This window comes from Blautia sp. ZXY-1-C6, from assembly GCF_056339875.1.
This window is the reverse complement of the sequence record NZ_JBWJVQ010000200.1, coordinates 1-42,206: the sequence shown is the minus strand read 5'-3', so window position 1 is coordinate 42,206 and position 42,206 is coordinate 1. Positions and strand designations below refer to the sequence as shown.

Annotated in this window: 35 protein-coding genes and 4 pseudogenes; 4 read left to right on the top strand and 35 right to left on the bottom strand. The window is 42.5% G+C overall.

Annotated elements, in window-relative coordinates; translation table 11 throughout:
* The 15 genes and pseudogenes from AC075J_RS11775 to AC075J_RS11705 form a co-directional block, all read right to left on the bottom strand.
* Positions 1-267, bottom strand: a pseudogene (locus AC075J_RS11775) (thiamine diphosphokinase); the annotation flags it as partial.
* Entirely contained in the window at positions 257-475 is a 219-nt protein-coding gene (locus AC075J_RS11770) for a hypothetical protein (RefSeq protein ID WP_476390349.1), read from the bottom strand. The gene AC075J_RS11770 and the pseudogene AC075J_RS11775, both read right to left, overlap by 11 nt.
* Before the next feature lie 8 nt (positions 476-483).
* Positions 484-1,158: a ribulose-phosphate 3-epimerase gene (gene rpe, locus AC075J_RS11765; RefSeq protein ID WP_026648253.1), complete on the bottom strand. Its 675-nt coding sequence runs from the start codon at positions 1,156-1,158 to the stop codon at positions 484-486.
* Positions 1,158-2,037 (bottom strand): annotated as a pseudogene (rsgA, locus tag AC075J_RS11760) (ribosome small subunit-dependent GTPase A). The gene rpe and the pseudogene rsgA overlap by 1 nt, the downstream one beginning before the upstream one ends.
* A 3-nt stretch (positions 2,038-2,040) precedes the next feature.
* On the bottom strand, positions 2,041-2,592 hold the full coding sequence (locus AC075J_RS11755; protein WP_476390348.1) for a PASTA domain-containing protein: 552 nt from the start codon (positions 2,590-2,592) through the stop codon (positions 2,041-2,043).
* Positions 2,555-4,225 carry a Stk1 family PASTA domain-containing Ser/Thr kinase gene (gene pknB, locus AC075J_RS11750; RefSeq protein ID WP_476390347.1) on the bottom strand — a complete coding sequence of 557 codons (1,671 nt, stop codon included), beginning with the start codon at positions 4,223-4,225 and terminating at the stop codon, positions 2,555-2,557. The genes AC075J_RS11755 and pknB overlap by 38 nt, the downstream gene beginning before the upstream one ends.
* On the bottom strand, positions 4,219-4,965 hold the full coding sequence (locus tag AC075J_RS11745; protein WP_008706501.1) for a Stp1/IreP family PP2C-type Ser/Thr phosphatase: 747 nt from the start codon (positions 4,963-4,965) through the stop codon (positions 4,219-4,221). The genes pknB and AC075J_RS11745 overlap by 7 nt, the downstream gene beginning before the upstream one ends.
* A gap of 1 nt (position 4,966) precedes the next feature.
* Complete coding sequence (gene rlmN / locus AC075J_RS11740; RefSeq protein ID WP_008706500.1) at positions 4,967-6,007, bottom strand: dual-specificity RNA methyltransferase RlmN; 1,041 nt, start codon at positions 6,005-6,007, stop codon at positions 4,967-4,969.
* Between the two features lie 3 nt (positions 6,008-6,010).
* Positions 6,011-7,363 carry a 16S rRNA (cytosine(967)-C(5))-methyltransferase RsmB gene (gene rsmB, locus AC075J_RS11735; RefSeq protein ID WP_008706499.1) on the bottom strand — a complete coding sequence of 451 codons (1,353 nt, stop codon included), beginning with the start codon at positions 7,361-7,363 and terminating at the stop codon, positions 6,011-6,013.
* Complete coding sequence (locus AC075J_RS11730; RefSeq protein WP_008706498.1) at positions 7,356-8,051, bottom strand: zinc metallopeptidase; 696 nt, start codon at positions 8,049-8,051, stop codon at positions 7,356-7,358. The genes rsmB and AC075J_RS11730 overlap by 8 nt, the downstream gene beginning before the upstream one ends.
* 4 nt (positions 8,052-8,055) lie before the next feature.
* Positions 8,056-9,004: pseudogene (gene fmt / locus AC075J_RS11725) on the bottom strand (methionyl-tRNA formyltransferase).
* A 7-nt stretch (positions 9,005-9,011) separates the two neighbouring features.
* On the bottom strand, positions 9,012-9,488 hold the full coding sequence (gene def / locus AC075J_RS11720; RefSeq protein ID WP_008706495.1) for a peptide deformylase: 477 nt from the start codon (positions 9,486-9,488) through the stop codon (positions 9,012-9,014).
* Between the two features lie 169 nt (positions 9,489-9,657).
* On the bottom strand, positions 9,658-11,877 hold the full coding sequence (gene priA / locus AC075J_RS11715; RefSeq protein WP_008706494.1) for a replication restart helicase PriA: 2,220 nt from the start codon (positions 11,875-11,877) through the stop codon (positions 9,658-9,660).
* Positions 11,878-11,903: 26 nt separating this feature from the next.
* Positions 11,904-13,361, bottom strand: a complete 1,458-nt coding sequence (locus tag AC075J_RS11710) for a UDP-N-acetylmuramoyl-L-alanyl-D-glutamate--2,6-diaminopimelate ligase (RefSeq protein WP_020993620.1) — start codon at positions 13,359-13,361, stop codon at positions 11,904-11,906.
* Between the two features lie 296 nt (positions 13,362-13,657).
* Positions 13,658-15,469, bottom strand: coding sequence for a DUF7507 domain-containing protein (locus AC075J_RS11705; RefSeq protein ID WP_476390346.1), 1,812 nt, complete (start codon positions 15,467-15,469; stop codon positions 13,658-13,660).
* 691 nt (positions 15,470-16,160) lie between these two features.
* Between AC075J_RS11705 and arcC the strand changes: the two genes are divergently transcribed.
* Positions 16,161-17,093, top strand: coding sequence for a carbamate kinase (gene arcC, locus AC075J_RS11700; RefSeq protein WP_008706491.1), 933 nt, complete (start codon positions 16,161-16,163; stop codon positions 17,091-17,093).
* 243 nt (positions 17,094-17,336) lie between these two features.
* On the opposite strand, the gene nrdD is transcribed toward arcC, so the two are convergent.
* Positions 17,337-19,472: an anaerobic ribonucleoside-triphosphate reductase gene (gene nrdD / locus AC075J_RS11695; RefSeq protein ID WP_020993622.1), complete on the bottom strand. Its 2,136-nt coding sequence runs from the start codon at positions 19,470-19,472 to the stop codon at positions 17,337-17,339.
* 120 nt (positions 19,473-19,592) lie between these two features.
* The gene (locus AC075J_RS11690) at positions 19,593-20,591 is read right to left on the bottom strand and encodes a hypothetical protein (RefSeq protein ID WP_055052692.1); all 999 of its coding nucleotides are present in this window, start codon (positions 20,589-20,591) and stop codon (positions 19,593-19,595) included.
* Positions 20,592-20,879: 288 nt separating this feature from the next.
* Here AC075J_RS11690 and asnA point away from each other — a divergent pair, with 288 nt between their 5' ends.
* Complete coding sequence (asnA, locus tag AC075J_RS11685) at positions 20,880-21,887, top strand: aspartate--ammonia ligase (protein WP_055058132.1); 1,008 nt, start codon at positions 20,880-20,882, stop codon at positions 21,885-21,887.
* 108 nt (positions 21,888-21,995) lie between these two features.
* A complete protein-coding gene (locus tag AC075J_RS11680) occupies positions 21,996-22,421 on the top strand; it encodes a CBS domain-containing protein (RefSeq protein WP_022380489.1) in 426 nt (141 codons plus the stop codon).
* 78 nt (positions 22,422-22,499) lie between these two features.
* Here AC075J_RS11680 and AC075J_RS11675 read toward each other — a convergent pair whose 3' ends face one another.
* The 4 genes from AC075J_RS11675 to AC075J_RS11660 form a co-directional block, all read right to left on the bottom strand.
* Positions 22,500-23,450 (bottom strand): bile acid:sodium symporter family protein, encoded by a 951-nt coding sequence (locus tag AC075J_RS11675; protein ID WP_476390345.1) that lies wholly within the window; start codon positions 23,448-23,450, stop codon positions 22,500-22,502.
* 1 nt (position 23,451) lies between these two features.
* Positions 23,452-24,192 carry an amino acid ABC transporter ATP-binding protein gene (locus tag AC075J_RS11670; RefSeq protein WP_025578180.1) on the bottom strand — a complete coding sequence of 247 codons (741 nt, stop codon included), beginning with the start codon at positions 24,190-24,192 and terminating at the stop codon, positions 23,452-23,454.
* Positions 24,182-24,889, bottom strand: a complete 708-nt coding sequence (locus AC075J_RS11665; RefSeq protein WP_022380491.1) for an amino acid ABC transporter permease — start codon at positions 24,887-24,889, stop codon at positions 24,182-24,184. Before AC075J_RS11665 ends, AC075J_RS11670 begins: the two co-directional genes overlap by 11 nt.
* 70 nt (positions 24,890-24,959) lie before the next feature.
* Positions 24,960-25,748: a transporter substrate-binding domain-containing protein gene (locus AC075J_RS11660; RefSeq protein ID WP_022380492.1), complete on the bottom strand. Its 789-nt coding sequence runs from the start codon at positions 25,746-25,748 to the stop codon at positions 24,960-24,962.
* Between the two features lie 333 nt (positions 25,749-26,081).
* Between AC075J_RS11660 and dapF the strand changes: the two genes are divergently transcribed.
* Entirely contained in the window at positions 26,082-26,933 is an 852-nt protein-coding gene (dapF, locus tag AC075J_RS11655; RefSeq protein ID WP_055052695.1) for a diaminopimelate epimerase, read from the top strand.
* A gap of 285 nt (positions 26,934-27,218) precedes the next feature.
* Here dapF and AC075J_RS11650 read toward each other — a convergent pair whose 3' ends face one another.
* The 14 genes and pseudogenes from AC075J_RS11650 to glmM all read right to left on the bottom strand — a co-directional run.
* On the bottom strand, positions 27,219-27,536 hold the full coding sequence (locus AC075J_RS11650) for an AzlD domain-containing protein (RefSeq protein ID WP_008706474.1): 318 nt from the start codon (positions 27,534-27,536) through the stop codon (positions 27,219-27,221).
* Entirely contained in the window at positions 27,526-28,251 is a 726-nt protein-coding gene (locus tag AC075J_RS11645) for an AzlC family ABC transporter permease (protein ID WP_025578184.1), read from the bottom strand. Before AC075J_RS11645 ends, AC075J_RS11650 begins: the two co-directional genes overlap by 11 nt.
* Before the next feature lie 132 nt (positions 28,252-28,383).
* Entirely contained in the window at positions 28,384-29,223 is an 840-nt protein-coding gene (locus tag AC075J_RS11640; protein WP_476390350.1) for an InlB B-repeat-containing protein, read from the bottom strand.
* Between the two features lie 311 nt (positions 29,224-29,534).
* Positions 29,535-29,957 (bottom strand): Fur family transcriptional regulator, encoded by a 423-nt coding sequence (locus AC075J_RS11635; protein WP_008706467.1) that lies wholly within the window; start codon positions 29,955-29,957, stop codon positions 29,535-29,537.
* 54 nt (positions 29,958-30,011) lie between these two features.
* A complete protein-coding gene (locus tag AC075J_RS11630) occupies positions 30,012-30,866 on the bottom strand; it encodes a putative manganese transporter (protein WP_118633392.1) in 855 nt (284 codons plus the stop codon).
* Between the two features lie 227 nt (positions 30,867-31,093).
* A complete protein-coding gene (locus tag AC075J_RS11625) occupies positions 31,094-32,407 on the bottom strand; it encodes an O-acetylhomoserine aminocarboxypropyltransferase/cysteine synthase family protein (protein ID WP_022380497.1) in 1,314 nt (437 codons plus the stop codon).
* A 269-nt stretch (positions 32,408-32,676) separates the two neighbouring features.
* Positions 32,677-33,759, bottom strand: a complete 1,083-nt coding sequence (gene mnmA / locus AC075J_RS11620) for a tRNA 2-thiouridine(34) synthase MnmA (protein ID WP_022380498.1) — start codon at positions 33,757-33,759, stop codon at positions 32,677-32,679.
* A 182-nt stretch (positions 33,760-33,941) separates the two neighbouring features.
* Positions 33,942-34,871, bottom strand: a complete 930-nt coding sequence (cysK, locus tag AC075J_RS11615) for a cysteine synthase A (RefSeq protein ID WP_022380499.1) — start codon at positions 34,869-34,871, stop codon at positions 33,942-33,944.
* Between the two features lie 91 nt (positions 34,872-34,962).
* Positions 34,963-35,397: an RrF2 family transcriptional regulator gene (locus AC075J_RS11610; protein WP_008706458.1), complete on the bottom strand. Its 435-nt coding sequence runs from the start codon at positions 35,395-35,397 to the stop codon at positions 34,963-34,965.
* Between the two features lie 165 nt (positions 35,398-35,562).
* Positions 35,563-35,991: an ACT domain-containing protein gene (locus tag AC075J_RS11605; RefSeq protein WP_055149592.1), complete on the bottom strand. Its 429-nt coding sequence runs from the start codon at positions 35,989-35,991 to the stop codon at positions 35,563-35,565.
* A 34-nt stretch (positions 35,992-36,025) separates the two neighbouring features.
* Entirely contained in the window at positions 36,026-38,404 is a 2,379-nt protein-coding gene (locus AC075J_RS11600) for a ribonucleoside triphosphate reductase (RefSeq protein ID WP_008706456.1), read from the bottom strand.
* 215 nt (positions 38,405-38,619) lie between these two features.
* Entirely contained in the window at positions 38,620-39,855 is a 1,236-nt protein-coding gene (hflX, locus tag AC075J_RS11595) for a GTPase HflX (RefSeq protein ID WP_025579229.1), read from the bottom strand.
* Positions 39,856-39,879: 24 nt separating this feature from the next.
* Complete coding sequence (locus tag AC075J_RS11590) at positions 39,880-40,929, bottom strand: tetratricopeptide repeat protein (RefSeq protein WP_025579231.1); 1,050 nt, start codon at positions 40,927-40,929, stop codon at positions 39,880-39,882.
* A 20-nt stretch (positions 40,930-40,949) separates the two neighbouring features.
* Positions 40,950-42,206 (bottom strand): annotated as a pseudogene (gene glmM / locus AC075J_RS11585) (phosphoglucosamine mutase); the annotation flags it as partial.

The window sequence follows — 42,206 nt, the reverse complement described above, 5'->3', positions numbered from 1 at the left end:
ATCCACAAGTGTTACTTCTGCCCCCTGGTTTTGTGCCAGGACAAGGAGTCCGAAATTCGCCATCAGATGGTCTACTCTGTTTCCTGTCACACCAAAGATCACTATCTTTTTCGCACCGGTCCTGATCGCATAATTCATGGCAGACTGTGTATCTGAGTCATCTTTTTCCGGTCTCAGGCGGATAACTTTTATTTCTTTTTTTTCATTTCCAAAGCCTTTTTGCAATTTCCACTCAGTCATTCCACCATAGGGAATTTCACTGTCCATACTTCTTTCTCCGAATTTCCAGGAATTTTTTTCCATCTTCAGACAGACTGTCAAAATCTCCAATAACTGCATCCGGCAAAAGCTGATGCTCCAGAAAAAATTCCAGCCCTTTATCAGCTGCGATCAGACAGGCTTCATTCTTTTTTAAAAAATCGAGGGCAAAATCACTGTGGATATTGCCCCCGCTTACAATTATCGTATCTATCATGCTCTTCCTCAGTCAATCCTTCTTATGATCTCGTCCATTCGTTCTCTGGCATGTTTTACATTTTTTGCCAGATCATCGTTGAAAACATAAGAACCTGCTACCAGCAGATTTGCACCTGCTGTGAGCACTGTCTCCATTGTCTCATCATTGATGCCACCATCAACCTGAACATCTACATCCAGATCCTCGGCCTCGATCAGTTCACGTACTTCCCTGATCTTTTCCGTACATTCTTCCATATACTTCTGACCGCCAAATCCCGGCTGTACAGTCATGATCAGAACCATATCCACATCGCTGAGCATATGACTTATATCGTTTACAGGTGTAGCCGGTTTGATGGAAACTCCCACCTTCACACCTGCTTCCCTGATCTGTTCAATAGTTCTCTCAAGATCTTCACATGCCTCCGCATGTACTGTAATGGAATCTGCCCCACATTCCACAAAATCTCTGATATATCTCTCAGGCTCTGTAACCATGAGATGTACATCAAAAAACAACTTTGATTCCTTTCGGATAGACTTTATCACCGGCATTCCAAAAGAAATACTCGGTACAAAATCACCATCCATAACATCAATATGAAGCCATTCAATCCCCTCTTTTTCCAGGGTTTTGATCTGTTCGCCCAAACGGTTAAAATCTGCCGATAAAATAGAAGGGCACAACTGATACATAATTAGAATCTCCTTTTCTCTTTTAATTCATTATAAAGTCCCAGATAATCTTCATAGCGAAGCTGGCTGATCTCATGCTCAGCCAATGCTGCTTTCACGCCACAGTCCGGTTCATGGATATGTCTGCATCCCTGAAACCTGCACTGTTCTTCATATCTGCGAAACTCCGGAAAATACGCCTTAAGTTCCTGTTCTTCTATATCTGTCAGATATAAAGAAGAAAATCCCGGTGTATCCATCAGATAAGTATCATGTCCCACCGGTATCACCTGAGAATGACGCGTGGTATGCTTTCCACGTTTCAGCTTCTTACTAATCTCCCCGGTTTCCATCTGTACATTTTCCTGCAGTGCATTGGTAATTGAAGATTTTCCCACACCGGAAGGTCCTGCAACTACAGTTGTTTTTCCTTTCAGGATCTCACGTATTTCATCCAGCCCCTCTCCATTAAAAGTACTGGAAAAAATCACATCATATCCACAACTCTTATAGGTTTCATATAAAAGCTCCAGTTCTTCCTGTTTTGCAAGATCTTTCTTGTTAAAACATATGACTGCCGGAACATTCTCTTTCTCCATCATGATCAGAAAACGGTCAAGCAGCATAAAATTAGGTTTAGGATTCTCCATTGCAAAAATCACAAAAGCCTGATCCACATTGGCAACGGCCGGACGGATTCAATGAATTTTTTCTGGGAAGGATGGCAGTCACACTGCCTTCCTTCTCCTGTTCATCCAAAACCTCTATCTCCACATTATCTCCTACAAGAGGTTTCTGTTTATCTTTTCTGAATATTCCCTTTGCTTTGCATTCATAAATCTCATCATTTTCTGCATAGATGTAATAAAATCCTGCAATTCCTTTTATTATCTTTCCCTGCATGGATCATTCAGCCTTAGCAAATGTAATAGAATAATTTCCGAGTTCCTGATAAGTTCCACTAATCTGTTCAGACAGATACAAAGTACCCTCGCTGATACCAGGTGCACCTGTGATATCCAGATCATACGGGAACTGGATTACCTGATCTTCCAGAACAACTGAAGCTGTCGGTGTTCCGTTTACATTCTGGATCAGTTCCAGACGAACCGGACCTCCGGAATATCCTGACGGAGTATTCAGAGTCTGTGTACATTTCCATACTTCCCCGGATGCTGCCGCCGCACTGTTATCTGCTGTCTGTGCCGGAGCATCAGATGATGCAGCAGTATCTGCACTGTCACTCTGAGCCGAAGGTTCCTGATCTCCGATACTTACTGTGATCACAACATTTACATTATCCGGATCTTCCCAGTTTCCGGCTTCCGGTTCCTGTGAAATTACTTCTCCTTCTGCCACCTCTGTACTCTTTTCCTCTTTTACTTCCACATTGAGGAACTTACCAAAAGTAGTAACTGCATCATTCTTTGTCATTCCGACAACACTTGGAACCTCCACACTGTCTCCATAGTCCACGCCTCGGCTGACAAGCAGTGTTACGCTGTCTCCTGCTGAAACAGAGTTTCCGGCTGCCGGAGTTGTGGAGACTGCATATCCCGGATCTGTTAACCGGAGTACCATCATCATTTAATTCACTGTATTCTTTCTGTATCTCAACAGTTAATCCCATATCTTCCAGAGTCTGCTGTGCGTCTACTCCGGTCTGTCCATCCACATCCGGAATTGTGATCTGCTGCGCACCCTTGCTGATATAATACTTAATGGTCGTATACTGCTCTACTTTACTTCCCTTTGGAATATCCTGTGAAGAAATGGTTCCTTTTGCCTGATTTGAAGCCTCCTCGCCCATAGGCTGAATACCCAGTTTCATATCCTTTGTGATATTCTTTGCTTCATCCTCTGTTTTTCCTACCAGATTCGGCACAGTTACCATTCCGTCATCATCTGATTCTGATGTATCTGAGGCCTCAGTTTTTTTGTCTGTATCATTGTTACTTCCAATAAGTCCGGACGCCTTTCCTGCGACCAGAATGATTGCTACCAGGATTACAACCCCCATCAGAAGCATTACAATAGTCAGCCCATGTCCGCCTCTTTTTTTCTTTTTCTCAGGCTTATCTGATTTCTTCCTGTGCTTTTTCACTTCCGGCTCATCATCATAATCTGTTTCATTGATTTCTTCTTCCAGAGCCTCAGGTTCTGACTTTGCGATCTGCTTCGGCATATGTTTGATCTCGCCAAGCTCCTTATCTGAGATCACAACTGTTTTTGCTTCGTTATCCACAGACGTCAGCGTTACGAAATCTCCCTGTGGATCAATCAGAGAATGCTTCAGATCTGCGATCACATCCTCCATGTTCTGATAACGGCGATCCACGCTTTTCTGTGTACATTTCAGAATGATCTGCTCCAGACTGTGGGGAAGCTCCGGTGTATAAACACTTGGAGGAACAATCTCTTCCTGAAGATGTTTGATAGCAATAGCTACTGTGGTATCTCCGTCAAAAGGAACCTTCCCTGTAACCATTTCATACATTGTGATACCCAGTGAATAAATATCACTCTTCTCATCACTGTATCCGCCTCTTACCTGTTCCGGTGAACTGTAATGAACAGATCCCATTACATTTGAGCTTATGGTATTGGAAGAAGCGGCTCTTGCGATACCAAAATCTGTTACTTTTACCTTTCCATCCATGGAAATGATAATATTCTGCGGTTTTACATCACGATGTACAATCCCATGACTGTGTGCAGCTTCCAGTCCCATGGAGACCTGGATTGCAATACTGGTTGCTTCTTTTACAGAAAGCTTTCCCTTTTTGGAAATGTACTCCTTGAGAGTAATTCCCTCAATAAGCTCCATAACAATGTAATAAACTCCGTTATCGTCACCAACATCAAATACATTCACTATATTCGGATGTGTCAGGACTGCTGCAGCCTGAGCCTCACTTTTAAACTTGCGGATAAACGTCGTATCCTCTCTGAATTCCGGCTTAAGAACTTTTACAGCAACAAACCGATTCAGCTTATGGTCTTTTGCCTTGTATACGTCCGCCATTCCGCCGGTACCAATTTTTCCTAATATCTCATAGCGTTCTGCTATGATCGTTCCCGTTTTTAACATGCTTTCACCTCGTCTGCGAATGGTTCTACCAATACAATTGCAATATTATCCTTGCCGCCATTGCGATTTGCTTCTCTTATAAGTATCCTGCCTTTTTCATCCAGATCTGTAGATGTGTCAGAAATGATTTCCCTCAGCTGGCTGTCCTCAACCATATTGCTGAGCCCGTCCGAACACATCAAAACTACATCTCCGGGTTCCAGTTTCAGATCAAAGAAATCAATATCCACTGTTTTCTCTGCTCCAAGTGCTCTTGTAATGATATTTTTCTTCGGATGCTTCCTTGCCTGTTCAGGGTCAAGTTCTCCCATTCTTACCATCTCCTGCACCAGTGAGTGATCCCTTGTTATCTGCTGAATCTTCTCTCCGATCACATAAAGTCTGCTGTCACCTACATTTGCCACATAAGCATAATGTCCTACGATAGTAGCTGCCACTATCGTTGTTCCCATTCCTCTGAGTTTCTCATCCTGCTGTGCCTGGGTAAGAATCTCGGTATTTACACATTCAATGGCATGACGGATTACCTTTACCGGATTAAAATCCGCATCCTGCCGGATTTCCTCCACCATAGATGTAACCGCATGAGAGGATGCATAATCACCTGCATTGTGACCACCCATACCATCTGCAACAACAAACAGATTCGGAAGATTTCCAACCGGGTCAGCAGTTGCGAACACATAATCCTGGTTCATCTTCCGCTTTTGCCCGACATCAGTAGCTGAATATATCCTCATGTCACTTCTCGCTTTCTGTTTTTTCCATATAACTTTTTCTTAACTGTCCACAGGCACCATCAATATCACTGCCCATTTCTCTTCTAATAGTAACATTTATTCCACATTTTTCAAGTTTTATTTTGAAATTCTCCACAGCCTGTCTTGTTGAACGCACAAAGGAACGTTCCTTAATAGGGTTTACCGGGATCAGATTTACATGGCAATTCATATCTCTGATTCTGCCGGAAAGTTCCCTTGCATCCTCATCGCTGTCATTAACTCCGGCTACCAGACTGTATTCAAATGTGATCCTACGCCCGGTTTCTTTAAAATAATAACGGCAGGCTTCCAGAACCTCATCCATGCTGTATTTGTTTGCGATCGGCATCAGTTCCCGTCGCTTCACATCATTAGGTGCGTGAAGGGAAAGTGCAAGTGTCATCTGAAGCTTTTCTTTTGCAAGGTCATAAATCTTCGGAACCAGCCCACAGGTAGATACAGTCAGGTTTCTCTGACTGATATGAAGTCCTCCGTCTTCTGTCAGGATATGTATAAACCTGAGAAGATTTTCATAATTATCAAGAGGTTCCCCCGTTCCCATGACCACAACATTGGAAACTCTTTCTCCTGTCAGAGCCTGTATCCTGTATATCTGATCCAGCATTTCTGACGGGAGAAGACATCTGGTCAGTCCTCCTATGGTAGATGCACAGAATCTGCATCCCATGCGGCATCCCACCTGAGAAGAAATACAGACAGAATTTCCATGTTTATACCGCATGAGAACACTCTCTATCACATTTCCATCACTGAGACGGAACAGATACTTCTGTGTACCGTCAATCCGGGATGTCTGTACCTTTACCATCTTCAGTGCTGTGACAGGATATTCTTTCAGTTTTTCCCTCAGGCTTTTGGAAAGATTGGTCATCTCATCATAAGAAGTAACAAGGTGTTCATGCAGCCAGCTGTAAATCTGCTTCGCACGAAAAGGCTTATCTCCCAGAGTGGTCATCAGTTTCTTTAATTCGTCGATCGTCATTGACTTAATGTCTGTCATTACTTATTTTCTCCTGAATTTTGCAATAAAGAAGCCATCTGTTTTGTGTACTCCCGGCAGAAGCTGAAGATAACCCAGAGCTGTTGTCTCAGAATGCAGTTCTTCCGGAAGATACGGATCAATACTCTCCAGTTTGAACGGATGATTATTCATAAACCACAACATGTTCTCTTCATTCTCTTCCTTTGCGATAGTACAGGTACTAAATACCAGCACTCCGCCCGGTTTCACATATTCTGCCGCATTGTCAAGGATTGTTCTCTGAAGGATTACAATCTCTTCCTGCTTCTGTGCTGTCACCCTGTATTTGATCTCCGGCTTCTTTCCAATTACTCCATATCCGGAACATGGGACATCTGCCAGAACGACATCTGCCTTGAGTTCTGAATCTACATCAAATACCGTAGCATCCATCACATGAGCCTGCACATTAATGCAGTCTGTTCTGTGAATATTCTCTTCGATCATATCCACTTTGTACTGGCTGATATCGCGTGCATCTACTGTTCCGTAATCTCCCATTTTATCTGCAACATGGAGACTCTTTCCACCAGGTGCTGCGCACATATCTATCACATAATCCCCTTTTTGCGGATCTGCAATTTCTGCCACCAGCATGGAGCTTACATCCTGCACCTGGATTTTCCCCTGTATAAATGCATCCAGTGCAAGAATATGGTTATAATTTGAAATTTCATATGCATAGGGAAGATAAGGTGCAGGTTTCACTTCCACTCCCTGATCGACCAGGCTCTCATAAATCTCTTTCTGTGGATATTTATGAGTTCTGCAGCGTACTGTGATCGGTTTCTCAGTGAGAAAATCTGTAAGGATCTTTTCTGTTTTTTCTTCCCCGTAATCCTCAAGCCAACGGTTTACCAGTGTTTCCGGCATAGAATATCTGACAGACAGATATCTGACCGGATTTTCTTCCCTTGAAGGAAGTTTCAGATTTTTCCACTCTCTGGCAATCGTACGAAGAACACCGTTTACAAAAGGTTTCAGGCTGTAAAAGCCTTTTCTCTGTGCCAGCTTCACCGCTTCATTACACACTGCGCTGTCCGGCACACTGTCCATAAACCTGATCTGATAAACTGCACTTCTCAGGATTTCCCTGATCACAGGCTTCATTTTATCTACAGATACTTTTGAATATGAATCAATAATATAATCTATTAAAATACGATATTCCAGTGTTCCTTCGCAGACTCTGGTAATAAAAGCTCTCTCCTGTCTTGGAAGGAACTGATATTTGGAAAGAGCATTGCGGATAGCGATATGGCTGTGTTTTCCCTCTTCCTCGATTTCCAGTAATATCTGCAATATCAGTTCTCTTGTATTTATTCCATTAGTCACGGTCTCTTCCTCCGGCAAGTATGATCAGTCTTAAAAGCTGCAGAATTGATGAAGCAAGTGCTGCAACATAGGTGAGTGCCGCTGCTGTAAGGACTTTTCTTGCACCTTTTACCTCATCAGCTCCAAGCATTCCTGAACTTCCAAGCATTTTCAATGCTCTTGAAGATGCATTAAATTCTACCGGAAGAGTTACAAGCTGAAAAAGAACCGCAAATGTAAACAAAATGATTCCAACAGTCAGCAGTGGACGGATTGAGAAAATCAGTCCTGCCAGAAACAATGGCCAGGAAAGTGTGGAACCGATGTTTGCAACAGGCACAATCGCAGAGCGAAGATTCAATGGCACATAGTTAGTCGCATGCTGAATAGCATGTCCACATTCATGCGCAGCCACTCCGATCGCAGCCACCGATGTTTTATCATATACATCCTGGGAAAGTGCCAGTTTCTTACTTCCCGGATCATAGTGGTCTGTCAGGCTGCCGGATATGGGTACTACCGTAACATCCGTAATTCCCGACATACGAAGAATCCGTCTGGCAGCATCGGCACCTGTAAGCCCCGATGCACTGCGCACTCTGCTGTAAACAGAAAACGTACTCTTTACCTTTGCAGATGCCAGTAAAGACAGCACCATTCCGATAACGAGCAGTAAATACGTAGGATCAAAATAATAATATCCGTACATCTAATCACTCCTTATGATCTGTAAAAACAATTCCATTTTCAATGTGATATCCCCGGAGAAAGGCTTCTGTTTCCATACGCTTCTTACCTTCCAGCTGTACCTCTGTAAGAATCAGCACTCCTTCTCCACATGCTGTATGGATCCCCTCTTTATCTGCCAGGAAGATTGTTCCCGGAACAGCATCTGTTTTCTCAGTGCTGACTTTACATTTCCACACTTTCAGAGTTTTTCCATTAAGAAATGTATAAGCACTTGGCCATGGATTCAGGCCGCGTACAAGGCGTTCCAGTTCTTCTGCAGATTTTCTGAAATCCATCAGTCCCATCTGTTTGGTGATCATAGCCGCATAAGGTGTAGGACTCTCCTCCGGCTGTTTTTCAAACTCCGCGGTTCCCTGCTCAATAGACGGAAGCGTCTTGATCAGCAAGATCCGCACCGGCCTGCGCAAGTTTTCCAAACAGGCTTCCACCTGTTTCTGTCGGAGAGATCGGAATCACTATCTTAGAGATCATATCACCGGTATCAAGACCTTCTCCCATCTGCTGGATCGTTACACCTGATACTTTTTCCCCGTCGATCACAGCCTGCTGGATAGGCGCTGCTCCTCTGTATTTCGGAAGAAGAGACGCATGAATATTGATACATCCAAATTTCGGAAGCTCCAGGATTTCTTTTGGAATAATCTGTCCATATGCAGCAACAACTATGATCTCAGGATTGATTTCTTTCAGAATCTCCAGAAATTCAGGGTTATTTCTCACTTTCTCCGGCTGATATACCGGAATATCGTGCATAACGGCTTCTTCTTTTACAGGTGTTGGCAATAATGTCTTACCTCTCCCTTTTGGTTTGTCAGGCTGAGTCACCACTGCTGCCACCGCATATCCGGCTTCTGTCAGTGCATGTAATGACGGCACTGCGAAATCCGGTGTTCCCATAAATACTATCTTCATTTGATTATCACTCCTCATCCTCATCATAGGAAACCTGATGAAGTTCTCCTTCTACCAGTTCTGTATACATATGTCCGTCCAGATGATCGATCTCATGGCAGAAAGCACGCGCAAGAAGACCTTCCCCTTCATATTCTACTTCATTCATATCCTCATCCAGAGCTTTTACCTTTACATAGTTCGGACGTGTTACCTGACCAGCCATTCCAGGTACACTTAAGCATCCTTCATCACCAGTCTGTTCGCCTGATGTTTCAAGGATTTCAGGATTGATCAGCACGATAGGCCCCTCTCCTATATCGATCACAACAATACGCTTCAGCATACCTACCTGTGGTGCAGCGAGGCCAACTCCCATTGCATCATACATGGTTTCAAGCATATCTCCGATCAGATCATGAATACGTGGTGTCATCTTTTCTACCGGTCTGCTGACCTTTGCAAGTACTTCGTCGCCCTGTAATCTGATTTTTCTAAGTGCCATTTCTTTATTCTCCTCTTCTTTGATTATGATGTTAGGATCAAAAGATATTTTGCCCCTAACCTGATATCTTGATTATTGTTATATCACGATTTCAGAAATTACTGCCTGTCGGATTTCCTTTCTGCCGCAGATTACTTCAGTAATGAGATTTTGAAAAACTCTGCCCTAATTAACTGAAATCAAATTGTATGTATATTTTCCGGAAACCGGAATTTATCTCTATGTATTTCTCCAGCTGGTCTTTGATATGTACCAGCGTTTTATGATCTTTATGTTTTAAATAGATAACCTGTCTGTAAATATCCTTAACTTTTCCAACTGACGCATATGCCGGGCCAATGATATGCAGGTCATTTTCTCTGTATATCCTTTCTATATAAAGTTTCAGATAATACATGGCCTGAACCAGTTTCTCATCTTCCGGACCTGAACCCAGAACTGCCAGCATATGTGCCGCAGGCGGATAATCCAGAAGCATACGGTAACTCATCTCTTCCTCATAGAATGCCTGATAATCCTGCACTGCCGCCGCCTGAATACTGTAATGATCCGGATGATAGGTCTGGATCACTGCCTCTCCCGGTTTTTCCCCCCGTCCTCCCCGGCCGACTGCCTGACAGAGAAGCTGAAAGGTACGTTCCGCACATCGATAATCCTCTGCATTCAGCGAAAGATCCGCTGCTACTATTCCCATGAGTGTGACATCCGGAAAATCATGCCCCTTAACGATCATCTGTGTTCCGATCAGTATATCTGCCTCATGAGCAGCAAAAGCTGCAAGGATCTTTTCATAGCTGCCCTTGGTTCTTGTTGTATCAAAATCCATTCTGAGAGTCCTGACTTCTGGAAAATCTTCCCGCACTACCTTCTCGATCTGCTGTGTTCCTGCCTTAAATCCGCCAATATAAGGCGATCCGCACACCGGGCATATCCGGGGTTTTCCTGTCTCATATCCACAGTAATGACATAAAAGCCTTTCATTATTATGCTCCGAAAGAGAAACATCACAATGCGGACACTTCATCACATGTCCACAGGACCGGCAGGATACAAAACCTGCGTATCCTCTTCTGTTCAGAAAAAGCATTACCTGTTCTTTTTTCTCAAACCGGCCTTTCATCTTTTGCCGGAGTTCTCTGCTCAGTACAGACCTGTTTCCTGCTTTTAATTCCTCACGCAGGTCTACGATAGAAACCCGGGGCAGAGGTCTGCTTCCATATCTTGTTGTCAGCCTGACCAGACTATATTCCCCATTCATTGCCTTACTGTAGGCTTCCACTGATGGAGTAGCTGAACCCATTACCACATTTGCATGTTCTAAAACAGCTCTCCGGATTGCAGTTTCCCTTGCATGATAACGGGGTGTGCTTTCACTTTTATAGCTTGGTTCATGTTCTTCATCAATAATGATCAGTCCCAGACTGGCAAATGGCGTAAACAGCGCAGATCTGGGACCGATCATCACCTGGACTTCTCCCTTTTTCGCACGTTTAAACTGATCATAGCGTTCTCCCTGAGACTGTCTGGAATTGATAACTGATACTTTATCCCCAAATCTGGCATAAAATCTGCGTACCGTCTGATATGTCAGAGCAATCTCCGGGATCAGCACGATTGCTTCTTTTCCCTGAGAAAGCGTCTGCTCGATCAGCTTTATATACACCTGGGTTTTCCCGCTCCCTGTCACTCCCTCGATCAGTACAGGCTTCGGCGATGGTTTTTTCCACTCTCTCTGTATCTGCTTTACTGCTGCTTCCTGTTCATCTGTAAGCGGCATTCGCCTTTCTCCGGAAATATCACCTGTATTCAGTGAAGTTCTCATTATCTCATCATATTCTATGCGGATAATCCCCTGCTCCTGAAATTTCTTTACAACAGCAGAAGTTGTCCCCAGTTCTTTCGCCGCATGTGTATAATCCAGTCTTTTTTTCTCCAGAAGTTCCCTCAGAAGTCTTGTTCTGGCTTTAAACCTTGTTTGTTCAAGTTCTTTCAGCAACTGCGTTCCCGCCTCTTCGGAAATATCCAGGCATATATATTTTTTCTCTTTTGCCTTGATTTTCTCCTGGATAGGAAGTACTGTCCTGAGAGCCTGGATCATGGTGGAACCATAATTTTCTCTCATCCAGGCTGCCAGGGCGATCAGTCTGGATTCCGTAGTCTCTTCTCCACTGCAGATTTCACTGATTTCTTTAATCTTTTCGGGAGCAATTTTCGGTTTATCTGACAATCCGATCACATATCCTTTACACACCCGGCCGGCATTTCCAAAAGGGATGGCTGCCACCATCCCTGCCTTTATTGTCTTCTCCAGCCTTTCCGGTACACGATATTGAAAACTCCGGTCCAGTTTATCACTGGAAATATCAATTATTATATCAGCATATATCATGAACTTATTCCTGTTTGACCCGCTACCTATTTACCAGCAAGAATATCTGCGATCAGGACACGTTCATCCATAGGATATTTCTTTCCTTTAATTTCCTGATAATCCTCATGTCCCTTACCTGCCAGAACTATAATATCCCCCGGCTCTCCATGATGGATCGCATAGGCGATGGCTTCTTTTCTGTCCGGAATCTCTACATATTTTCCATCGGTTTTTGCCATACCGATCTTGATATCATCGATGATCGCCTGTGGTTCTTCATCACGTGGATTATCAGAGGTAATGATGGTAAGGTCTGCAAGCTTTCCGGAAACCTCTCCCATCTCATAGCGGCGAAGCTTTGATCTGTTGCCTCCGCATCCAAACAGACATACCAGTCTGTGGGGATGATATTCTTTCAAAGTGGTCAGAAGACTCTCCAGAGCCATGGCATTATGCGCGTAATCGATCATCAGAGTAAAATCATCGGATACTTTTACCATTTCGATACGGCCTTTTACCTTAGCTACTTTTAAGGCTTTGAGAATGTTCTCTTCCGAAACCTTAAAATGACGGCAGATCGCGATTGCTGTCAATGAATTGTAGATGCTGAATTTACCGGGAATATCTATCTCCACATGAAAATCCAGAAGTCCTTTCAGATGGTAGGAAATACCCAGATATCCTTTACCTCCGACCAGCTTTGCATCTTCCGCACGAAGGTCTGCTTCCGGTGAAAATCCATAAGTTTCCAGGCTGCATGTATGACCTTCAATAATCTTCTCGAAATGTTCATCATCTCTGTTTACAATTCCTACCTTGCACTGTTTCAGAAGTAAGGACTTGCATCTGAGATAATCATCAAAATCCTTATGTTCATTTGGTCCGATATGATCCGGCTCAATATTTGTAAAGATACCAAAATCGAAAACAAATCCCTGAGTTCTGTGAAGCATCAGTCCCTGGGAGGAAACTTCCATAACCACACAGTCACAGCCGGCTTCTGCCATCTCATGGAAATATTCCTGAATCACATAAGACTCCGGTGTTGTGTTCTTTGCAGGAATCACTTTGTCACCGATGATCGCTTCAATGGTTCCGATCAGTCCCACTTTATATCCGGCATTTTCCAGAATAGATTTTACCATATACGTAGTGGTTGTTTTTCCTTTGGTTCCTGTGATACCAATTGTTTTCAGTTTCTCTGCAGGATATCCGAAATATGCGGCAGAAATAAACGCCATTGCATATCGTGTATCTTTCACAAGAATGACTGTCACATCTTCCGGTGCTTCCACAGCTTCTTCCACGATCAGAACCTTTGCTCCTTTTGCAACTACATCCGGCACAAATTTATGGCCATCCACCACTGCACCGCGGATACAGATAAAAAGAGAGCCCTCTTCTACTTTCCGGGAATCATAAACCACATTTTTTACTTCCTGGTCTGTACTGCCCTGAAGACATGTATATTCCAGCTTTTCCAGTAAGGATATTAATTTCATTTTAATCCTCCATATCATTTCCTGCCTGCCTGAATTTCATACAGCCTCTGCGGCAATTTCGTTACTGTTCACTCCGTTCACTGTAACTTAGCCAAAATTCATTCCAGATTGCTTGCGGCAATGGAATTTTGGCTTGTATGTCTCGGGATTTTGGCATATTCATGCCAAAACACCTCGCGGGATAGTGATGTGTGAACAGTAACGCAATTTCTTTAAAGTCAGGCAGAGGTGTTTTACTAAAGCGTATATTCTATATAAGAATAGCACACCTCCCCTGTCGTTTCAACGTTGTTTCTCTACTTCTGCTGTTTTTTTGTCTTCCTGTAACAGAATGCACTGACTCCGGACATGATTGCAAAAATCCCCAGTACAATATACAAAGCCGTTTCTGTCTCATCTCCTGTACGTGGTTTGGAAGCAGTAGTATAAGCACTTCCGGACTTTGAGTCATATCCATAATTCTGGGAAGCCAGAGATGCCGGTTGCGGCGTAACTGTAACAATATTATCAGTTTCCTTTAATTCTACGTTTGCCTTAGATGTCATTGCCTGTGTACCAGTCTCATCAGATGTAACGATTACCTCATTGATCAATTCCTGACTTGCCATATATTGTGGAACAGTCACTGTGGCGTAAAGTGCAAAAGCCTCTCCCGGTGCGATCTGCGGAATCAGAGCCTGTGTGCCTGTGCTGTTTAATGTTACGCCCTCTTTCCTGACAAAGTTTGCCTGAATACCGGCATTTTGGAATCTTTCTGTACTGAGAACCGAATGAAGTGTCCGCTCACCCGTATTCCTGATGCAGATCTGATATGTGATCGTATCTCCCGGATATGCCTGTGTTCTGTCCGCAGTTTTCTCCACCTCAAAAGCAGCCTTTAATGCAATGACTTCTGTTTCGACTGATTTCTGACATCCAATACTTTCTTCCTTTCCCGGATATTTCGCTTTTACAGTTACTGTATGAATAAGCTCTCCTGCCTGCTCTTCTGTAAGCTGTACTGTCATCTGAAGATTTCTGATTTCTCCTGCCTTAAGACCTGAAATAATTCCCTGCATACCATTTGCAATAAATCCCTCTTCCTGTTTCCATTCGGCTTTTATATTATCCTGAGAAAAAACACTGGATATCTCTATATTTTCCAGAGGTAATTCTCCTGTATTCTCTACAGACAATATATAAGTAAGGTTCTGCCCTGCACGTACCTCTTTCGTCTCCTGCTGTAACCGGGCTGTGATCCCTGTTTTTGCCTCCTGTACGGAAAGCAGAGCTGAAGGAGTTTCTGCAACAGTCCGGGTTTCATCCCCTGATTTCATCCAGAAATACGCACCTGTCCCCTCCCAATCTTTGCAAAGCGGTGCATCCTGGCACAGAGGATAATCTGTTTTTACAGAAGAAATACGATATTCTTCACGCAGAGACACCGGCACTTTCATGGTAAAGATATCTGTTTCCGCATCTGAAAGTGCAGTCTCACAGGTCAGCTTTGTAATCTGGGTTGTCTCACCTTTCTTATTTTGTATCTGTACGGATTCAGCCTGCAGATCATTCTTTAACGCTTCTGCATTTACCTGAAAATATTCTGAAATATATACAGTCAGAAAACATCTGGTTTTATCTTCCCTGATCTCATTTTGGTTCTCCTGCTCACTCTGTTGTGTCTGTCCGGTTTCTGTGTCAAATCCTTCTGCGTTTTCTTCTGCCTTCCGGTATTCTTCGCTTTCTATATCTTCTATATCTATTACTGCACTCTCTGATTCACACTCTGTATTTTCGGAATCCACTTCATCTGTCGTATTTTCTGCTGCTTCTGCTTCTCTCACTTCGCCATCCCATGTACTATTTTCCATCGGCAACTGTCCGTTCTCCGAAGCAGTATTTTCCTGTTGACTTTTGTACAGTTCTTTCAGACCGCTCACTTCCAGTGTCAGTTCTGCCTGAAATTTCTCTTCATCGATCCACTGTGCACTCTGCTTTAAACCCACAGCAGGAACATATAACTCTGCAACTTCAAATTCTGCTGCTGATACTGCTCCTGCTCCCAAAATCCCGACAGCAGCCGTTATCATGACTGCTTTTTTTAACTGATTCCATATTCTTTTTTTCATTCTCTCATTCTCCTGAATTTTTATTCTATGTCATCTGAGGTACTTCCACTGTCAGAATGATATCGGTACAGTATCTTTCGAGATTATAAGTTTATATCCACAGACATACGCATCTCTCCTCTCTGTTTTGCACAATAAATAAGATTTTCAGAGTTTCTGCTCAGGATTCAAAACTATCTCCCGGACTATCAATAAATAATTGGAAATTTTTGCACCGGACCGGTGCGTGAAAATAAGAATACTGATAACGGCTGTTGCCGATGAATCTACTTTAGCATGTCTATGCTATAAAAACAAGATACCACTTTTTATTTTTCGTATTTGTTTATAATTCTTTTATAAATTTACCGATTGTTTCAGAAATTCGACATACTTTGAACATAATTTTCCCATATAATAGGTCTTGGATAGATGAAAAACCACTCTCTATCTCCCCCCTCAAAAAAACAAAACAGCTCTCACAGAAATGTGAGAGCTGTTTGTTTTTTGTTACTGTTCACTGATAATATCCCGCGAGGTGTTTTTTGAGTTATTTTCTATTGCAATTCTACTGGCAGTCTTTTATAATGTAGGGTATCAATATGATTGAATATTTATGATATCAGTGATAAAAAATTTCAAAAATCTTTATATATAAGATCACCCCGCAGATATCATATTTACAGAACATGAAAGAATCGAGGTAATTCCCATGAGCGAAAAAATTACAGTAGTTGCACTGGGCCACAGAGCATTAGGAACCACCTTACCGGAGCAGAAAATCGCTACAAAAAAAGCAGCCAAAGCTGTCGCAGATCTTGTAGAAGCCGGAAATCGTGTAGTCATTTCCCACAGTAACGGTCCACAGGTTGGAATGATCCACACAGCCATGAATGAATTTGGCAAAACACATCCTGACTATACATTTGCACCTATGTCCGTATGTTCGGCAATGAGTCAGGGCTATATCGGATATGACCTCCAGACCGCAATCCGCGCAGAACTTATTTCCCGCGGTATTTATAAACCGGTAGCTACTATCCTTACACAGGTTGTCATTGATCCATATGATGATGCTTTCGCTGAACCTGAGAAGATCATCGGACGCGTCCTTACAGAAGAAGAGGCTGAAACTGAAGAAAGCAAGGGAAACTTTGTCACTAAACTGGCTGACGGCACTTATAAAAGAATCCTGGCAGCTCCGAAACCGCAGAAAATCGTAGAGCTTGAAACAATCCGCACACTTGTAGATGCGGGCCAGGTAGTAATCGCAGCAGGCGGCGGCGGAATCCCGGTTATGGAACAGGGAATCGATCTTCATGGTGCAAGTGCGATCATTGAGAAAGACCTTTCCAGCGGACTTCTTGCACAGGAATTAAATGCAGATACTCTTCTGATCCTTACCAGTGTTGAGAAAGTAAGTCTGAACCTCGGTCAGGACAACGAAGAATATCTTAATACAATTTCTGTAGATGATGCTAAGAAATATATGGCTGACAATCAGTTTGCCCCAGGCTCCATGCTTCCTAAATTCGAAGCCGGAATCTCTTTTATCGAAAAGGGAGATAACAGAAGAACGATCATCACAGATATTGCGCATGCAAAGGATGGATATTTCGAAAAAACCGGAACTATCATTAAATAAATGACGGTTTCATCTACAGTATACCTCTTAAAAATAATACATTTGACAAAATTGAAACTATAAACATCTGAAACTTCAGATTCTATAGCAATCCTCGTAAATAATACATTTAAGGGGATTGCTATATTTTATCTGACAATACAAAAAGACATATACCAGAGCAATACATCTCATCTTGCCGGTATATGTCTTTTAATTATCATATTATGATGTCAGATTCAAAAGTTTACCCCTGACCTGATATTACATAGATTTACGTTCCGCAATCTCTGCCATCTTCGCTTCGTTCAGACGAGTATCACCATGCACACGGCTGTAGGAAAGATATCCGTTCATACGGTCAATCTTTGTCAGATTCTTGGAACCGCAGACCGGACACACGTCCATTTCAAGTTCCTCATGTCCGCAGTCATCACAGTAAGCAAGGGAAAGATTTACTCCCTCATAATATCCCAAAGACATGGCTCTGCGGATCAGAGTACGTATTGCTTCACGATTATAATCGATTGGATAACGTACATACTGAATCTTACCGCCGTTGCACAACTCCCAGAAACGTCCCTCCAGATCCTGTTTTTCAATCGGAGTTACATCTTCAGTCACATGACAGTGGAAACTGTTGCTTACATAAGGACGATCAGAAACCCCTTTCACAATGCCATACATCTTACGGAACTGTTCCACCTGCAGTCCACATAAACTCTCTGCCGGTGTTCCATAAATTGCATAAAGATAACCATCTTTCTCTTTGAATTCATTTACTTTCCTGTTGATATATTTCAGCACATCCAGTGCAAACTGCCCGTCTTCAGCAATGGATTTGCCATTGTAAAGTTCCTGGAGTTCATTTAATGCAGTGATTCCGAAGGATGCTGTCATTGGTTTCAGAATCTTACCAATCTTTTCATTCGGTTTCAGATGTCCACCGTAAAATCCTCCCTCACAATATGCCAGCGGGTTGGTTGACGCACGCATCTGTCCCAGATAATCATAGGTACGGATATGCAGATTACGGATCATCTCAAGATAGAAATCCAGCACTTCGTAGAAATCCCTGCTCTCTGCTCTGGCTTTGGCAAGGATCATTGGAAGATGAAGGCTTACCGCACCGATGTTAAATCTTCCCACAAACACAGGAACATCCTTATCATCTGCCGGATACATACCGCCTCTCTCGTACCAGGGGCTCAAGAACGCACGACATCCCATAGGACTTATAACCTTTCCATACTGCTTGTACATACTGGAAATATATCCTTTTCCTGACATGGACAGCCAGTCCGGATACATAGTCTTGGCAGAACAGTCAACCCCTGCCTCAAATACATCCTCACTGATCTTGCCTTTTCCATGGATATTTTCATCATAAAGGAATACGATTTTCGGGAAGAGTACCGGTTTCTTGCGTCCTGCCTTACCCTGTCCGCCTTTATGCACTTCAAGAAGAGAAATACTTGCCATCTTCTCGAACTGCTTTATTCCAAGTCCAAGAGTTACAGTTACAAATGGATAATCCCCTCTGGAAGATCCGACTGTATTCAGCTTATACTCAATCCCCTGCCATCCCTGGTCAAAATCTCTGCGGACTTTGTCAAGCGCATACTCGATCGCACGTTCTTCACGTCCTGTCCAGCTCTCGTCAGAGTATTTCATAAATTCCTGGATATATTTATCGTAACTCTTCTGTGCATAAGGTGCAAGAATCTTGTCTACTTCCGGTACTGTGAATCCGCCATACTGCTGTGCAGCAGTGCTCAGGATAATATCACCCATAACATCAAACGCAGTATCCAGTGTCTTAGGCTCATTGTACCATACATTTCCCATCTCAAATCCGCCGCTGAGTACAGATGCCACATCAAAGAGACAGCAGTTCATGGTATCCAGACGTGCAGACTGGTCATGAATATAAATATAACCATCTTTACATGCCTGAAGTTCATTACGATTCATAAAAAATTTACGATAAAGCTCTTTGTTCAGTTCATTAAAGATCAGGCTTCGCTTTGTAGCTACAAGCGCACTGTCTGTATTGGCATTACTCTTATCACCAATATAACGGATTGCCTGACTCTTGGTATATACATCATCCATCATATGGATAAAGTCAAGTTTGTAATTTCTGTAATCGCGGTAGCTCTTAGCCACTGCCGGGTTCACTCTCTCAAGTGCTCCCTCTACGATGTTGTGCATCTCCTGGATCTCTATCTCATTCTTTCCCAGTGCCTCCGCATGTTCTTCCGCAAACTGGCAGATAAATTCCTTCTCTTTATCCGAAAATGTGTATAAAATTCTGGCTGCCGACTTATTTACTGCTGCTACGATCTTCTGTGAATTAAACTCTTCTCTCGTACCATCTTTCTTTATAACATATATCATACCTTTTGCTCCCATATACAATATATAGTATTTTTTTCTTTCATTCACCACAATTCTCTCTATATGTGGTACGTTTAACAAGTATAGCACAGTCTCTGACAAAAAGAAAGGGGCAAAAAATTATTCGTCATATTGCTGAATTTGATACATGGCAAGATAATTATCTTGACCATCCAGAGATACCACAGATACCTCATCCCCGGCATGTAATTCTATTTTCTCCTCGTGGTCTGCTTCGTCAAATTTTACAGTTTCATCTTTTCCTGAAGAACTTCTGATTTCCAGAGCAACCTTCTCCCAGCCGGACACTATCCTGTATTCTCCCGGATCTATTGTAAAATCATACCCCTGGTCACTGGCATCTGTATCGCCAATCTCTGATGCAGTATCATCCGTTCTGACAATATAATTCTCTCCGGTGAACATATACCAGTCCGGATTGCCCCTCTGTTCATCCTGTCCGTTCTTTACTGCACTGATAGTCTCAGACCAGTCATCTGTCCAGTTATTCTCATTACTTTCATTACTTTCATTATTTTCATTACTTTCATTATTCTTATTACTCTCATTTACTTCATCAGAACTGCTGTCATCAAAAATACTGTTGAGATCTATGTCAAACTCATCATAGATAAATTCTTCTATCCTGTATCCAATCGTATCCCAATTCTCTGCCATCTGACCTATTATTACCATCAGAATCAGCACAATGATCCAGAAAATTTTGCCTGCCTTGCCGCTCTTTTTCTTCTCACTTTTTGCTGTCTTTTTTCCGGTGCTGTATGTACGGGCAGTCTGTGCGCTGTACGACTGACCTGATGTTTTCTTCGTCCCTGATGTTTGTATTCTTGAAGTTTGTACTTTTGTATTTTGCGTTCTAATAGTCTGTGTTCTGGCAGACGAAGTTTTTGCAGCTTTGGGAACTGTTTTATTTCTGTCAGACAAAGGGATCTCGTTCTCTGCCATTGCTTTTTTCACCTTTGCCGAAGCATGACGATAGTGCTCTGAACGGTCTTCGTTCAGATGATACAGTTCCATATCATTTCTATATGGCATTCCACAATATTTACACCTGCCGTTTACAATTGGTCCATCACAGACCTGACACCTTTTTCCCATATATCTTCCCCCTGAGTTTTATATAAATTTAACGCTTCATTCATTTACACATTTATTTTAACATTTCGCTCCAATCTTGCAAAGCTGAAATTGTGTTACTGTTCGTTCTGTTCTCCGTAACCATAATATCCCGCGAGATACTTCCAAATGAACAGTAATAATTGTCAAACTACCATTTTCCTGTTATAATAGCGTGGGAAAAGATAATGGATATTCAGTAAACAACAATATTTTTTATCAGTTTGCCATAAAATATGCAAATACAGAAATTACAGGAGGAATCCACTCATGGAACAGATTAAAATTCCTGACGGGTATCAGTCATCTTTAAATCTTCACGATACCCAGATTGCCATTAAAACTGTGAAAGATTTCTTTCAGCAGACACTGGCTCAAAAACTGAATCTGCTGCGTGTTTCCGCTCCGGTATTCGTTAATCCGTCATCCGGTCTGAACGATAACTTAAACGGCGTGGAACGTCCGGTAAGCTTTGATATCAAAGGCCAGCCGGAGAATGCTGAGATCGTACACTCTCTCGCCAAATGGAAGAGATATGCATTACAGAAATATGGCTTTGCTCATGGTGAAGGACTTTACACAGACATGATCGCGATCAGAAGAGACGAGGATCTGGACAATATCCATTCCGTATACGTAGATCAGTGGGACTGGGAAAAGATCATCAGCAAGGAAGAACGCAACATGGACACACTTGTTTCCACAGTACGTGCTATCTACAGCGTTCTCCGCAAAACCGAAAAATACATGGCTGTTCAGTACGATTACATCGAAGAAATCCTTCCGAGAGAGATTGCATTTGTCAGCACCCAGGAACTGGTCGACATGTATCCTGATCTCACTCCAAAGGAACGTGAATACAAGATTGTCAAGGAAAAAGGTGCCGTATTCCTCATGCAGGTCGGCAAAACCTTAACCAACGGAGAACGTCATGACGGACGTGCACCGGACTACGATGACTGGGAATTAAACGGCGATATCCTTGTTTATTATCCTGTTCTCGACATTGCTCTGGAGCTTTCTTCCATGGGTATTCGCGTTGACGAGGATGCGCTTGACAGACAGCTTACCATCGCAGGCTGTGACGACAGACGTGAGCTTCCTTTCCAGAAGGCAATCCTGAACAAGGAACTTCCATATACTATCGGCGGCGGCATCGGCCAGTCCCGTATCTGTATGTTCTTCCTCAGAAAAGCACACATCGGTGAAGTGCATGCTTCCCTGTGGCCGGAAGAAGTAATGAAAGAAGCAGCAGCAAAAGGAGTACAGCTTCTGTAAAAAAGCCGTAAACCTGGAATACTCAGAGATCACAGACACACAGATGTGTAAATACACAATGTATATCTGAGTGCCTTATCAGACAAATGTAACGGGGCGAATACAACAGTGAATATTTTATTTTTTTTAACACCTAAAAGTGATGTAGCATATATATTTGAAAATGAGACTCTTCGTCAGACTCTTGAGAAAATGGAACACAGAAAATTTTCCTGCATTCCGCTTCTGAGTCTGGACGGGAAATATAAAGGAAGTATTTCCGAGGGTGATCTTCTCTGGGGAATGAAAACCTTAAATGTTCCCGGACTGAAAGAAGCAGAGAGCATTTCCATTATGGCAATTCCGCGCAGAGCAACCTATAAGGCAGTTCACGCAGATTCTGACATGGAAGATCTGCTGGACAAGGCAATTAACCAGAATTATGTCCCGGTTGTAGATGATCAGGGATACTTTATCGGCATCATCACCCGTAAAGAGATCATCAAATACTGCTACAAAGAACTGAAGAAATATATAAAAGCTTCAGATTCATAAAAAGAGCTGCCGCATTGCAATTTTTCAATTGCTAATGCGGCAGTTCTTTTTATATTCTTTATAACGCCTCAGCAGACCTCAACAAAATTCCTGTTTTTCCTTTTTCTGTGCCAGAAGCTTTCCGAACAATGCTGCCAACACCTGCTGAAACAGAGTTCCGATCATTACCGGAAACATAACTTCACCCGGAAAATATGCAGCTGCGATCACCGCTCCTGCGCTGATATTGCGCATCCCGGTTCCATACATCATGGAAACCGCCGTACTGCGATCCTTTCGGAAGATATACGCCACAAACCAGCCGAGTACATATCCGGAAGCAGCCAGGACAAGGATTGCCAGTGCAACCTTCACCCTCTGCATATTCATATCCCGGATATATGGTGCTACTTTGGAAGAATTGGACGTTACCACAAATATCAGTGCCAGCTTTGAAAAAGGCGCCAGCTTTCCCGGCCATGTTTCCATTACTTTTCCATCTGTGATCTGATTTAATACCATCGCAACAACAGCAGGAAGCGCAACCATAAATATCAGTTCCCGCATCATCCTGGCAGGATCTATGATCACCGCAGAGCCCAGCAGGATCTTCAGCGTAGCCGGGATCAGAAAAGGTGCCAGTACCGTATCCAGAACTACCAGAGACAACGACAGAGGACTGTTTCCATCATAAATCGTCACCCACATCAGACTTACCACTGCAGTGGGAACTGCAAACTCCAGTACCATTCCGGTGATCAGCTCCATGTTATTTCCAAAGAAAAGATGGCCTGCCCCGCAGGCTGCTGTCGGGATTACCACATGGACCAGAAGCATGATAATAAGCAGTGAGCCCGGATGTCGGAATACATTTGCCACATCTTTAAATCTTGACTTCAACGCCCCGGCAAATGTCATAAATGCAAATACGGCCGGCACATAAGGCAGACCGCATTTGGCAATATCAGGAAAGCACACCCCCAGCAACAGACAGGTCGGTGTCACCAGGGCCATCCATTTTTCTATAAAACTGTTAAATTTTCTCAGCATCTTATAAAACCTTTGAAAGGAAGTCTTTCAGTCTAGGATTCTTCGGATTCGCGAAAAATTCTTTCGGAGTATTCTCTTCCTGTATCTTACCGTCATCAATAAAAAGAACTCTTGTTGCCACTTCTCTTGCAAATCCCATCTCATGAGTAACTACAACCATGGTCATACCTGACTGCGCAAGTTCTTTCATCAATTCCAGAACCTCACCTACCATCTCAGGGTCAAGTGCGGAAGTTGGCTCATCAAAAAGCATCACATCCGGATTCATGGCAAGAGAACGTGCAATGGCAATACGCTGTTTCTGCCCGCCCGAAAGCATATCCGGATATGCATTGGCTTTGTCAGGAAGCCCTACACGTGCCAGAAGCTCGTCTGCTTTCTTTGAAGCTTCCTCCTTTGTCATCAGCTTCAGTTCTACAGGTGCCAGCATAATATTCTGTTTTACCGTTTTATGCGGAAAAAGATTAAACTGCTGGAATACCATTCCAATCTTCTGACGGTGTCTGTTAATGTCAACCTTCGGATCTGTAATATCAGTTCCTTCAAAGAGGATCTGTCCGCCTGTCGGAACCTCCAGAAGATTCAGTGATCTCAGGAAAGTAGATTTACCGGAACCGGAAGGACCAATGACGGCTACTACTTCTCCCTGACAGATATCTGTTGTTATTCCATCGAGAACCTGATTTGTACCAAAAGCTTTCTTCAGATCCTTTACCTGGATCAGTACATTCTTATCGCTCACTGGTTCTTAATCTCCTTTCCAGTTTATTCATCCCCCATGTAAGGATTCCAACGATCACAAGGTAAATCGCTGCTGCTGCCATCAGAGGCCAGAACGCATTGTATGTACGGCTCTGGATCAGCATAGCTCCTTTTGTCAAGTCCATCATACCGATATAACCGATGATGGATGTCTCTTTGATCAGCACGATAAATTCATTTACCAGCGCAGGAAGTACATTCTTAAATGCCTGCGGGATAATGATCAGTCGCATGGTCTGGCTGAAATTCAGACCAAGGCTTCGTCCTGCCTCTGTCTGTCCCTGGTCAATGGACATGATACCGGAACGGACAATCTCAGCTACATAGGCACCTGAGTTGATACCAAAGGCAAGTCCGCCTACAATGATCTTGTTAATGCTTACAGCACCAAAAATTACAAAATTCATGATCAACAGCTGGATCATGGTTGGTGTTCCACGAATTACAGTCAAATAAACTCTGCAGATCGCATTGAGGATCTTAAAGGAGCCTGACTTATCGTGCGCAGAACGGATGATTGCTACAAGGAAACCGATGATCAGACCTACAATTACCGCAAATACTGTGATAATAAGAGTTGTTTTCAGACCATCCAGAAGCCAGAGATAGCGGTCATCTTTAATAAAGTTCAGATAAAAATCTTCTTTTACATTCGCTAATATCATAGGATTATTCATAAAAACCTCTGTTCCGAAAAGAGAGCTGTTGGCAAATCGTCAACAGCTCTGTTATTTGTTATTTTAATACTTATTTCTTTACAATAATTACCTGGCTTGCATCTGCATAGGTATCTGTAAAGTCAACGCTTGATTTACGGTCTTCTGTTACAGTCATACCAGCTGCACCGAAGTCTGCTTTGCCGGACTGTACGGCCGGAAGGATGGAATCGAATTCCATATCTTCAATTTTCAGTTCATATCCAAGCTTATCACAGATTGCCTGAGCGATATCAGCATCGATACCAACGATATCATCACCTTCATGATATTCATATGGTTCGAACTCAGCGTTAGTAGCCATTACCAGAGTTCCATTGGAACGGTCAACATCTTCCGGTGATTCATATGGAGTCTTACCGGCATCCTCACCAATGTAATTGTCCATGATGCTGTCGATAGTTCCATCCTCTTTCAGATCCTTGAGAGCTCCGTTAATCTTGTCAAGAAGTTCATCATTGCCTTTCTTTAAACAGATTGCATATTCTTCTTCCTCGAATGGCTCATCCAGAATCTTGAGATCATCATTATTCTCAACAAATTTCTGAGCCGGCTGTGAATCGATGATCACACAGTCGATCTGTCCTGCCTTTAATGCCTGAACAGCTTCACTTCCCTTGCTGTAACGTTCTACTGTAGAACCATCTTTCTCATAATCAGATGCATCAAGGTCACCTGTTGTACCAAGCTGAACACCGATTGTTGCTCCTGCAAGATCATCTTTGGATTCAACTTTCTGAGCTGCGGATACGCTTCCTGCCATGGAAAATACCATTACTGCACTGAGTGCAAGAGCTGCAAATCTCTTTTGATCTTTCATCTTTTTTCCTCCTCGCATCCGAAAGTATATCTACGGCTGCCATCTTTTTACCTTCTTCAGGCAACAGCGTATAATTATGCGTTTCGGTTGTATATTTTTGTTTTTAATTTTAACATACTTTCTATAAAATGCAAGGTAAAACTTGAATAACAGATATATTTTCCATATAATGTATAATACATAACTGTTCCGGGAAGGGCAAAATGTTTTTTACATGAAGGTCACAGAAAAACTTTCCCGGTAAAAGATTCGTAATTTTCACTTTTTCATAACATTTTTTCTATATGATACAAGAGGTGTATAAATATTTAACCAAATAAGGAGGCTTTTCTGATGAAATTTACAAAAATGCATGGTATTGGAAATGATTACGTATATGTAAACTGTTTTGAGGAAACTGTGGAAAATCCTTCCGCAGTAGCCAGATATGTCAGTGACCGTCACTTTGGTATCGGTTCCGACGGACTGATCCTGATCAAGCCATCCAAAATCGCAGACTGCGAGATGGATATGTATAATCTTGACGGTTCCCAGGGTGCCATGTGCGGAAACGGTATCCGCTGTGTTGCCAAATATGCCTATGACTACGGCATCGTAAACAAAGAACATATTTCTGTTGCTACAAAAAGCGGCATCAAATATCTGGATCTTACTGTAGAAAACGGAAAGGTATCCCAGGTTAAGGTAAATATGGGTTCTCCGATCCTGACCGCCAGACAGATTCCGGTAGTGTCAGAGAAGGAGGAAGTTATCAATGAACCTCTGGATGTAAACGGAAAAATCTATTACATAACCGCTGTTTCCATGGGAAATCCCCACGCTATTGTTTATATGGATGATATTGACCATCTGGATATTGAAAAGATCGGCCCGGCTTTCGAGAATCATGTTGCATTTCCGGATCGTGTAAACACTGAATTTGTAGAAGTAATCGATGAACATACTGTAAAAATGCGTGTATGGGAACGCGGTTCAGGCGAAACTCTTGCCTGCGGCACAGGTGCATGTGCGGTAGCAGTCGCTTCTGTTCTGAACGGACATGTAGACGGTGACAGTCCTGTCACTGTAAAACTTCTCGGCGGTGACCTGCAGATTTTCTGGAACAGACAGGAGAATCTTGTTTACATGACAGGCCCGGCTGCCACAGTATTTGACGGTGAAATTGATGTAAGCTTTCTGAAATAAAAAACTGTCTGAAACTGCAGCAAATAACAGACAGCTTATCTGCTTCAGCTGCCGGTCACAATATTACGCAGTCAAGCGGATATTCGCAATCCGCTTCGCTACTTGCTCATAACCAAATAACTGCTCCGCAGTTTATCAGAAGGAGCTTGCACTCCTCCTGATACAAGCAAATCCCCACCCACTGCTTATTGCTTTTCGCAATTGAAGCAGGGGACTTACTTGATTCGGTTAAAAAACGGATACACACCATTCAGCTGTGGTTATGTATCCGTTTTTTATCAACTTTTACACTGCAAATTCCAGTATTCTTTCCACAATAAATACCGCAGCACATGCGAATAACGCAACTGTAAGAAGACTTTTCTCCTTATATGCCGCGATCAGTGCCACAATAAATCCCACAGCAGCCGAGATCACACTGTCTGTGGCAAAAAGGATCGCTGGAAATGTCATAGCTGCCAGACATGCGTAGGGAACATAGTACAGAAATGATCTGATAAACGGACTTGTGATCTCTTTTCTGGAAAGAGCAAGCGGGAGCATACGGATCAGATATGTAACTGCTGCCATTACCAGAATGTAAATATAAATATTATGACTCATGAACACCCTCCTCCTCTTTCTCATCCTCTATCGGACAGAAGTATGCGGCAGCCCCTGCCACGATCAGTGTAGTAATAATGATCACAAAACCTGACGAAACCTCCGACAGAAACGGAATCACTTTAAACAAAGTGCTGATCAGCATTGCTGCCACGACAACTGCCAGTACTGCCTTATTCTGCTTTGCCGGAGGAATAATAATTGCAAGGAACATACCGTAAATAGCCACGCTGAGTGCACTCATCATAAAATCCGGAAGAAGATTTCCGGAAATTGCTCCTGCCAGGGTTCCAAGTACCCATCCCGGGATTGCCACACACATGGCACCATAATTATAAAATGCGCTTACCTTTCCGGGCTGACTGGCACTGATCCCGAAAATCTCATCCGTCACACCAAATGCTGCAATATAGCGGTGAACCAAAGATTCATCTCTTCTGAATTTCTGAGCAAGGGAAAATGACATCAGACAATATCTCAGATTAATGATCAGCTGTGTCAGTGCCATCTCCCAGTAAGAGCCGCTCATTACCATGATCTCAAGTCCTGCAAACTGCCCTGCTGAAGTCACGTTTGTCAATGAGATCAGCACAGCCTGCCAGATACTCAGTCCATCAGCAACTGCCATCATGCCAAATGTAAACGATACAGCAAAATATCCCAGTCCTATGGGAATACCATCCTTAACTCCTTTTCTGAAGCTTTCACTTCTCATGTTTCTCTCCTCCTGTTACCTTTTGTGATCCTTTGATAACTGTTTAACTCTTTCACAGCTACAACTTTCGTATTTACTGATACACACAGATAACCCGGAGAACAGTATTCTGTCTCCGGGTTTCAGTCAGGATTATCTGATCTGTTTTATTGCATATGCATAAATTCTCTTATAAGTCCTCATAGAATAATGAACACCATCATCTGTATAACCGCGAAATTCACAGCGAGTCGTATAACCACATCTCATCAGATAAGAATAACTGTTGATCCATGTAAAATTCCCGTTCAGTCTCTGTCTGAGTCTGTTATTAAATCCGCGGATCTCAGACTCCTTCCGCGTGGATTTCATTGCCGTATTACATGGATTCACAGACATATAAAATAATTCACAGTTCCTGGCAGTCAGCTTTCTGGATAATCCATTCATATAAGAAGCATAGTCTGACGCAACAGAATCATAACTGATGGACTCCCTGTTTTTGTGGATCAGGTCATTTACTCCCAGATTGAAAATAACTGCCACCGGCTTCGCATTATCATCCATCCCGCTTATTTCATTCAGCAGTTCCTTTTCTCCGTATTTTTTCATCCAGTCAAGCCCTTCTCCTGTCTTGCATACAAATCCAACTTTCTTTAAACTGTCAGAACTGCATTGCTGCTTCAGAGTACTGCGAAGCATTGCTGTGCGGGAATCTCCCACAAAAATAATCTTATCATATTTCTCCACACTGTCCGCAAGACCGCCTGCATAAATATCCGGTTCCTGATTCCATTTATACTTCACCGGATAAAGATGAATATTTTTCGTAACCTGAATTTTCTGATATGCCTGATACATTGGATTACAGGTCTGTCCGGGAACTGTTGACCATCCCAGAAATGTATATCCCCTCTTATTCACTTCCACAGGAAGAATCACAGAACCACCGCTTTTCACTTTCTTTTTTGTGATTCCTCCTGAAGTCTCTATTGTAACTGTTTTCGTGGATGTTTTTTCTTTTGCACTGTTGAATTCTTAGCAGTCTGCATTATTGCCGCCTGTGCTGCAGACGGGGGTGCTGCACATATTAATACACACGCCAGAAAAAATAATAACATTCTTCTTACACACATCTGTCTCTTCTGTTTTCTCATTATTGCCTTCTTTTATGATTTCATATATTATCTGTTATTTTTACCGGTACTTACAGCAATTTCGCTGTCTTTTCTCTTCACCATACTGCTTCGCAGTCAATTTGACCAAACAGTTGTATTTCAGTTTACATCATCTGACAGAAACAGTCAACAGTCTTCGCCACTGCCTTTACATTCTTTACAGACTCCATACAAAATAGAATTCTTACACTGCAGGGTAAATCCATGACTTTCTTCAATATGATGAGAAATTTCTTCCATAAAATGACATTCCAGATGAATGATCTTTCCACATTTTACACACTTCAGGTGCAGATGCTGTTCACATCCCCGTCCCGGTTCTACATACTGATAAGCAGCCTGGCAACCTTTCTCTGCAACATATTTGATCACAGTTCCATCCTTTGCAAGCTTGTCCAGATAGCGGTAAATGGTTGTGATATTTACCTCACTGTCATGTTTCTTCAGATACTCATCCACATCAGCAGCTGTAACCGTATGGTCATTACTGTTTTTCAAATATTCAAGTATTTTTCTGCGGCTTGCTGTCGCATAACTGCTTCCTGCCATAATTTTATCATTCCTCCTAAAATCAGCTTCTTCTGACAGAGCAGACTCGGTTAATCAGAAAACAATTCCTGCAAATTCAATAATAATTCCCCAGAATACACCAAGTCCATAAAGTACTCCCACAATTTTCAGATTCTGAACCCTGTCTCTGTTCAAACGAAACAGAATCAGAAGCCCAACTCCTGCATTTACAAGAAGTCCCGCCATCATCGCCCCGGCTCCGATAATATGATCCAGATATAACTGGGTGATTACTACAGAAGAAGCGCAGTTGGGAATCAGTCCCACTAAAGCTGCGATCAGTTCACCTGCAATCGGTGTTCCTGTAAAAAGTCCTGCCAGTGTCTCTTCTCCGACTAATCCAATGATAATATTTAAAGCAAGAGAAATCAAGAAAATGTACACAAAAACTTTTAATGTGTGAAATGCTGCTGAAGAAATAACTCCATGTTCACAATGGCAGCGTTCTTCTTCACAGATTTCATGAATATCCACATCAGGTTCCTGTTTCTTCAGAATATGTGTGTAAACATACTCCAGCACCAGGCCGGAAAGTATTCCGATCACCGCTTTGCAGGTCAGGATTTTCACAATTGTAACTACAGGAACTGCATTGGAGATCATGATCGGAAACATTTCATCTGAAGTAGACAGATACACCGCGATCAAAGTTCCCACTGTGATCACACGTCCGGCAAAAAGGCTGGATGCCGCTGCCGAAAATCCACACTGTGGGATCACTCCCAGAAGTCCACCCCATACCGGTCCGAATTTTCCGGCTGTACGGATTCTCTTTCGTGCTGCCGCACCTGTCTTATGCTCCATCCATTCCATAAACAGATAAGTAAGAAAAAGAAAGGGTAGCAGCTTGATGCTGTCTATTACTGAATCTAATATAATCTCTGACATATAGTTCTCCTTATATTTGCACTTTATTTGTATTTGCAACTCATTTACATTTGCAACTTATTTGCATTTCTGTATTATATAGTATTTTTATAATTTGTCAAGTCTGTAAACCATACAATTGAAACATTCCAAAAAAAAGACCATCTTTCAGATATGGGGGAAAATCCGGAAGATGGTCTTTTTATTCATGTTTTATTTATACAATATATAAGAATGTTATATCTGTATTATTCAGCAACTGCCTTAAATGCTTCATCAAGATCCTGAATGATATCGTCAATATTCTCTGTACCAATGGAAAGACGAATTGTATTTGGTTTGATACCCTGATCGAGAAGTTCTTCTTCTGTGCACTGGCTGTGTGTTGTTGTAGCCGGATGGATAACAAGAGATTTAACATCAGCTACATTGGCAAGCAATGAGAACAGTTCCAGATTATCAATGAAGTCCTTTGCCTTCTGCGCATCACCTTTAATCTCAAATGTAAAGATGGAACCGCCGCCATTCGGGAAGTATTTCTTATAAAGCTCCTGCTGAACCGGATCTGTGGATACAGACGGATGATGAACTTTCTCTACCTGCGGATGGTTATTTAAGTACTGAACAACTTTCAGTGCATTCTCTACATGGCGTTCAACACGAAGTGACAGTGTTTCAAGTCCCTGAAGGAAAATGAATGAACTTACCGGAGAGATGGTTGCACCTGTATCACGAAGAAGAATTGCACGAATCTTTGTAACAAATGCTGCTGGTCCGCATGCCTTTGTAAAGCTTACGCCATGATAGCTTGGGTTCGGCTCTGTCAGAGATGCGAATTTACCTGATGCTTCCCAGTCAAATTTACCACTCTCAACGATCACACCTCCGATTGTTGTACCATGTCCACCGATGAATTTAGTTGCAGAATGAACAACGATATCTGCACCATATTCGATTGGTCTTACAAGGTAAGGTGTTGCAAATGTGTTATCCACTACAAGCGGAATCTTATGTGCATGAGCAATCTTTGCGATAGCTTCAATATCAACTACATCAGAGTTCGGGTTTCCAAGAGTCTCGATGTAAACAGCTTTTGTGTTATCCTGAATTGCGTTCTCTACTTCTTCAAGATCAAATACATCAACGAATGTTGTTGTGATTCCATAAGCCGGAAGTGTATGCTCCAGAAGGTTTGTTGTTCCACCGTAAATATTCTTGGCTGCTACAATGTGGTCACCCTGCTGTGCAAGATTCTCAATTGTATATGTGATCGCTGCTGCACCGGATGCTACTGCAAGTGCCGCAGAACCGCCTTCAAGTGCTGCGATTCTTTTCTCGAATACATCTTCAGTCGGGTTTGTAAGACGTCCGTAAATGTTACCTGCATCTGCAAGTCCGAAACGTGCAGCTGCATGATCGCAGTTTCTGAATACATAAGAAGATGTCTGATAGATTGGTACTGCTCTTGCATCTGTAACCGGATCCGGACTCTCCTGTCCTACGTGAAGCTGTAATGTTTCAAATTTGAAATGTCTGTCTTTTCTTTCGATTTTTTTGCTCATGTGTATATCCTCATCTTTCTCTGATTTATAATAATCTTTTTCTCTGCAAAACTGATTCCGGCTCTTAAGCCCCTTATCTGCAAGTCATTTTTGTTTCTACGCTTTTCATATCTGTTTGATATGATTTAGCATAGTTGTATATTACCATTTAATTCCTAGTACGTCAATAGGAAATTTTCTATAGCGTTTAATAGCTAATAACTATAACGTTTCCAAAAAACAGTGCAGATAAGACAGTCCGACAAAATGCGAAAGACAAGGATGATCTGTCATTTAATACAATTTTCAATCACGCCGCCGCCTACAACGATATCACCATCATATAACACAACTGCCTGCCCTCTGGTGATAGCTCTCTGTGGTTTATCAAAACGCACGTGCAGCACTCCATCTTCCGTCTGCCATGCTACGGCCTCCTGCTCCGGATGACGGTAACGGATCTTTGCTTTCAGTCTCATTGGCTCCTTCAGAGATTCACAGGAAATCAGATTGACCTTTGTTGCAGTCAGTTCCGAATGGAAAAGATCCTCATTATTTCCCAGAACCACCTGATTGGTCTTTGGAGAAATATCACACACATACAGTCTGGATGCTGCCGGAATACCAAGTCCTCTTCTCTGGCCAAGTGTATAGTGAATGATTCCTTTATGTTTACCAAGAATGTTTCCTTCTGTATCTACAAAATCGCCCGGGATTGATTTACGTCCTGTGTACTGTTCAATAAACTTTGCATAATCACCGTCCGGTACGAAACAGATATCCTGGCTATCATGCTTTCTGGCATTAACAAAGCCATGCTTCTCTGCGATCTCACGCACTTCCGTTTTGCGAAGCCCGCCAAGAGGCAGGGAAATATGCGCAAGCTGCTCCTGTGTCAGCATATAAAGCACATAACTCTGATCCTTCGTATCATCCACAGCTTTCTTTAATAAGTAACGGTTCTTCTCCTCATCATATTCCACACGTGCATAATGTCCGGTTACAATATAATCATACTCCAGTTCACGCATTCTCTGAAACATCTTGTCAAATTTCAGATAACGATTGCAGTCAATGCAGGGATTTGGCGTGGCTCCATGCTCATAGGCATCCACAAAGCGGTCCATAACATCCTCTTTAAACCTCTCGGAAAAGTTAAAAACATAGTACCTGATCCCCATTCTGTAGCAGACATTTCTGGCATCCTCCACATCATCCAGAGAACAGCAGGTTTTCTCTCTCTTTACTCCTATGTCCTCATTGTGAAATAATTTCATGGTAGCACCGATACATTCATCACCGGTTTCCTTTGTAAGCAGAGCTGCCACAGAGCTGTCCACTCCGCCGCTCATTGCGATAATTGCTTTTCTCATTTTTATTCCATCCTGTTCTGTGATCCGATTACACGGAATATTATTGTTTATGATAATTTTATTTATGTTATGATAGCTGTTCTGCAAAATACTGAACAGTTACATAAAAATCATTTGTACAGCATATCTATTCTAACACATTTATGTAAAATAAAAAAAGCCCTAAAAAGGGCTTTTTTATTTTACACAAATAATGGAGTAGAATAGTAACGGTCACCGGAATCCGGAAGAAGAGCTACGATTGTTTTTCCTTTATTCTCCGGTCTCTTGGCCAGCCGGATTGCCGCATAGAGAGCCGCACCGGAAGAAATACCAACAAGAATTCCCTCATGTTTGGCGATCAGCTTGCCAACTGTAAAAGCATCCTCATTCTCAACCGGAAAAACCTCATCATAAACCTCTGTATTTAATGCCTTCGGAACAAATCCCGCACCGATTCCCTGAATCTTATGCGGACCGCTCTTTCCCTGAGAAAGTACAGGGGAAGTTGCAGGCTCTACTGCCACTACTTTCACGTCAGGATTCTGGGATTTCAGATATTCACCAACACCGGTGATCGTTCCGCCTGTACCAACACCTGCCACAAAAACATCTACCTGTCCGTCTGTGTCTCTCCAGATTTCCGGACCTGTGGTCTTTTTGTGGATAGCAGGATTTGCAGGGTTATCAAACTGTCCCGGAATAAAACTGTTCTCATATTCCTTCGCAAGTTCGTTTGCTTTGGCGATTGCGCCATTCATACCTTTTGTTCCATCTGTCAATACGATTTCTGCACCGTATGCTTTCAGAATATTCCTTCTCTCAACACTCATTGTCTCAGGCATCGTAAGTATCACTCTATATCCTTTGATTGCAGCAAGAGAAGCAAGACCGATTCCGGTGTTACCTGATGTAGGCTCGATGATCACTGCGCCAGGCTTTAGAACGCCTCTCTCTTCAGCGTCTTCGATCATACTCAGGGCGATACGGTCTTTGGCACTTCCTGCCGGGTTAAAATACTCAAGCTTCACAAGTATTCTCGCTTCCAGCCCAAGCTCTTTTTCAAGATTTCCAACCTCAAGGAGAGGAGTATTTCCAACCAGTTCCGCTGCATTTTTATAGATTTTTGCCATGAGTTCGTCCTCCTTATTTCATACTAAGTATATATGAATTATATGTTATATACATAATATTCTATAAATCCACTGTTGTCAAGAGGGAAAATCAAATTACATAATCATTTCCCATCTCTTCATACCAGTCTTTAAGATCCTGCAATGTAACCTTATCCAGTACTCCCTCAATAGCTTCATCAAGCATCTTCCAGAGACGGAGTGTGACGCATTCCCCGGCTCTGCTGCACTGATTCGGTTCGTCCTCCAGACAGGCTACCGGCTTCATGCTGCCTTCTGTCAGTCTCAGAATAGTTCCCACCGTATATGTTTCCGGCTCTCTGGCAAGCATATAACCGCCCTGTGCCCCTCTCAGGCTCTTTACATATCCCGCCTTCTTTAATGATGAAATAATCTGTTCCAGATATTTTTCTGAAATATTTTCCCTCGCAGAAATATCTTTGATCTTGACCAGTTCTCCTGTATTATGAACTGCAAGATCAAGCATAAGTCTCAGAGCATATCTTCCTTTTGTAGAAATCTGCATTTTTCAAAACCTCCTAATTAAATTTCGTCGGATTATCATTGTTTTCTTTTATTATATAGTATTCCTAGTCATATAGTCAAGATGTATTCAACTTTCCTATATGAATATACAAAAAATCACAGAACCATCCCCAGTCCTGTGATTCTCTCACTGTCTTATACAGTATTATTTTTCCAGTTCTTCTGCTGAAGTAAATACATTAAATCCATTATTCTTAAGAATACATTCTGTCACTGCACCATCCTCCGTCTGAAGAATTACTACAGGTCTGAGATCTTTTCTGTGGAAAGAAGTATAAATATAGTCAAGACTTACATTACTGTCTGATGCTACTTTCAGGAGTTCATCCAGACCGCCTACCTGATCTTTCATATCAACTACGATCGCCTGTGTAATACGATTCATATATCCACTCCTGTTTAAAACAATTTCCGCTTTATCCGGATCGTTGCAGATCATACGGAAGATTGCAAACTCCGGTGCATCGAAGCATGCAAATCCATAAATATTAATCCCGTTATCTGCAAGTATCCCTGTCACTCTTTTCAGACTTCCTGCTTTATTTTCCACAAATACAACATTCTGTTTGATCATCTCTTTTATCCTCCGGTCAACTCTCTCAGTATCTTTATAATCCCTCATCCACATATTTCTTAATATTGGATGTATTTACATATTTCGTCATATGCTCACCGTCTGTGATCACCAGAGTCGGAGCCTGCATAATTCCAAACTCCTTCACCATCTCCGGATTCTTCTCCGCATCAATAATCTCGAACTCCCTGCCTTCCAGTATCTTCTTCGCCACTCTGCAGTTCGGACAGGTACTGGTTGTAAACAGGTATTTATGTGATGCCACAGGTTCTATCTTCACATCATCCTTAGTCACAGTAACTACACTGGCATGAACCGGCTGTATTTTTCTGATATCTGAATGCATCACATCATAAAGCGTACGGTTCTTATACTCCTGTGCTTTACCGTCATTCCAGTTCTGTACAGGTCTGTAATATCCTGTGATACGACTGTAAACCTCCGCCTTCTTACCACATTTCGGACAAGTGAAATGCTCTCCGCTGATGTAGCCATGTTCCTTACATACAGAATAGGTCGGCGAAATCGTATAATACGGCAGTTTATAATTCTCTGCGATCTTACGTACCAGTGCTGCTGCTGCTTTCCAGTCAGGAAGCTTCTCACCGATAAATGCATGGAATACAGTACCTGATGTATAAAGCGTCTGCAGATCATCCTGAATATCCAGTGCATCAAAAATATCTGTGGTATATTCAACCGGAAGATGAGAACTATTTGTATAATAAGGAGTATCCCCTTCCTTGCCTGCAGTCTTAATATCCGGCCAGCGTTTTCTGTCATGTTTGGCCAGACGATAGGCAGTAGATTCAGCAGGAGTTGCCTCAAGATTAAACAGTTCTCCTTCGTACTTCTCCTGATAATCGGACAGACGTTCCCGCATATGAAGAAGAACCTCTTTTGTAAACCTCTGCGTACGCTCATCAGACATATCTTTTCCCAGCCAGCGGGCATTCAGACCAACCTCGTTCATTCCCACCAGTCCAATGGTAGAGAAATGATTGGAAAAGCTTCCAAGATATCTCTTTGTATAAGGATATAATCCCTCATCCAGCAGCTTACCAATTACTTCACGTTTAATATGCAGAGAACGTGCGGAAATATCCATTAAGCGATCCAGACGATTGTAAAACTCTTCCGGTGTCTTGGAAAGATATGCGATACGCGGCATATTTATAGTTACTACCCCCACAGAACCGGTACTCTCTCCTGATCCGAAGAAACCACCGCTCTTCTTGCGGAGTTCTCTCAGATCCAGACGCAGACGGCAGCACATACTGCGGATATCACTTGGTTTCATATCACTGTTAATATAGTTTGAGAAATACGGTGTTCCATATTTGGATGTCATCTCAAAAAGAAGGCGGTTATTCTCTGTATCAGACCAGTCAAACTCATTTGTTATGGAATAGGTCGGAATAGGATACTGGAACCCGCGTCCGTTGGCATCCCCCTCGATCATGGTCTCAATAAATGCCTTATTGATCATATCCATCTCTTTTTTGCAGTCTTTGTACTTGAAATCCATATTCTTTCCGCCTACGATAGCCGGAAGCTCTGCAAGATCATCCGGTACTGTCCAGTCCAGCGTAATGTTGGAGAAAGGTGCCTGTGTTCCCCATCTGCTTGGGGTATTGACTCCATAAATAAAAGACTCAATACATTTCTTCACTTCCGGATAACTTAAATTATCTGCCTTGACAAAAGGTGCCAGATAAGTATCAAAGGATGAGAAAGCCTGCGCTCCGGCCCATTCATTCTGCATAATCCCAAGAAAGTTTACCATCTGATTGCAGAGAACACTCAGATGCTTTGCAGGTGAAGATGTGATCTTGCCTTCAATACCGCCAAGTCCCTCCTGGATCAGCTGTTTCAGTGACCATCCTGCACAATATCCGGTCAGCATGGACAAGTCATGAATATGAATATCTGCATTTCTGTGTGCATCTGCGATTTCATTGTCATAAATCTCAGACAGCCAGTAATTTGCAGTAACTGCACCGGAGTTGCTTAAGATCAGACCTCCAACTGAATAAGTAACTGTGGAGTTCTCCTTTACACGCCAGTCCTCAACCTTCACATAACTGTTTACGATTTCTTTGTAATCCAAGATCGTTGACTTCATGTTGCGAACCTTTTCCCTCTGCTTGCGGTAAAGAATGTAGGCTTTTGCCACATCTGCATATCCGGCCTGGATCAGCACGTTCTCCACACTGTCCTGAATTTCTTCTACTGTAATCTTATTATCTGTAATCTTTTTCTGAAAATCAGAAGTAACACGCAGCCCTAAAAGATCAATCATCTCTTCGCTATAATTTTTCTCTTTTGCATCAAAGGCTTTATGGATAGCCGCTGTGATCTTGCCTATTTTAAACTCATCCACTTCGCCATCACGTTTTACTACCTGAAACATATCTAATGCCCCCATTTTCTCTTGTTAATCTGTTTCTCCTGCATATTCTTACCGGAGATATTTCTGTCGTTACTGTCCACTTTGCTCTGAGTAACACTGTAGGTTCATTGTATCAGAGTATCACCGGTTCGTCAACACGCAAAAATACCACATAATGTTCCTCATTTTCGTAAAAGGCACAATATATGGTATTTTCTTATTTTTCAAAATATTTTTTATACAACTCTGGCGTAGATTTCTTTCGGCACCCTTGCCTTCACAGCAATCCCTTCCTCTGTGTATTCCTCTGAGATAAGCTGCCCATATTCGCGGATCAGCTGGATTTTTCCTGCTTCCTGATAAGGGAAAAGGCGCTCCACATAAATCTGTTCTTCAGCAAGAAGCTTCTCCAGAAGATCATTCAGATCTGCAAGACCCTCGCCTGTCTTTGCAGAGACCTTCAGCGTATAGTCCGATTTAAAATCTCGCAGTACGCATGCCCCCGGCGCATCCTGCTTATTAAAGAGTGTGATGATCTTCTTTCCCATCACTCCCAGTTCTTTTAATGTCTCATATACCACATGCATCTGCATCTCTGCCTGCGGATTGGAAGAATCTACCACATGGATAATATAATCTGCATATTTGGCCTCTTCCAATGTGCTCTTGAATGCCTCGACCAGATGATGCGGAAGCTTATGGATAAATCCAACCGTATCTGTGAGAAGAATCTGCTGTCCGTCCTTCAAATTTAAAAGTCTGGTAGTTGGATCCAGTGTAGCAAACAGTTTATCCTCTGATAAAACCTCTGAGCCTGTCAGTGTGTTCAGCAGCGTAGATTTTCCCGCATTTGTATATCCTACGATTGCAGCAGTCTTCATATTGCCTCTGGCCCGGCTGGAACGGATCAGTTCCCTGTGTTTCTCCACCTGGGATAATTCCTGCTTCAAAGCAGAGATCCTTGTACGGATAAGACGACGGTCTGTCTCCAGCTTTTTCTCTCCCGGACCTCTGGTTCCGATTCCACCTCCCAGACGGGAAAGAGATTCCCTGAGACCGACCAGACGGGCAGATCTGTAGCGAAGCTGTGCAAGCTCTACCTGTATTTTACCCTCACTGGTTATAGCTCTCGCTGCAAAAATGTCCAGAATCAATAATGTCCTGTCCATCACCTTACAGTCCAGTTCCCGCTCCAGATTATTCAGCTGTGCAGGAGAAAGTTCGTCATCACAGATAATTCCGGTTGCATCCATAGCATATACCAGTGCACGTACTTCCTCTATCTTTCCTTTTCCAATATAAGTTCCGGGATGCACAGACTCACGATTCTGAATGATTCTTCCCACTGTAACAGCTCCCGCAGTTGATGCAAGCTCCTTCAGTTCATCCAGGGATTCTTCCACATTATCATGATCATCCGTCTGCACTCCCACAAGAACCACCCGTTCTTCAAGCTTTCCAAATTCTTCCATAAATTCTCCTCAGTCAGATGGATATTACACACGCGTTTTAAGAAATGCAAGTTCCTTCTTAACAGTTTTATCTTCCGGGTATAATTCCAGATATTCCTGTGCTTTCTGCAAAGCAGTCTGAAAATCCAGTTTCTTCTCATAGACTACGATCTCATTAAACAGCAGACTCTGCATATCCTCCGCTCCTGCCACATGGATTCCGCTTTCTATATCAGAAAGGGCACTGTCATAATCCCCATCCTCTATATCACACAGTGCAAGTCCGTTAAATCCTTTGGCTCCGTTTTCTGCCTGTGATACATACTGCTGAAACATTGCTTTTGCATTTGCGCTGTCTCCTTTATCCATATATACCATACCAAGCAGAACCAGTGCCTCCGTATTATCGCCGTCTATGGCCTGTTTCAGTTCACTTTCAGCATTTTCATAATCATCCATATAATAATAAACTCTGCCGCGGTCACAATGATCCTCTGCATTTTTTGCAGTTCCTGACAAAGCAGCTTCCAGATAACGGGTTCCGTCTGCTTCCATATCCCTGTTCAGATATGCCCCGTAGATCTGGATAGCTCTGTCATAAGTTGCATCTTCGCCGTAGGCCTGTTCAAAATTAGCAGAAGCTTCCTCATAGGAATCCATGGCCAATGCTGTTTCTCCCGTAAGGAAGTACAGATCCGCATCCATTTTATAGTTTTCTGCCAGAGTCTGGCAGTCTTCCAGCGCTGCCTCATAATCCTTTACTTTGAGATAAGCCACAGCTCTATATGACAGAATATCTTTCTTTAATGCTTTGCCAACTTTGTCACATTTAAGCGCATCATTGAAATATGTTATGGCTTCTTCATAGTTTCCAAGCTTGAGTTTTGCTACGCCTGCACCTCTGTACGACTGTGCAGGCTTCACTCCTTCAGAAATTGCTGTCTCGTATTCTTCAAGTGCTGCCTCATAATTTCCCTGTTCCAGATCCTGTGCAGCCTGTTTATAATTCTTTGTATTTCCCACATTGCAGCCTGTCAGAAGTCCAAGGCTTAAGCAGACAGCAGTCAGAAATAATCTTTTTTTTCTGTTATACATGTAATTCCTTTGCCAGTAAATCAGTCAATGAGCAATCCTTCAGATTCCATTACCTTTACTACATGATCAACATTCTCAAGGCAGAGTTCATCTGTTCCGGCTTCTACCATAACACGAATCAATGGCTCTGTGCCACTCTCGCGTACCAGAATACGCCCATCACTTCCCAGTTTCTTTGCAACTTCCTCTACAGCAGCAACTACCTTCGGATTCTCTCTCGCAATCTTCTTGTCTGCCACCCGGACATTTCTGAGAAGCTGTGGATAAACCTTCATTTCCCTTGCCAGATCACACAGAGTTGCTTTCTTCTCTACACACGCTTCCATTACCATGAGAGAAGTAAGGATTCCATCACCTGTTGCAGCGTAACGGCTGAAAATAATATGTCCGGACTGCTCACCGCCAAGACTGTATCCATTCTCCATCATATTCTCTGCCACATATTTATCTCCTACTGCAGTCTGCTCATATTTCATACCCTCTCTCTCCAGAGATTTGTACAGACCGAGATTTGACATAACAGTGGTTACTACTGTATCATCTTTTAATCTGCCCTGCTCCTTGAGATATTTTCCACATACATACATAATCTTATCACCGTCGACCACATTTCCCTTATGGTCAACAGCAATACAGCGATCTGCATCACCATCATAAGCAAAACCGATATCCAATCCATTGTCCACAACATATTTCTGCAGGACTTCAATATGGGTAGAGCCACAGTTTGTATTGATATTTGTACCATCCGGCTGGTTATTGATCACATAAGTCTTTGCCTGAAGTGCCTCAAATACACTCTTTGCAATAGCTGAAGAACTTCCGTTTGCACAGTCAAGCCCTACTTTAATGCCTTTGAAATCCCTGCTTGGAATAGAAATCAGATGTCCGATATAACGATTCCTTCCTGAAGCAAAATCCACAGTGCGTCCAATATCTTCTTTAGTTGCCAGAGGAAGATCCTCGATCAGGCCATCCAGATATGCTTCAATCCTTGCTTCTACTTCCGCTTCAATCTTCTGTCCGTTTCCATTGAGAAGTTTGATACCATTATCATAGAATGGATTATGGCTTCCGGAGATCATAATACCACAGTCAAAATCCTCTGTACGTACTGCATAGGAAACACTTGGGGTCGTCGTTACATCAAGAAGATATACATCTGCACCGGACGCTGTCAGACCTGCAACAAGTGCATATTCAAACATATAACTGCTTTACCTTCTTGTATCTTTCCAATAACAATCTTAGCTTTATGGTCTCTTCCATAATACCAG

Bases quoted from the DNA above. Each gene is read 5' to 3' on its own strand.
- pknB (WP_476390347.1), bottom strand. From the start codon at position 4,225: ATGTTAAAAACGGGAACGATCATAGCAGAACGCTATGAGATATTAGGA.
- AC075J_RS11610 (WP_008706458.1), bottom strand. From the start codon at position 35,397: ATGCAGATTTCTACAAAAGGAAGATATGCTCTGAGACTTATGCTTGAT.
- asnA (WP_055058132.1), top strand. From the start codon at position 20,880: ATGGAACAGATTAAAATTCCTGACGGGTATCAGTCATCTTTAAATCTT.
- AC075J_RS11625 (WP_022380497.1), bottom strand. From the start codon at position 32,407: ATGAGCAAAAAAATCGAAAGAAAAGACAGACATTTCAAATTTGAAACA.
- dapF (WP_055052695.1), top strand. From the start codon at position 26,082: ATGAAATTTACAAAAATGCATGGTATTGGAAATGATTACGTATATGTA.
- AC075J_RS11605 (WP_055149592.1), bottom strand. From the start codon at position 35,991: ATGATCAAACAGAATGTTGTATTTGTGGAAAATAAAGCAGGAAGTCTG.
- def (WP_008706495.1), bottom strand. From the start codon at position 9,488: ATGGCACTTAGAAAAATCAGATTACAGGGCGACGAAGTACTTGCAAAG.
- AC075J_RS11635 (WP_008706467.1), bottom strand. From the start codon at position 29,957: ATGGCAGGAAGCAGTTATGCGACAGCAAGCCGCAGAAAAATACTTGAA.
- AC075J_RS11630 (WP_118633392.1), bottom strand. From the start codon at position 30,866: ATGTCAGAGATTATATTAGATTCAGTAATAGACAGCATCAAGCTGCTA.
- mnmA (WP_022380498.1), bottom strand. From the start codon at position 33,759: ATGAGAAAAGCAATTATCGCAATGAGCGGCGGAGTGGACAGCTCTGTG.
- AC075J_RS11665 (WP_022380491.1), bottom strand. From the start codon at position 24,889: ATGAATAATCCTATGATATTAGCGAATGTAAAAGAAGATTTTTATCTG.
- AC075J_RS11770 (WP_476390349.1), bottom strand. From the start codon at position 475: ATGATAGATACGATAATTGTAAGCGGGGGCAATATCCACAGTGATTTT.
- AC075J_RS11690 (WP_055052692.1), bottom strand. From the start codon at position 20,591: ATGGGAAAAAGGTGTCAGGTCTGTGATGGACCAATTGTAAACGGCAGG.
- arcC (WP_008706491.1), top strand. From the start codon at position 16,161: ATGAGCGAAAAAATTACAGTAGTTGCACTGGGCCACAGAGCATTAGGA.
- priA (WP_008706494.1), bottom strand. From the start codon at position 11,877: ATGATATATGCTGATATAATAATTGATATTTCCAGTGATAAACTGGAC.
- rlmN (WP_008706500.1), bottom strand. From the start codon at position 6,007: ATGACAGACATTAAGTCAATGACGATCGACGAATTAAAGAAACTGATG.
- AC075J_RS11650 (WP_008706474.1), bottom strand. From the start codon at position 27,536: ATGAGTCATAATATTTATATTTACATTCTGGTAATGGCAGCAGTTACA.
- AC075J_RS11660 (WP_022380492.1), bottom strand. From the start codon at position 25,748: ATGAAAGATCAAAAGAGATTTGCAGCTCTTGCACTCAGTGCAGTAATG.
- hflX (WP_025579229.1), bottom strand. From the start codon at position 39,855: ATGGAAGAATTTGGAAAGCTTGAAGAACGGGTGGTTCTTGTGGGAGTG.
- nrdD (WP_020993622.1), bottom strand. From the start codon at position 19,472: ATGATATATGTTATAAAGAAAGATGGTACGAGAGAAGAGTTTAATTCA.
- AC075J_RS11645 (WP_025578184.1), bottom strand. From the start codon at position 28,251: ATGAGAAGTGAAAGCTTCAGAAAAGGAGTTAAGGATGGTATTCCCATA.
- AC075J_RS11590 (WP_025579231.1), bottom strand. From the start codon at position 40,929: ATGTATAACAGAAAAAAAAGATTATTTCTGACTGCTGTCTGCTTAAGC.
- AC075J_RS11745 (WP_008706501.1), bottom strand. From the start codon at position 4,965: ATGAGGATATATTCAGCTACTGATGTCGGGCAAAAGCGGAAGATGAAC.
- cysK (WP_022380499.1), bottom strand. From the start codon at position 34,871: ATGGCAAAAATCTATAAAAATGCAGCGGAACTGGTTGGAAATACTCCT.
- AC075J_RS11600 (WP_008706456.1), bottom strand. From the start codon at position 38,404: ATGTTTCAGGTAGTAAAACGTGATGGCGAAGTGGATGAGTTTAAAATA.
- AC075J_RS11705 (WP_476390346.1), bottom strand. From the start codon at position 15,469: ATGAAAAAAAGAATATGGAATCAGTTAAAAAAAGCAGTCATGATAACG.
- AC075J_RS11675 (WP_476390345.1), bottom strand. From the start codon at position 23,450: ATGCTGAGAAAATTTAACAGTTTTATAGAAAAATGGATGGCCCTGGTG.
- AC075J_RS11710 (WP_020993620.1), bottom strand. From the start codon at position 13,361: ATGAAATTAATATCCTTACTGGAAAAGCTGGAATATACATGTCTTCAG.
- AC075J_RS11730 (WP_008706498.1), bottom strand. From the start codon at position 8,051: ATGTACGGATATTATTATTTTGATCCTACGTATTTACTGCTCGTTATC.